Below are 57240 nucleotides of genomic sequence, written 5' to 3'. Positions count from 1 at the left end.
TTGCGTCGTCACCGCACGCCCCCGGCCGAACGGGAGGCGGCCGTCGTCGCCGAGGCCGGTTCGCAGGAGGACGCGGCCCGGTTCTCGTACCACCAGGTCCCGCCGACGAGGACGACCAACTGGGTGAATGCCCACGTGATGGCGAGGGTGAGACGGCCGTACACGGAGATCTCTCCGAGAGTCGTGGAGCAGGAGAGCAGGACGCCGACGGCGAGCGGCAGCGCGTTGACGGTGACCAGCATCCGTGTGTCACGGGGGGAATGCCGGGAGGAATCGGAGGGCACGGGACCTCTCTCTGGAAGGACAGGGAAGACGGACTCGATGCGTGGGGGCGGGGGACGGTCGCAGCCGTCGAGGACGGGCGAGGGAGCCGGGCAGCCGTGCTCCGTACCGGTCGGAAGCCATGCCGGTGACCGCCGGGGTTCGACGGTGGCGCGGCGTCCGCGGGGGAAGGCGCACCAGTTCTACGGCGAACGGCGGCCTCGGCGTGACGTCAGAGCACGACGGCCCGGCCGCGGTGAGGCTGGTGAAGCGCCTCGCACCGCGGGCCTCGGGCGTCAGCGGCGGCTGGTCGCGGTCAGGCCGGCGTAGTGCCCGGCCCGCTCCAGGAGCCGGGGGACACCCGTTTCGAGCGACGGTCCGAAGGTGGTGTCGTGGGGACGCTCGCCGCGCAGCCAGCGGGTGTGGATGGCCTCGCAGAAGATCGCCGCCTTCCAGAGGGCGAGGGTCTGGTACCAGGGGAGCGGGGTGAGATCGAGGCCCGTGCGGCGCTGGTAGCGCTCTGCCAGTTGACACCGGGTGAGGTAGCCGGGTGAACGAGTCACCTTGGTGAGTTCGAGCGGGGTGGCAGGGCTGCCGGCCTCGGACCAGGTGGCGGTGAGGTAGCCCAGGTCCGCGAGCGGGTCGCCGAGCGTGGCCATCTCCCAGTCGAGGATCGCGAGGACCTCGGCCGGGGCCCGCGGGGCGAACATGAGGTTGCCCATGCGGTAGTCGCCGTGCACCACCGACGCCGACTGGCTCGTCGGCAGGTTCTGGGCGAGCCAGTCCGCGATGCGCTCCACCGCGGGCAGGCCGCGGGTGGTGTTGACCTCCCAGAGGCCGCGGAACCGCTCGACCTGTCGGCGCAGATACCCCTCGGGGCGGCCCAGGGTGGCGAGTTCCCCTTCGGTGACATCGATGCCGTGCAGGGCGACGAGGGTGTCGACGACCGCCTCGCTGGTCAGCCGGCGCTGTTCAGCGGGGGAGAGGTGGGGCGGGATCGTGTCGGTGACGACCGTGCCGTCGAGCCGGGACATGAGGTAGAACGGCACGCCCAGGACGTCCTCGTCCTCGCAGACGGCGAGGATCTCCGGCACCGGCCCCCCGTGCCCGTGGAGGATCTTCTGGATGCGGGCCTCGCGCACCATGTCGTGCGTCGACTTCGGCAGCGGCGGGCGCGGGCCGCGGCGCAGGACGACGGACTCGCCGCCGCGCTCGATCAGGTAGGTGACGTTGGAGTGGCCGTCGCCGATGCGCTGCCACGCGAGCGGTCCGCTGCCGATGCCGTGTGCGTCGAGGAAGCCGGTGACCGCGTCGAGGACCAGGAGCGGAGGGCTGTCGAGGTGACGGGCCCGCTCGCGGCTCGCGACGACCTCCACGCCGTCGGGGACGGTCTGCATCACGCGCCCTCGTTCCGGCCGACGACGGCGTCGCCCAGGTATCGCTCACCGGCCTGGACGGCGGTCCGCCGACCGGCCGAGGCACGGCGTGCGATGGCCCACCGGTGGGTCTCGTTGGAGCCGTCGTAGATGCGGAACGGACGCACCTCGTTCAGGTACTGCGCCAGCGGGAGTCCGTCGGAGACGCCGTCGCCGCCGCAGATCTGGATGGCACGGTCGATCACCCGGTGGATCGCCTCGGAGCAGTGGACCTTCGCGACCGAGGACATCGCCGAGCCCGCCTTCGGGTCGCTGTGCAGCAGGGCCGCGGTCTTGGTGATGATCGCGTCGGAGGTCTCGATGTCGATGACGGACTCGGCGATCAGGTGCTGGGCCAGGCCGAGCGAGTCGATCGGACCGCCGAACAGCTCCCTCTTCGCGGCCCGGTCCAGCGCGATGTCGTGCGCCCGGCGCGCCAGTCCCAACCAGCGCATGCAGTGCGTGAGCCGCGCGGGGCCGAGCCGTACCTGCGCGTAGCGGAAGCCGAGTCCGACCTCGCCGAGGACCGCGTCGTCGGGGACGAAGCAGTTCTCCAGGTACAGGTGCGGGTGGCCGCCGCCGATGGCGCGGTCGACGGTGTGGATCGCCTCGCCGACCCGGATCCCGGGGTTCGTCAGGTCGACGAGGAACATGGTGGCCCCCTCGGGGGAGCCGTCGACGGCCGGGGTGCGCGCCATGACGATGCAGAACGCGGCACCGACGGCGCCGCTGGTGAAGCGCTTGTGGCCGTCGATGATCCAGCCGCCCGTGGTGCGTACGGCGGTGGTCCGCAGCGCGGCCGGGTCGGATCCCGCTCCGGGGTGGGGCTCGGTCATGCCGAAGCACGACCGGACGTCGCCGGCCGCCAGAGGCGCGAGGTAGCGCTTCTTTTGCTCCTCGGTGGCGATGAGGTGGAGCATGTGCATGTTGCCCTCGTCGGGGGCCATGCAGTTGAGCACGCTGGGGCCGATCGGCGAGTAGCCGGCCTCCTGGAGGACCGGCGACCAGTGCTCGATGGGCAGGCCCTGCCCGCCGTACTCCTTCGGTACGAGCGGCGCGAAGACACCGGCCTCCTTCGCGGCGGTCTGGAGCCGGTCGCGGGTGGCCTGGTCGAGACAGCCGCCGGGGGCGGGTTCGGCGTCGACGACGGTCTCGCGGATGAACCGGCGGGTGCGCTCCGCGAGTTCCGCGACCTCGGGCGGAAGGTCAGGGGTAGTCATGGCTGTCCTTTGTGGGATGGGTGCGGTCGTTATGCGGTGCCGCCGGCGACCGTGAGGCCGCCGTCGACGGTGAGGACGTGGCCGGTGACCCAGGAGGAGTCCTCCGAGGCCAGGTACGCCACGGCGGAGGCGATGTCGGAGGGCACGCCCAGACGCCGCAGGGGGTAGTCCGCGGCCACCTCGGTCTCCCTGCCCTCGTACAGGGCTTCGGCGAAACGGGTCTTCACCACGGCGGGGGCCACCGCGTTGACGCGGATCTCCGGGCCGAGTTCGGCGGCCAGGGTCCGGGTCAGATGGGACACCGCCGCCTTGCTCACGCCGTAGAGGCCGATGCCGGGTGACGGGGTATCGCCGGTGACGGAGGAGAGGTTCACGACGGTGCCCCGACGTTCGGTGAAACCGAGCTTCGGGTGGGCCACGGCGTCCTGCACCCAGGCGAGGGTGGCCAGGACGTTGACCTCCAGCACCTTGCGGGCGACATCGAGGTCCAGGCCGACGACGGGGCCGTAGGCAGGGTTGATGCCCGCGTTGTTCACGAGGACGTCGAGCCCGCCGAACTCGCGCGCGACGGTGTCCAGGACCTCGCGACGGTGGTCGGGATCGTCCGCCCTGCCGGCGACGGTGATGACGCTGCCCGGGGAGAGGGAGGCCGCCGCCTCTTCGAGGGGCCCGGCCTTGCGCGCGGTCAGGCACACGCGCGCCCCTTCGGCGACGAGCCGTTCGGCGACGGCGAGACCGATGCCCCGGCTCGCCCCGGTCACGACGGCGGTGCGGCCCGAGAATCGGCCGGTGTGGTTCTTGCTCATGGATCAGTCCTTCGGGAGGCGCGCCGGCCCGGTGCCGTACGTGTCGCGGAGTTCGGCGCGCCGGATCTTGCCGCTCTGGGTCTTGGGCAGGTCGGCGAGGAAATGGATCGTGCGGGGACACTTGTAGGCGGCCAGCCGGTCGCGGGAGAAGGCGATCAGTTCCTCCGCCGTGGCGTTCAGACCCGCCTTGAGCGAGACGTAGGCGACGACGGTCTCGCCGCGGTACGCGTCCGGCTGCCCGACGACCGCGGCCTCCAGGACCGACGGATGCTCGTACAGCGCGTCCTCGACCTCGCGCGGCCAGACCTTGTACCCGGACACGTTGATCTGGTCCTTGAGCCGGTCCACCAGGTAGACCCAGCCCTCCGCGTCGATCACCGCGACATCACCGGTACGGAGCCGGCCCTCCGGCATCGCGTGGCGGGTGGCCTCGGGCTTGCCCCAGTACCCGGGAACGACCTGCGGCCCGCTCAGCTCCAGCTCACCCTGCTCACCACAGGGCACCGGACGGCCGTGCAGGTCGACGACGCGCGCGGTGAGATGCGGCAGCGGCTTGCCGACGGACAGCGTCCCGCTCGGCAGGTGCACCGGCGCCCGCTCACCCGGCGGCACGGCGATGACGGCGGACGTCGTCTCGGTCATCCCGTAGCCGTTGTGGAGGTAGACGCCGAACCGCTCCCGGAACCGCTCGACGGTCGCCGGCGGGATCGGCGCGCCCCCGGAGTACAGGGCCTTCACCGACGCGAAATGGCCCGGTCCGGCCTGCGGGAGCTGGAAGATCGCGTTGTACGCGGTGATGGAGCCGATCGTGTAGGTCACCTGGTGCTCGGCGAACGCCTCCAGGACGACCTCGGGGTGGAAGCGGCCCGCCAGGACGAGCGTGGTGTCGGTGAGCAGGGAGATCGTCGCGTTGACCACCGCGCCGGTGATGTGGAACAGCGGGGCCATGGCGAACACGACGTCCCCGTCACCCACACCCATCCACGACGCGCAGGTTCCCACCACGCTCAGGACGTTGCCGTGGGTGTTCATGGCACCCTTCGGCGGCCCCGTCGTCCCCGAGGTGTACGTCAGGAACGCGACGTCGTCGCGGGTCGGCTCCACGGGCGAGGGGCCGCGGCCCTCGAACTCGCCGATCAAGGCCACCAGATCGCCGTCCGGCGCGGGGGCCAGGCGTTCCGTCGTCGCGAAGACCCGTGGGTCGTTCTTCGACTGGTAGTCCAGCGCCGACGTGCTGATCAGCCACCGCACCGAACTCCCCGCCAGCGTGCCGAGCGTCTCGTGGACGTCCTCGTCCGCGCAGACGACGCCGACGGCCCCGGAGTCGTCGACGATCCGGCGGAGCTCCTGGCGCCGGTACATCGGATTGAGTCCCAGCGCCGTGGCCCCCAGCTTCCACAGGGCCAGCAGCACCAGCGCGTACTGCGGGACGTTCTGCAGGTACACCCCGACGCGGTCGCCCCGGCCGGTCCCGCGGGCCTCGAACGCGGCGGCCAGGGCGTCCGACGCCGCGTCCACCTCCCGCGCGGACAGAGCGCCGTCGAAGAAGCGGAGCGCGACGCCCTCCGGGTTCTTCGCCACGCGTGCCTTCCAGGCGGCCACGAGCGAGCCGGGGCCTGCGGCCGGCCCCGTACCGGACCCGTCGGGAAACGAGTCCCGCCGCCGACCCTCATCCACTGTCATCTGCCGTCCTTCCCACCCATGTCCATGCCTGGGCGCGCCGGTCACGTGAGCTCGCGCTTGAGGATCTTTCCGGTGGAGGTCATCGGCAGGGTCTGCACGACCTCCACGATGCGCGGGTACTTGTAGGCGGCCATCTGCTCCTTGCCCCAGGCGACCAGCTCGTCGGGGCGGGCCTCGGCGCCGCGCTCGAGGATGACGAACGCCTTGATCTCCTCGCCGTGGCTCTCGTGCGGCACGCCGACGACCGCGGCCAGGCTGATCGCCGGGTGCGTCATCAGGACCTCCTCGATCTCGCGCGGGTACACGTTGAAGCCACCGCGGATGATCAGGTCCTTCGCCCGGTCGACGATGTAGTAGAAGCCGTCCTTGTCCCTGCGGGCCAGGTCGCCGGTGCGGAACCAACCGTCCCGGATCGCTTCCGCGGTGGCCTCCGGGCGGCCGTGGTAGCCCTTCATCACGTTGTGGCCCCTGACCGCGATTTCCCCGATGGCGCTGCCCGTGCCGTCGTCCTCGACCTCCGACCAGTCCGCGTCGACGAGCTTGACCTCGACGCCCCAGATCGGCACGCCGATCGACCCGGGCCGGGGATCCCGCGCCGGATCGCTGAAGGTCACCACCGGCGAGGTCTCGGAGAGGCCGTAGCCCTCCAGGACCTGGACGCCCAGTCGCTCCCTGACCTGCTTGATGAGTTCCGCGGGGAGCGCGGCGCCGCCGGAGACTCCGACGCGCAGGTTCCTCGCGATCCTCTCGACGTCGACGTCCTCGGTGAGCGCCTGCAACAGGCCCCACCACATGGTGGGGACACCCGCGAAGACGGTGATGTCCTCCCGCTGCATCAGGGACACCGCCTGCCGGGCGTCGAACCGCGGCAGCAGCACCAGCGTGCTCGCCGTCGAGAAGCCGGCGTTCATCTGGACGGTCGCGCCGAAGGAGTGGAACAGCGGCAGCACGACCAGATGGGTGTCCAGCGCCGGCCGGTTCTCCAAGAGCTGGTTGACCGCGAGGGCGTTGAGCACCAGGTTGGCGTGGCTGAGTTCGGCGCCCTTCGCCTGCCCCGTCGTACCGCTCGTGTAGAGCAGCACGGCCGGGTCGTCCCCCGACGTCCCGATGCTGTCGAACGTCGCCGCGGTGCCCCGCAGTGCGGCGCCCATGGTCTCGACGCCCTTGATCGGGCTGTCCGCCGAGGGGTCGGCGGTGATGAGGAAGAAGTGCTCGCAGGCAGGTGTCTCGCTGAACCCGGCGTGCCCCTCCGCTCCCATCGGCAGGCCCTCGCCGCCCTCGAAGCAGAAGTACGCCTTCGCCCCCGAGTCGGCGAGGTGGTAGGCGACCTCCCGGCCCTTGAGCAGGACGTTGAGGGGGACGACGACGGCGCCGGCCTTGAGGATCCCGTAGTAGACGATCGGGAACCAGGGCACGTTCGGACAACTGAGCGCGACCTTGTCGCCGGGCCAGACGCCGCGGTCGACCAAGAGGTTGGCGACCTGATTGGCGGCGGCGTCGATCTGGGCGTAGGTGAGACGCGTCGTACCGAGGACGACCGCGTCCCGGTTCGGGTGCGTGCGGGCGGAGTCCTCGAGCAGGACCGAGAGGTTCAGCATGGTGCCATTTCCGGAAAGGTGGACCGGGCCAGGCCGCGGCGGAACAGAACACGCGGCCTGGCTCGGAGCGGGTGGGGGTAACGCGTGACTCGATGCGGGTGTCACAACTTCCGCAGGAGCAGGTCGAGGGCCTCGGCCGTCGCCTCGACGTCGGCGGTGGTGTGCGCCGTGCTGAGGAAGACCTTGCCGGACGGCATGAACAGGAAGCCCTGCCGCAGCATCCCTTCGAGGATCATGGTCCAGAGCCCGCCGGTTCCGTGCAGCCCGGTGGCCCCGCCGGCAGGGACGTACTGGAGCAGCGAGCCGATCCGGTTGAAACGGCCGAGGTCGGGAAACGAGCCGAGGACCCCGCCGACGAGGGCTTCGAACTCGGACGAGGTCTCTTCGAGTTGCTCGTAGACCGTGGGATCGGCCAGGACGCGCATCGTCGCCGTGACGGCCGCCAGTGCGATCGGGTTGGCGTTGAAGGTTCCGGCGTGCACGACACCGGACGTCACCTGGTCGATCAGATCGGACCGGCCTACGACGGCGCTCTGGGTGAAGCCGCCGGCCATCGCCTTCCCGAAGACGGACAGGTCGGGAAGGACGCCGTACTTCTCGGCCGCCCCGCCCCGGGCGATTCGGAACCCGGCGATCACCTCGTCGAAGAGGAGGACGACGCCGTGCCGGTCGCAGAGGGTCCGCAGGGTCGACAGGAACCGCGGTGAGGGTGCTTCGACGCCGGCGTTGCTCATCACCGGGTCGACGAGCACGGCCGCGATGTCGCGCTCGACGGCCTCGCCCAGCAGACGCTCGGCCAGCCGTACGTCGTTGAAGCGCGCCACGACCAGGTCGTCGAGGACGCTGGCCGACTGTCCCGCCCCACCAGGCGTGGCGGGGCGATCGCAGTCGTCCTCGGACATCCCGGCGTACACGGTGTCGTGCCAGCCGTGGTAGCTCTTGGCGAACTTGAGGACGCGGCGCCGCCCCGTGGCGGCGCGCGCGAGGCGCAGCGCCACCTGCACCGCCTCGGTCCCCGTGTTGCTCCACAGCAGCCGCTCGCCGTGCGGCACGGCTTCGAGGACCGCTTCCGCCGCGAGGTACTCCAGCGGGTGGCCGGTGCCGACGACCTGCATCTTCGTCGCGACCTCGGACACCGCTGACAGCACGCGCGGGTCACCGTGACCGAGGACGAGCGGCCCCCAGGCCATCACGTAGTCGACGTACCGGTCGCCGTCCAGGTCCCAGACGTGCGCGCCCCGCGCCTCGCGCACGAAGAGCGGATGGGGTGGCATCGCGGCGCGCAGGCCCGACCCCACACCCCCGCCGACGCTGCGGCGGGCTCGCTCGAAGGCCGAGCGTGATGATTCCAGGGCCATGAGATCGCCCCTGCCTTTCAGTACGTGATCACCGAGCGGATGCCGATGCCGCGCTTCATCTGGTCGAACGCCTCGTTGACGTCCTGCAGACCGATCACACTCGTCACCAGGGAGTCGAGATCGATGCGGTCGTTCATGTAGTGGTCGATCAGCAGCGGGAAGTCGGAAGCGGGCTTGCTGGAGCCGTAGTTCGAGCCGATGAGCGAGAGCTCCTGATCGGACATGACGAAGGGGTCGATGGAGACCTTCAGGCCGTCCGCCACCTGCCCGGCGACCACCGCCGTGCCGCCCCGGGCCAGGACCTCGTAGGCCGCCTCGATGGTGCGGGGCAGCCCGATGGCCTCGATGGCGATCTCCACACCGCGTCCGTCGGTGAGCTGCCGCACCCGGTCCGCGAAGTCCTCGCGGCCGTTGTTGATCAGGTCGGTCGCGCCGAAGACGCGCGCCTGCTCCAGCTTCTCGTCGGAGATGTCCGCGGCGATGATCTTCCGCGCGCCGGCGAGCCGGGCACCCTGGATCGCGTTCAGGCCGACGCCGCCGCAGCCGAGGACCAGCACGGTGTCGCTCGGCCGCACGTTGGCGGTGTTGACGGCCGCGCCGACACCGGTCGTGACGGCGCATCCGACCAGGGCCGCCTGCGGGAACGGGGCGTCGTCCCGGACGGCGATCGCACCCGACTCGGGCACGAGGGCGTACTCGCCGAACGTTCCGAGGCCCGCGAAGCTGAGCACGTCGCCCCCGTCGGCGGACGTGATCCGGGGCCGGCCGTCGAACGACAGGTGGTTCGCCGAGTGCTCGCTCACCATGTCGCAGAGGACGGGCCTGCCGCTGATGCAGTAGCGGCAGCGGCGACACGAGGGCGTCCAGGACAGTACGACGTGGTCGCCCTTCTTGAGCGTCGTGACGCCTTCTCCGACGCTCTCGACGATCCCGGCTCCCTCATGGCCGAGGATCATCGGCGTAGGAACCTCCCATTCGCCCAGGAGGACGTGGAGGTCGCTGTGGCACACCCCGCTCGCCCGGAGCCGCACGAGCACCTCGCCGGGCGGAGGCGTCGAGGGGATCGTCACCCGCTCGATGGTCAGCGGTTCGTTCGGCGTCCTGAAGACGGCGGCGTCGAACTCGATCGTCATGGAGGTCTTCCTTCCGTGTGGTGGGGCGGTCACGTCCGAGCGGTGCGGATGAGCTTCTTGTTGGCGAACTCGTCGATGCCCGCCCGTCCCAGCTCGCGGCCGAAGCCGGACAACTTGACGCCACCGAAGGGAAGTTCCGCGCCTTCGAGGCCGACGCCGTTGATGAAGACCATGCCGGCGTCGATCCTGTCGGCGACGCGCAGCGCCTGCTCGGCGTCCGTCGTGAACACGTAGGAGCCAAGCCCGTACGGGGTGTCGTTGGCCAGCTCGACGGCCTCGTCCTCGGAGGCGACCCGGTAGACGGTCGCGACGGGACCGAAGAGCTCCTCGGCGGCCGACGGCGACGCCGGGGAGAGGCCCGTCAGCACGCCGGGCGGGAAGTACGCCCCCTCGCGCTGCCGTGCGGAGACGAAGGTCGCCCCCTCGTCGACGGCTCGCCCGACCTGTTCCTCGACGTACTCGGCGGCGGCGACCGAGGAGAGCGGCGCCAGTCCGTCGGTCAGCGCGAGCACCTTCTCGGTGAACCTGTCGAGGAAGGCGTCGTAGAGGTCCTCGGCGACGATGAAGCGCTTCCCGGCGTTGCACGCCTGCCCGGCGTTCTCGAACCGCGCCTCGACCGCCGCCTGGACCGTGGCGTCGAGGTCGTCGGTCGACAGCACGATGAACGGGTCCGAGCCGCCCAGTTCGAGCACCACCTTCTTGAGGCTGCGCCCGGCCTGCTCGGCGACCTCCGCGCCGGCCCGCTCCGAACCGGTGAAGGAGACGCCCTGCACGCGGGGGTCCGCGATGGCGCGACCGACCTGCTCGCGGGTGGCGTGGACGTTGACGTAAGCGCCCTGGGGGAAGCCCGCGTCCGTGAACAGTTGCTGGAGAGCCGCGGACGACTCCGGACACTGCGACGCGTGCTTGAGCACGATGGTGTTGCCCAGGGCGAGGTTGGGCGCGGCGAACCGGGCCACCTGGTAGTACGGGTAGTTCCAGGGCATGATCCCGAGCAGCACGCCGACCGGCTGGCGGCGGATGAAGGCGGTGCCCTCTCCCTCCAGGAGCTCGATCGGCTCGTCGGTGAGGAACTTCTCCGCGTTCTCGGCGTAGTACCGGTAGATCGAGGCGCTGAACTCGACCTCCCCGACGGCCTCGTCCACCGGCTTGCCCATCTCCCGGTGGATGATCTCGGCGAGCTGCCGGCTGCGCTCGCTGTGCAGGGTGGCGACGGCGTTCAACAGTTGGGCGCGCTGTTCCACGGAGGTCTGCCTCGACCAGTGCGCGTAGGCGTTCGCCGCCGCGTCGAGCGCCCCGTCGACGACCTCGTCCGTCGCGGTGGGGTACTCCTTGACCAGCTTGCCGCTGGCGGGATCCACCACCGCGTACACGTGCCGCTTCACCATGCTGACTCCTTCGTCGTGATTCGGGTTCATGCGGGGGCCCCGGCCGTGCGGGCCGGGTACGGGTCCAGAGCCGCGTCGCGGTCGTGCAGCGCGCGGTAGGCGCGGAAGTAGACGAATCCCTGGGTGCCCCAGGTCGCCAGCGCGGCCGTGTAGAAGATCGTGCGGTTCGCGTCGTCGAACGGCAGGGGGAAGAAGTCGTACGTGATCGCGATGGTGGTCCCGGCGGCCGTGACCAGTCCGGTCCAGACCGCCGGCCACCTCGCGCCCGCGCTCCAGAGCCGTTTGACGAAGTAGCAGAGGAACGCGGCCGTGAGCAGGTTGACGACGACGTAGAACACGGAGACCCAGAACGCACCACGGTCGGTGTCGAGATCCGCGCCGTGGAAGGGGCGGAGGAACAGGGCGGCCACGATCGCGGCCCCGAACACGGCGACGTCGACGCCGCGGCTCGGCTTGTAGCGATGGGTGACCTTCATCAGGCCCAGGACCAGGATGAGCGTGATGCCGACCGACCTGGAGAACGCGTCGAAGAAGTACGCCAGGTCGTACAGGACGCTGTCGCTCTTGGCCCCGAGCAGCGACCAGAGCAGGAAGTTGGTGCCCGACGTGGCGACGACCATCCATTCGAGGCCCAGGAGGTAGTTGCCGTAGCGGCGGATGAATTTCCAGCCGTAGAAGTAACCGGCGAAGATCATCCACAGGTCGGCCAGCAGGAACAGCGTCTCCTTCATCGGGACGCCCCCTCTCGGACGTCGCGGGTCAGCAGGGTGAGGACGCTCTCGGCGGTGCGCTGGCCCGTCAGAACCGCGCCGTTCATGGTTCCGGCCCATTCGCCGGCGGTTTCGGAGCCCGCCCAGTGGACGCGCCCGTGGGGTTCGCTCAGCGCCTTGCCGAAGCTCGTGGTCGCGTAAGGAGCGACGGCGGGGTTGGGGCCGCCCGGGGCGAAGGGCTCCGCTCCCCAGCAGTGGTCCACGTAGTCGATCGGGGCGAGCGCCTGCGGGCCGTAGAGGTCGGCGAGCTGCCGGACCACCCGGTCGCGCCGTGTCTCGGGGCTGAAGCCGTCGAAGACGCGCGGATCGCAGAAGGCCATCAGGACGCCCGGTCCGCCGGGGGCGGGGGACACGTCGAAGGTGATGAACACGGTCCCGGTGTCGGTCACCGCCTCACCGGAACAGCCCTCCGCCCTCCAGAACGGCCTCTCGTAGGCCACGAACGCCTTGCTCAGCACGCCCATGCGCCAGGTCCGCGTGAGCCCTTCGCCCTGCTCGGACAGAGCGGGCTCGAAGGCGATGGCGGCGCGGTGCGCCGGCGAGGCGGTGACGATGGCGTACCGGGCGCGGATCTCGCCGGAGTCGGTGCGGACGGTGACGCCGTCGTCGTCCTGCGTGATGCGGCGCACCGGTGTCTCCAAGCGCACGCGGTCACCGAGCCGCTCCGCCACCCGCTTGGCGATCTCCTGGGTGGTCTCGACGATCCGGTCCTGCTGCTGACCGCCCTCGACGTCCAGCATGTGATCGAGCCCGCCCGCCGAACGGATGTAGCGCAGTGCGTGCAGCAGGGAGACGTCTCCCGGCGTGCAACCCCACTGCACCTTGCTGATCACGGTCATCAGCGCGCGGGTGCCGGGCAGCGCGTTCTTCCGGTCGAGCCACTCGCCGAACGAGACGGCGTCGAGCCGGCCGGCCCCCGGCGTCTCCCACGCCGCGTCCACGTCGACGGTCGCGACCAGCTTGTTCACCGCCGCCTGCATGCGCGCCATGTCCACCAGGGCCGCGGGGGAGACCTTGGGAATGGTCCCGCTGTAGGTACGGCGCCGGCCCGCCATCCACAGCACGTTGCGCCCCTGGGCGAACTGGTCGGTGGTGGTGCACCCCACCCGGCTCGCGAGGTCCCGGACGGCCGTGTGGCGCCGGGCCACCCACGTCGCTCCGAGGTCGACCTTCACACCGGCCACCTCGCCGGAGAGCGAGCGGCCTCCGACCCGGTCGCGGCCTTCCACGACCAGGACGGACCGCCCCGTGCTCACCAGTCGCTCCGCCGCGCTCAGACCGGCGAAACCGGCACCGACGACCACGACGTCGACCGTGGTGCTCCCGGAGCGGGGCTCACGAGATCCGGACATGGCTGCCTCCTTCACCCACGCGGTTCGCGTGCTGGGCGATGTAGGTCGTGATGGGGCCGACGAGGGACTCGGGGAGGTGATGGCCCATGCCGGGAATGACCACGTGCTGGGCCGAGCGGATCGCCTGTGCCGTCGCGGCGCCGCCGTTCGGATGCACCAGCAGGTCCCGGTCGCCGTGGATGACCAGCGTCGGGGCCGTGATCCGGCTCAACTGGGCCGTCCGGTCCCCGGAGCGCTGGATGGCCTGGATCTGGCGCGCTGTGCCGGACGCCGGGTCGCCGGCGCTGCGGTCCCAGCCGCGCGCCGCGATGGCCGCCTCGGCCGCGTCGTCGATGGGATGTTCCGTTCCCGCGATGTGCCGGGTGAGCCTCAGGTGGGCGCGGACCGCCGCGGTCCTGTTCCTCGCCGGCGGGGCGGCGAGGAGCCGGATCGTCGACAGGGCCGGCTGACCGACCTTGCGCGCCCCGGTCGTGGAGTAGAGGGAGGCCAGCGACAGGACCCGCTCGGGCGCCGTGGCCGCGATCGTCTGCGCGATCATCCCTCCCATCGACCGCCCGACCAGGTGCACCCGCGCGATCCCGAGATGGTCGAGTACGCCGACGGCGTCCTGGCCCATGTCGGCCAGCGTGTACGCGTCGCCGCGCGGACGCGCGGCGATCTGACGCCAGAGCCCGGGAGGGGGCGAGGCGACGAACGTCGACTGGCCGACGTCACGGTTGTCGATCGCGACGACCCGGAAACCGTGGGCGACGAGGGAGCCGACGAACGAGTCGGTCCAGAAGGTGAGGTCTTCGCCCAGTCCCGCGATGAGCAGCATCGCGGGGGCGTCCTTGTCGCCGTGGTCCCGGAAGCAGATCGTCACCCCGGACGGCAGGGTCGCGTACCGGTCGCCGCCCCCGGCGGCGCTCGTCTCAGACACGGGTGCCTCGCCTCCCGCCGGGAACCGGCGCGGCCGCCCGGCGGGCGCCGAACCGGAGGTTCTCGTCGGCCACCGGGCCGCGCAGCGCCCTGGCGTCCTCGGGGTAGGACATCGCCATCCGCCAGGGCTTCTCGGGGCCCTGCTTGGGCAGGAACTTCTCGCCGCGCTTGGCGTATCCGGCCTGGAGGTCCATGACGGGCCTGCGGTTCGTTCCCGGCGGTGCGACCGGAACCACCGTGTCGTATCCGCGGGCGTCCATGTGCCTGACCAGGTCGATGAAGTAACGGCACATCAGGCTCACCTTGAGCGTCCAGGACGAGGTGGTGTAGCCGATCGCCATCGCCCAGTTCGGCATCCCGCTCAGCAGCATGCCGCGGTAACAGAGCGCGTCCGCGATGTCGACCTGGTGCCCGTCGACCACGATGGGCATGCCGTCGAAGAGCCGAAGGTTCAGCCCCGTCGCGGTGACGATGATGTCGGCTTCCAGCTCCTCACCCGACGCCAGGACGATGCCGCGCTTGCTGAACCTCGCCACCGCGTCGGTGACGACGGAGGCCCTTCCTTCCTTGATCGCGTCGAAGAAGTCGCCGTTCGGCGCCACGCACACCCGCTGGTCCCACGGGTCGTACGGCGGGTTGAAGTGCTTGTCGACGTCGAACCCCTTGGGAAGGCGCTTGACGTTCTCGCGCCGGATGAAGGCCCGTCCTGCCTTGGGGAAGGTCCGCAGGCCCTTCACGACGGCGTGTTCGGTCCAGATGTTCTTGAACCGCGTCACGGCATACCCGCGCTCTTCCCCGAGCAGCTTCGTGAGTGCCAGGGCGACCTTGTCGACGCGGGGGAGCGCCATGACGTAGGTGGGGGTGCGCTGCAGCATCGTCACGTGCCGGGCGGCGCCCGCCCCGGTGGTCATGGCCGGCACCAGAGTGATCGCGGTCGCGCCGCTGCCGATGACGACGACCTTCTTATCGCTGTAGTCGAGGCCCTCGGGCCAGTGCTGCGGATGGACGATCTGGCCCTCGAAGTCCTCCCGTCCCTGGAACTCCGGGGAGAACCCCTCGTCGTACCGGTAGTAGCCGGTGGCGGCGAAGACCCATCCCGCGTGGATCGTCCTGGTCCGGGTCGCTCCCGTCGCGGGGTCCGAGGTCTGGACGGTGAGGGTCCACCGTGAGTCCGCCGTGGACCACTCCGCGCGGACGACCCGGTGGCCGAGCCTGAGGAAGCGCTCCAGGCCGTTCTCCTCGACGGTCTCGTGGAGGTACTCCTTGATGAGGGGGGCGTCGGCGATCGCGGCTTCGTGGCGCCAGGGCTTGAACGCGTATCCGAACGTGTGGAGGTCGGAGTCCGAGCGGATGCCGGGATAGCGGAACAGGTCCCACGTGCCTCCGATGTCGTCGCGCGCTTCCAGTACGGCGAGCGACTTGTCGGGCAGCTCCCGGCTGAAATAGGTGGCCGCGCCGATCCCGGAGATCCCGGCTCCGATGATCACCACGTCGAATTCCTCGACGGCGTCCAACACCTCGGCTGTCATGGCGTTTCCTCGCTGTTCCTGTGGCGGTTGCCTCACTGTCGCCAGCGAGGACCGCCTGCGAGAACGACAGCGGGCACCTCCTTCGCCAGGGCTCGGTGCACGATGCACAGGCGGACCGGGCCGCTGCGCTCGTACGGTGTCCGACGTTCGGGCGGAGGCCCCGGTGGAGCCAGGGGCCCGGCCCTTCCGGGAGGGCGGCCGGAGACGGCCGTCCAGCGGCTTCTTGCTGCCGCGGCCATTGCGGGAGCAAGACCGAGGGGGGTAGAGGTTTGCTCCCGCTGTTTAGTGGTACTAAACAGCGGGGTCGAGGTCGTGTGCAGAGGTCGAACCCGTTGTCGTCACGGCCTCCCCGCGTAGCGGGGCCCACGGGCGTATCGAGCCGCAGAGGGACCGCCGCCGTCACTCCCGCGATCGCGGCCGAGCGGCAACGGCCGACGCCCCGGACGCTGTGGGGCCACGTCTTCTCGGGCGGCAGGAGCCACCTCCTGCCGCTCCGGCCCAGCCACCGCGAGGGATCCGCACCCGTTCGTTCGCGCAGGCGTACCGCTCCACGCACTCCCTTCACCCACCCATGACGAGCCGGAACCGGCCCGTGAGCCGAAAGGTGATCGCGATGACCGACCTCTCCAAGACAGGGCACGCCGAAGCACCCGGCGGTGAAGCGGGATCGGGCAACCCGCTCCACCGTGGGCTCGGCGTGTCGCAGATCGTGTTCATGGTCGTCGCCGCGGCGGCACCGCTCGGCCTCGTGGCCGGCGGGGTGCCGCTCGCCTTCGCCATGAGCGGCAGCCCGGGGATGCCGCTGTACTTCGCGCTGTCCACCGTGCTGCTGCTGGTCTTCGCGGTCGGCTTCACGCTGATGGCCGGACGGGTACGCGACGCGGGGGCCTTCTACGCCTACGTCCAGGCGGGGCTGGGCCGGATCCCCGGTCTCTCGGCAGCGACCCTCGCGCTCTTCTCCTACACGCTGCTTCTCGTCGGGGTGAACGCCTACGTCGGGGTCGCGACGAGCAACGTCATCGAGCGGTACGCCGACGTCGGCTCCCCGTGGTGGGCCTGGGCGCTCGTCTCGCTCGCTGCCATCGCCTTCCTCGGCTACCGCGACATCGAACTGAGCGCCAAGGTGCTCGGTGCCGTGCTGGTGCTGGAATCCCTGCTGCTCCTGGTCCTGGACCTCGGCATCGTGGGCCACGGCGGCGCCCACGGCCTGACGGCCGAGCCGGTGTCGCCTTCGATCGTGGGCACCGGCTCCCTGGGCCTCGGCGTCATGTTCGCCCTCTTCGGGTTCATCGGCTTCGAGGCGACGGCCGTGTTCCGCCACGAGGCGAAGGACCCCGACGTCACGGTCCCGCGGGCGACATACGTCGCGATCCTGGTGATCGGAGCCTTCTACTCGTTCACCGTGTGGGCGATCGTGGTGGGGGCCGGCGTCGACTCGGTGGTCGGAGCCGCGCAGGCCGACCCCGAGGGCCTGGTCCTCACGCTGACGCGGAGCTACGTGGGGTCCGTCTGGGCCGACGCCATGCAACTCCTGCTGATCACAAGCCAGTTCGCTTGCGTACTGGCCTTCCACAACGTCGTGACGCGCTACCAGTTCGCGCTGTCCCGGGCCGGCGCGCTTCCGGCGTCGCTGAGCGTCGTCCACCCCCGGCACCGCGCACCGTCGGCGTCCTCGACCGTCGCCTCGGCGGTCGCGTTCGTCACCACGCTCGTCGTCGCCTCGCTCGGCCTCGACCCGATCGGGGACCTCTACGCCTGGTTCTCCGGCGCCGCCACGCTCGGCATCGTCCTGCTGATGGCGGCCACCAGCCTCGCCGTCATCGGCTTCTTCCGGCGCGCCGACGGGCGGCAGCCGGTGTGGCGGACGGTCGTGGCCCCGGCCGTCGCCTTCCTCGGCCTGGCCTGCGTGGTCTGCATGATGGTCGCCAACTTCCCGCTTCTTGTCGGCACCACCACGGGTGCCTGGGTGATCGGCGGCCTCGTCGCCCTCTCGGCCGTGGCCGGCGCGGTGCAGGCCCTCGTCCTGCGCGCGCGCCGACCGGCTGTCTACGAGCGCCTCTGAGCGACGTGCCGGTCAGCTCATGAGCCGCAAGGGCGCGGCCGGTCTGTGCACCGTGCACCGCCCCCCGAGGAAGCCGGTGCCCAGTGTCGTTCTCACCACGGCCGTGGCCTGTGACAGTGGGGTACCAGGCAACCGCCACCGGCGAAGCCCCGTCCCGCCGTGCACCGTGTCGTGGGCGGGCCGACCGAGGCGCCCGAGGGAGTGACGTTGAAGAATCGGACTGTCGTGGTGGGGCTCGGTGCCACTGGCCGGGCCATCGCCTCTTCCTTGCTGCGACGCGCGGACATGGAGATCGTGGGAGCGGCGGACCGGGACCCCCGCGTGGTCGGTCAGGACCTCGGAGTGCTCCTCGGTGGCGTCGAGAACGGTGTCGTCGTCGTGAGCGACCCGGCCGAGCTGCCCGCCGCCGACCTCGCGATCGTGGCGACCGTCTCGGATCTGCGCAGGGCGGCCGACGTCCTGCTGCCGCTGCTGGAACGTTCGTACAACGTCCTGAGCATCTGCGAAGAGCTGGCCCATCCATGGCGGAGCCACCCCGATCTGGCCCGGCGGCTCGACGCCACGGCGAAGGCGCACGGCGTGACCGTCCTGGGCAGCGGGGCGAACCCGGGCGTCCTGATGGACACCCTTCCCCTCCTCCTGACCGCACTGACCCAGCGTGTGGAGAGCGTGCGGATCCGCCGGCGGACGGACATGTCACGCTACGGCGCGATTCTGTCGAAGTTCGGCCTCGGTCTGACCACGCGCGAGTTCGCGACGGCTCGCAGCCGGGGCGAGGTCGTCGGGCACCACGGCTTCGAGCAGGCCATTGGGGCGCTCGCGGCCGGGCTCGGATGGGATCTCGACTCGGTGGACGTGGGAGAGGTCGAACCCGCTGTCGTGACGACTTCGCCGCGCGTAGGGGACCACCTGCGCATCGAACCGGGGCAGATCGCGGCGGTCACTCACGCCGCCCGGGGCGTGCTCAAGGGCGAGGTGGTGATCGATCTGGAGATCACGTTCGGGTTCTTCGAGCCGGCCGACGAGGTGGCCGCGGGCGACGACTACCGGATCGTCGGAGAGGAGCAGATCGTCGACCTCCGTTCCTCCGTGGGCTTCGATTCCTTCCTCAGCACCGTCGCGGCAGCGGTCAACGCCTCCACCGCGGTCGTCGAGGCACGTCCCGGTCTCCTGACGATGGGGGACCTGCCCGCCCGTTCGGTCGCGGCCAAGGGAGAGCGGCGAGCGGGCCGGGCCTCACTCGGGGCCACGACTTCTCAGGACTGAGATAGCACGAAGTGGGGCGGACGCCCCACCTGGAAGGAGATCGGGTCAGCATGAGGACCGACAGCACGAAGTACACCAGCTTCACCGGCTGGATCGACCCGCCGGACGACGTGCAGCCCGCGCTGGACGGCGACCTCACCTGCGACATCGCCGTCATCGGCGGCGGCATGGGCGGCATGGCGGCCGCCCTGCGCCTAGCGGAGCGCGACCAGGACGTCGTCCTGCTGGAGGCCGAGTTCTGCGGCTACGGCTCGGCCTCGCGCAACGGCGGTCAGATCGCCGGGGCGCCGGGCGGCGACCTGCGGATGCTCAGCCTCCAGTCCCCGAAGAAGATGCCGGTCATGGCCAAACTGGCGGAGCACGCGGGCCGCTATGTGGAAGACCTCATCAAGAGGCACGACATCGACTGCGACTACGTGGCGAACGGCCTGGTGTGGGGTGCGGTCTCACCCCTCATGATGCTCAGGGTGCGTACCCAGGCGGCGATCCTGCGCGCCTTCGGCGGGGGCGGGACCGTCGGCAGCAGAGAGGAGCTCGGCCTCCCCGCCGGCTTCGTGGGCGGGATGCGGGAATCCATCGGCGGGATGCTGAACCCGGGCAAGCTCGCTCGTGGTGTGCGCCGCGCGCTGCTCGCCTCCTCGGCCAAGGTCTTCGAGCGGACGCGGGTGAGCGATGTCCGGCGGACGGGTGGCATCGTCGAGATCACGACACCGCACGGCACCGTGCGGGCCAACAAGGTGCTGCTCGCGACCAGCGTCTACGCCGGTGAGTGGGACATCACGCCCAAGAACCTCGCGACGCCGCTGTACGTCATCGAGATCGAGTCGGAACCCATCGCGCCGGAGCGGCTCGCCGCGCTCAACTGGACCAGTCGGTCCGGCATCATCACCCAGCACCAGTTGATGACCCACTACCGGCTCACCGAGCGCAACACCATCGTCTGCGGGGTCCGCAAAGCGCAGCGAGGCCAGACCTATCCGCTCCCGGACCGGGTCCCGGACCCCGCTGTCGTGCGGGACATGGGGAAGGACCTGGCCAACCGGTTCCCGTCGCTGTCCGACGTGGCCATCGAGCGGGCCTGGGGCGGTTGGATCGGCATCAGCCCGGACTGGCTGTCGGTCGCCGGGCAGGTGGGTGACAACGTCTTCTACGCGATGGCCTGCAACGGCCACGGCCTCTGCCAGGTGCCGTACGTGACCCATCAGCTCGCCGACTACATCGTCGACGGTGAGATGCCGGAGGACCTCGCCGGTATCTGGTCGGACGCCTCGAAGTACTCGCCGTCGATGTCGCTGCTGTTGCAGCCGTTCGTCCTCCGAGCCGTCTGGGGGCTGGACCGGTTCAACGACTTCTTCAACGGCAGCAGGACACGGGCCCGACGGGCGCTCCGCCGTGGCAGGCGCGGGGGCTCCTGAGGGTTCGGGCGACGCCTGCTCCGTGACGGCGCGGTGTGAGATCGCCATCCGCTACGGCAACACCGCCGGGTCCTGCGAAACAGCCGCCGCCCTGGCATCACTCCGGATGCGGGCCAGGCATGCGACGACAGGATCTAGGCGGGCCTTCGCGCGGCGCGCGGCAGGGGAGGCGACAGGACCCAGAGGACCTCGCTCACCGTCGTACCCGGATTGTCGAACTGGTGAAGCGTCTGGCCGGAGAACGACGTGGACGCCCCTTCCGACAGCATCCGGGTCTCGCCCCCGACGATCAGACGGGTCGAACCGCTCAGCCCCATCGCGAAGACCGTGGCGGTGTCGAGCCGATAGGGCCCTCCGGTACCCCCGCCCGGCTCGATCACGGAGCGGAAGACCTGGAACGCCGTGGTGTCGGCGGGCGTGAGCAGGTACTCGGCCACGCCCTCACCGCCCATGTCGATCCGGCTTCCGCCGTCCACGACGTGCTCGTCGGGGTACGCGAACAGCTCCCCGACCCCGACCCGCAGCACTTCGCAGACGCGCAGCAACGTCGGGACGGACACGCTGGTGAGCCCACGCTCCCACTGGCTCAGAAAGCCCTTGGTGACCTCTGCCCGGTGGGCGACCTCCGTCAACGACAAGCCGCGGTCGAGCCTGACCTTCCGCAGCCGCGCACCCGCGGACGCTTCGAGGGCGGCGGCGCCCCATTCCGCTCCATCTGCCCTCCCGCCGTCACCGATGGACATGGTGTGCTCACCGCCCGTCCCGAGGCCGAGGTCGTATACCTGTCAGGTGACGGGCCGACCCGGACGAGTCCTCTCCGTGGCACGAGGCTAAGGCATGCGCGCCAGGGGCGGTCGGTGCGCCCCCGCGGAGGGGGCGACGGCGTCGAACCCCTTGTGGCGCCAGTGAGGGCGTGGTAAACCTGCCGCCGTTTAGTGGTAGTAAACAGCAGTCGAGGGTCCGCGCCTGTGTCGGCGGCCAGGTCGCCGACGAGCCCCTCACCTGTCCAGGACACGGCATGTCGGGAGCCTCGGCTCCCCGAGAGCAGAGGGACACTGAGAACATGGAAGAGCTGTGGCCCCCGCCCTCGCGTGAGGTCGCCGATGCGATCAGGTCCCTGTGTCAGCGCCTGCTGACGCAAACGGACGCCCTGATCGACGCCTTCGCAAGGCCCTCTCTCGTCGCCCAGAACGACCCCGCTCTCCTCGCGGACGCATCGCTGGTCGAGGAGGATCGCGCGCTCAACCGCTCTGAGGTGGTCCAGTGGTTGACCGCAAATGTCCAGCAACCGGGGCGGAGGGTAGAGCCCTACGTCAGTCCGAGGACCACGGCGTACATCAACGACCTCGTCTCCCGGGGCATCGCGCCCGACTTCGCCGGGGCCTGGCGCGTGGCCCTGGGGATCGGCTGGCGGCGATGGCTGGAGGAATGCGTGGCGGACTGCGCGGACCCCGATCTTCTCGTGGGGGTCCTGGACGTGACGGCGCAGTCGCTGGTGCAATACGCCCTCGACTCCGTCGCGGCCCTGCGGCAAGCCGGCCTCGCCGCGGCGATGGGGAACACGGATGCCGAGGGGATCGCGCTGATCCAGCTCATCGCCAGTGGGGCGCCGATGGCGGAGGACCTTGCCGAAGGACGCCTGCGCTACCGGATGGCGCGGTGGCACGTGGGCCTCGTCCTCTGGGTCGACGATCCCGAGGAGGCCGACGCCCTGGACGAGGCGATCGCCGCTGTGCGCTGCTCCGCCGGAGGTCGAAGCGCCCTGGTGGCGCGCGCCAGCGCCACGTCGCGGTGGATCTGGCTTTCGGGGGAAGCCGTCCCGGACCTTCACCACGTGGAGAAGGACCTCGCGGCGACCGACGCGGTCCGCGCGGCGGTGGGACGGCCGGGTCGCGGTCTCGAAGGATTCCGCTCCAGCCACCAGGACGCCCTCGCGGCGCAGGCGCTCGTGATCCGGCTGGGTTCCGACCGGCGATTCACCGCCTACGCCGACGTCGAGCTGATCGACGCGCTCACGAAGGACCGGCCCGGCGCGCGTCGGTTCGTCGTCAACACCCTCGGGCCGTTGGCCGAAGCCGACACAGCCCTGAGGCAGGCGCTGCTCACCTACGTGCAGTGCGGCTTCAGCACCACCCGGGCGGCCGCCGACCTCTACGCGCACCGCAACACCGTCGAACGGCGCGTCTCACGCGCCAACGAGCTCTCGGCCGTCAAGGTGGAGGACAACCCGACCCATGTGGCGGCGGCGCTCCTGGTGCTGGACATCGCCCCTGACATCGTGACGGTCGTTCCGAGCTGAGCTCACACCACGGGGGCGTGGTGCCGAGCTTTGGCATGGATGACGTGCAGGAGAGCAAGCAGGACCGCGAAGGCGTTCCGGGCCCGGTCATCAGCGAGCCCCCGGGTCGGTGCCTGGGACCGGGGAGAGCGGGAGGCGGGCTGCCGAGGTGAAGGCGATCATGGCGCCCATCAGCCCGTGCGCCGATCGGCCAGGACGGACACGACGGCACAGCCTCTCACGTCGGCGAGCGAGGACAGCGCGAGGAGCCCCGGTCCTGGAAACCGGTACCTCGCGCGCCGGGCCTGTCTCAGGACGCGAGTGAGAAACGCGGTCGGCGGCCTCGAGCCCCAGCTACGATGCCACCGACTGAGTTCTCCACATCATCGTCATACGAAGAAGATCAGCATCGGCCACCTCCTGCCGCCTATGCTGACTTTTGCTGACCTCCGAGACTCGCAAGCCGCTGACCTGCGGCGATGCGTGTTGCTCGTCATGTGGTGGAACTTCGTCGGCCGCACGGACGACGAGATCCGCCAGGCCCGCGAGGACTGGATGTCCGGCACCCGCTTCGGCGAGGTCAAGGGCTACGACGGCGCCCCGCTCCCGGCCCCGGAGGTCCCGGCGACCCCGCTGAAGGCGCGGGGGAGGGTGCGCTGACCTGGGGTTTCCTCCTCGCAGCCGATGTCCGAAGCAGGCTTGCTCGGCTGTGCCTCCGACTTTCGGCGTGCCGCCGGGAGGGATGGTTTCGCACCCTCTCTCGGTGGCGCAGCCGGCGGGGTGTGCTTCTGCGGCGTGCTCGTGTGTGAGCAGGTCGCTGGCGCACCGCATTCCTCGTCTTCTTCCTCGGCATCAACGTCCTGCCGCAAGAAGGACTCGTCTACCCCATCTACTACCTGTTCAAGGAAATGGGCCTGTACGACGGGAAGCTGGGCTACACCGTCCTCGTCGGCATCACTTACAGCGCCTTCGGCACCTACCTGCTCTCCTCCGTCTTTGCGAGCTTCCCCAAGGAACTCATCGAAGCCGCCTCCCTCGACGGCGCCGGCCGCTGGACCATCCTGTGGCGCATCGTCCTGCCCATGAAATGGCCCACCCTGTCGGTGATGTGCGTGTTCTTCTTCGTCTGGAGCTGGAACGAGTTCCTCTACCCCCTCGTCCTGCTCATTTCCAACGATAAGCAGACCGTCCCCCTCGGCCTGTCCGTCCTGCAGGGCCAGTACTCCAGCGACCCCACCTCCCTGAGCGCCGCGGCCCTCCTCGGCGTCATCCCCATGATCGTCTTCTTCCTCATCTTCCAGCGTTCCCTCACACGGGGCCTCACCGCCGGCGCCGTGAAGTAACCCCACAGAGCCACCCCGGACCCGGCTTCTACCGTCCCGCTACCGGGTCCGGGGTTCACCCCACACAGCACGCCGCCAGGGGCACCTCCGCACCCGGCCCACTCTGCACGGCACCCCAGGAGGAAGCCCGCCCGCGTCTGCGATGAGCAGAATGCTGACTACGAGGAATACGTAGTCTCGACGTCCTTCATGATTCAGTGATGCTCGTTGAAGATAGCGTAGAAGGCGGTAAGGGCCCAGACGGCTTCCCCATTTCCCCCGCCATTTGCTATAGGGCCTGTAGTTCTTGGCCCACGCCCTTCGCCAGTTCTTGATATCTTGCTTCCGATTGTGCCGCCAGACACTGGCATTCCAAGTGAATCGCTCCACATGCTTGCCGACGTTCTACGCGTGGCCGGCCGCGCTGGACGCTGGCGCCGACACATCCCCAAACACCTTGTGTGCGACAAACGCGGTAACTCCACCGCGTCGCGCGGCAGAGTAGGAGATGCCCACGACACCCCATACGTGCGCCCGCGGGCTCCGGCGTCCTCGCGGAGGGGTAGCCGGGGTCTGGCAGCAACAGCGGGCATGCGACGGACCGTTGCCGTGACGGGGTGATGGCGGGTCCGTCTCCTTTGCCAACTGCTCGATCATGACCGCGTACGCGCCCCCCACCTGCTCGGTTTCTGCTCGCCCTCGCGGGCGTCGGCCGGTGCCTCGCGGAGCGTCGACATGGCCGGTTCGCGCTTTGCCATTCGTATTCCGTGATCAGGCCGCGGCTGCCAGGATGCGTGCACGCTTTGCTTCTCGGCGCGGCCCGGGCTCCGGCACCTTGCCGCACGGCACGCGATGTGTTGTGACCTGTGCAGCCCGTCGGCAAGCAGGAGGCCGTTGCGCCAAGCCGGAAGCCTGTTCACAGGCGTGGGAGGACGGATCCTTGTTCGTAGGACGCGAGAATGAACTGGCTGAGCTGCAGGCCGCGTTGAAGAACAACCGGCTGGTGACCTTGACCGGTGTCGCGGGCGTCGGCAAGACGCGGCTTGCGCGGCAGTTGGTGGACCTCGGCCTGATCTCCGCAGCGGAGGATTCCTGCTGGGCGGATCTGTGGCAGTTGCGCGATGAGGGGTTGCTCGCGGCGCTCGTGGCCGATGCGTGCGGTCTGTCCGACCACACCCCGAGGATGCCGGTGGATGTGATCTGCGACTGGATCGGCGACCGCGAGCTGCTGCTGGTTCTTGATTCCTGTGAGCATGTGCTGACCGCGTGCCGGAGCCTGGTGCGGGTGCTGCTGGAGAAGTGTCCGCATCTGAGGATCATGGCCACCAGCCGCGAACTTCTCCATCTGGGCGAGGAGTTCGTCACCGTCGTCCAGCCGCTTCCGTGTGCCACGGATGCCGCCGAGTTGTTTCTGCGGCGTGCCACGGAATCGGGGCACGTGCCCGCGCCCGGGAATCTGAACCAGGTCACCGAGCTGTGTGCCTACCTCGACGGGCTGCCCTTGGCACTGGAGTTGGCGGCGGGGGCGATGCGGCACTGCGGCATCGAGGATCTTCTGCGGCGCCCGCGACACGAGTTGAGCCGGGGGGAGGATGAGGTGCGCCCTCTGGCGCCCCGTCGGCACGACGTGCTGCGGACGGCCCTGGGCTGGAGCCATGAACTGTGCACCCCTGCGGAGCGCCTGTTGTGGGCCCGGTTGTCCGTTGTCCACGGGCACTTCGACGAGGCCGTGGCCGTGGCCTTGTGTTCCGGTGGGCCGCTCTCCGGTTTCGACGTGGGCCGCGCTCTGGCCGGGCTGGTGGACAAGTCCGTCGTGACCCGCCGCCACGGGCGCTACCTGTTGCTCGACACGGTGCGTGAGTACGGGCGCCTGTGGCTCTCCGAGCTCGGCGAACTGGACGCGATGGCGAACAGGCACGCCTCGTTCTTCCTGACCCTGGCGCGGCAGGCGGACGCCACGTGGACGAGCGCCGAGCAGACCGGCTGGTACCGCACCATCAAGGAGGCGCACCCCGATCTGTGTGCGGCCTTGGACCACTTGCTCGCCCACGACGTCGACGCGGCGCTCGAGCTCGCCACCTTGACGGGCTTCTACTGGACTTGCTGCGGACATGCGCACACCGCGCAGCTCTATCTCTCGCGCACGCTGAATGCCTGCGACAGCCAGGGGCCGATGCGGCAACGAGCGGTGTGGGCACTCGGCTTGACCCATCTCCTGCAGGGAAATCACGCCACGGGCACGCATCTGGCGCGTCAGTGCCTGGAGAACGCCCATGTCACCGAGGACGCGACGGCGCTGCTGCGGGCCGCCTACCTGCAGGCCATGAGCGACCTCCTGCAGGGCAATCCCCGGCCGAGCCTGGATCTCTTGGAACACGCCCTGCGGAACGCGGAGGCACACAGCACGGACACGGGCGACGAGCCCGCGCGCCAGGCCGTGATGATGTGCCGGATGCTGCGCCTGTTCGCCCTCACCGGGCTCGGGGAGTTGGAGGAGAGCCGGGAGTCGGCCATGGCGCTGCGCGCGGAGTGTGTCGCCATGGGCGAGCACTGGATCCGCTCGTACGCCGATTACCAGATGTGTGTGATCGCGCTGCGGGCGCAGGACAGTGAACTGGCCCTGACATACGCCCGTTCGATGCTGCACGCGAAGCAGCGGATCGGCGACACCTTCGGCATCGCGCTGGGGCTCGACATGCTGGCCGCTGCCTTCTCCGCCAACGGGAACGGTCTTTCCGCGGCGCTCGCGTCCGGCGCGGGCCAGCGGCTGTGGGACGCGGTGGGGCATCCGCAGCGCGGAGCTCCGGACGTGGCACCGCTGCGCGAGGCGGGTGAGGCCATGGCGCGCAGGCTGGTGGGTGCGGGTACCTATGAGTCGTACCGCAGCGAGGCCGCCCATGCCGACCCCGGCGAGATGCTCGCCTGGGCGGCCGGCGGTGAGCCACCCCTGTAGGGCGCGGGCCGACGCGATCGGAAGAGATGACTTTCCTTGGCAGCCACCCGTTTGCCACGTCCGGTAGGACGTTCGCCGCCATGGGTGTGCAGGGGTGAAATCCCTTGTGCCACCTGGCCGAAGTGGCCTTCGGGAGCGCGTCGGCGTAGGGGGGCGTGAGGTGGTGAAGACCCGCGCACGATTTCGACCACGCACGCCCCCTCGAGCTGCGGGATTCCAAGATCGCGCGCTGGTAGCTTCCGGCCTCGTGATCAATTCGTTTCCCGAAAGTCCGGGCAACCCGCAGAACCCCATGCCGACGCCTGTGGGGCGGGAGGTCTCCGTCCGGCCCACGCTGCTACGACCCGCCGAGAAGGACGACCGGGCCGCCCTCGACGCCCTGCTCGCCTCCGGCCGCGTACGCGAGCGGCATGACCGTATCGACGAGCAGCTTGCCGAACTGGTGCGCTGCGAGCGCCCTCAAGAAGCCCTCGAGGGACGCCGGCTGGCAGAGGCCGTGGCAGAGGTGACCGGGGGCGCCGAACTCAGCCGGTACGGAACATGGGCGTGGTTCCCGTGGTCCGGGCGCCTCGTGCACGTGCTGCCTCGTGAGGAGTTCCGGCGGGTTCGTACCGACCGCAACCGAGACAAGATCACCACTTCTGAGCAACGGCGGCTGCTCGCGCGGCGGATCGGGGTGATCGGCCTGTCGGTGGGCAGCAGTGCGGCGCTCACCTGTGCCATGGAGGGTGTCGCAGGCTCGTTCCGCCTGGCCGACTTCGACACTCTCGGACTCGGCAACCTCAACCGGTTGCGGGCCGGCGTACACGACCTGGGGCTGCCCAAAACGGTGCTGTGCGCACGGCAGATGTACGAGATCGACCCCTACCTCGACATCGAGCTGTGGCAGGAGGGACTCACCGAGGACACCATCGACGCGTTCTTCGGGGCTGCGGACCGTCGGCTCGACCTCGTGATCGAGGAATGCGACACCCCCTGGGTGAAGACCGCCGCTCGCGAGCATGCACGACGGCACGGTGTCCCGGTGCTGATGGACACCAACGACCGGGGGATGCTGGACGTCGAGCGCTTCGACCTGGAGCCGGACCGGCCTCTGTTCCACGGCCGCGGCGGCGACCTGAGTGCCGAGGACGTACGGCGTCTCACCCCTGCGGACGCCATGGCCTACCTGCTGCGCATCTGCGACGAGAGCCGGCTCAGTCCCGCCATGAAGGATGCTCTCGGCCGGATCGGGCACTCCTTGTCCAGTTGGCCGCAACTGGCCAGCGGGGTGACGCTGGGCGCCGCCCTGGTCACCGACACCGCGCGCCGCATCCTGCTCGGCGCGCCCGTGGCCTCAGGCCGCTACTACACGGACCTCGAAGAGATCATCGGCGCCGTCGAGGCCGAGCGTGTCCCCGTGGGAGCGGCCCGGTGAGCCACCTGCCCGAACTCCATGGTGAACACCTGTGGTTGCGCGAGCTGCGGGCCACCGACCTGGCTCCCTTCGAACGCATCCACACCCACCCTCTGCTCACCCGCTATCTCGGGGTCGACCGCATGGATGCCCGTCAGGCCCAGGACGCGTTCGCCCAGCACCTCGCCCAGCCCTACACCCATCCGCGGCGCAAGCACACCCTGGCCGTCTGTCCGCCCGGCCAGGACGTCATGGTCGGCACCATGGGGCTGCTCGTCGAGGATTACGGGCGCAACGCCATGCTCACCGGCCTGGTCCTGCTTCCCGACGCACCGGTGCGGGGCCACGGGCACGAAGCGGGGCGCCTGCTGATGGCCTACGGGTTCGGACCCCTGGGGCTGCACCGCATCTGGGCCGGACACCGCGCGGATCACACCCGGATGCGTGAGGTGATGCTCGCGGCCGGGCTGCAGCCCGAGGCCACGCTGCGGGAGCTGTTCCACACGCAGGGCCGATGGCATGACGTCACCACCTACTCGGCGCTCGCGCCCGCGTGGATCCGCCGGGCCACCCCCGCCGAACAGGCCATTCTCCGCGGTGCAGTCCCTTCCCCCGCCGGCGCTTCGGGCGCACCGGCACAGTCCGCGTATGTGACGTCCGGTCGATAGACCCGCCAGGCCCGCGAGGACTGGATGACCGGCACCCGCTTCGGCGAGGTCAAGGGCTACGACGGTGCCCCCCTCTCCGCTCCGGAGCTCCCCCCGACCCCGCTGAAGGCCCGCGGCCGCGTGCGCTGACGCGGTCCTTCACCGGGCCCTGCGTCCGGCTGCCTATAAAAGGGGAACTGCCGAGGAAGGGCTTCTCGGGGCGAGCCGTGCGCGGGCGGGATGGGGTGGGATCTGGACAATCCCCGGGCAGGCCGGCCGGGACCGCAGGGCGTCGGCCTGCGTCGCCGTGGCGGGGAGGGATCGGATCCGGCCGGGACGCTTCGGAGTGCGCCCCCCTTGCGCCCGGTGACCCGTTCCTCACGGAGCGGCAAGGGCAGAGGGGTGGGGGTGGCTGCTCGCGTCGTGCACCCCTGGCACGGCGCCGGACCGAAGGGCTGGGAATGATACGAGTGACGGTGGTCTACGAGGCACAACTCCTGCGCACCGCGCTCGAGGAGCTGCTGCGGTCGAGCGGGATGCATGTGGTCTCCTCGCTGCCCCGTTGGCCGCACGGCCCGGCCGCCGAGCGGTCGGAGACGGATGTGTACGTCGCCGACGCCGAATGTCTGCCGCCCTCCCTCGTCCCCGCGACCGCCTGCTTACCCTCGTCCGGAGCCGGCGCGGCGGGCCGCTCGGTGCTCCTGGCCCTAGTCCCGGGGCAGCGGCCGGGGGTGCTGAGACGGGCCCACGCGGCGGGAGCGGCCGGCTTCGTCGACAAGGACAGCCCCAAGTGCCGGCTGGTGGAGGCCGTCCACCGGCTGGCCAGAGGGGAGCGCTTCATCGACGACACGCTGGCGCTCGGGTTCCTCCAGGCGACGGAGATGCCCCTGACCCGGCGTGAGCTGAGTGTCCTGTCGCTCGCCGCCAATGGAGCGCCGATCTCCGAGATCGCCGCGACACTGTTCCTGTCCAAGGGCACCGTCCGCAACTACATGGCGAGCGTCATACGCAAGGTCGGCGCCCGCAACCGCGTGGACGCCATCCGGATCGCCCAGGGCGCCGGGTGGACCTGACCGGCGGCCGCGTGACGCCGCCGCGGCCGGGGCGGCTCACCCCCCGACCTCGCCCCAGTGCCCCATGAGGTCACGGTAGAGAGCCGAACGCTCCAGCAGCTCCGCGTGCGTGCCGCACTGGGCACGGGTGCCGTCGAGGACGAGGACGCGGTCGGCCCGGAGCGCGGACGACAGCCGGTGGGCCACGACGACCAGGCATCCGGGCCGGGCCCGCAGGGCGAGTTCGGCCGTGGCCTCCGCGACGGGATCCATGTGACAGGTCGCCTCGTCCAGCAACAGCAGCGGGGCGGAGGCGAGATGGGCCCGTCCCAGGGCGACGAGCTGGCGTTCGCCGAGGGACAGGGTGTCGGGCGTCAGCGTACGGTCGAGACCGCCCACCCGGTCGACGAGCGGCCGCAGGGCCAGCGCCTCCACGGTCCCGTCGACGTCGGACTGGTCGGCGCCGGGCCGCAGATAGTGCAGGTTGTCCCGCAGCGTGCCCGTGAAGACGTACGCCTCCTGGGGAAGCAGCACGCGCAGGGCCGCGAGGTCCGGCGGCCGGCAGGCACCGATCGCGCGGCCGAAGAGCCGTACCTCCCCCTGCTCGGGCGTCAGAAGGCCCGCCGCCGCGTGCAGAAGGGTCGACTTGCCGATGCCGCTCGGACCGACGACCGCGAGGTGTTCGCCCCGCTCGACGGTCAGTTCCAGATCGTCCAGTACGGCGCGGGCCCCGGGGCCGTACGCGACCCGTACGCGGCGCAGCTCCAGGGCCGGGGGCGCCCGGCGGGGACCGGTCGTGGCGGCTGCGGGGCCAGGGGCGGCTGCGGGGGCAGGGGCAGCGGGGCCAGGGGTGGCGGGCAACGGTCGGGTGAGCCGGTCCAGGATGACGAACAGCCGCGCGCCTGCCGCGCCGAGGACGGCCATCAGCGTGTGCAGGGCGGGGAGCAGCGCCTGGAGGACGTAGGTGAGCGCCCCCACCATGGCGCCCGCGGTGACGCCTTGGCGGAGGAGCCACGGGGTCGCGGCGAGCAGCAGGAACACCGGCAGTTGCCCGGCCGTCGCCACGGAGAGCGTGCGGAGGGACGCCCAGCGGGCCAGTGCCCGCTGGGCGGCCGCGGCCTCCTCGACGGCACGGCGGTTCGCCGCCGCCGTCGCCTCCTGGGCGCCGCAGGCCACGAGGTCGCGCAGGGCGGTACGGGTGACCTCGGCGCGGCGGCCGACAGCCTCGTCGGCGTCGAGGTAGCGGTGCTGGGCCCGAGCCATGGGCCGTAGGGACGCCGTGAACAGGACGAGGCCAAGGACCAGGGGCGGGAGCACGACGAGGAGGAACTGCGGCGCGAGCGACACCAGTCCGGCGAGGGCTCCCGCGGCGACGAAGACGAAGGAGCGGGCGGCGAGCACCAGTCCGGCGAAGCTGTCCCGCGCGATCTCGGTCTGGCTCGTCAGCCGGGACACCGTGGTGGTGTCCACGCCCCGGCCCGGGGCGGTGGCCGAGCGCAGGGCCCGCACGACCGACCCCCGTACGAGATCGTCCCGCAACGATTCGGTGAGGTGGGGGAGTTGGGCGAAGACTCCCCGGACGACGGGAGCGCCGAGAAGGATGGCCACGGCGGCCCCCGCCAGCCAGAGCAGTCCTGTCGCGGGGGAGTCCTTCAAGAAGCCGTCGTCGAGGGAGCGGGCCACGCAGTAGCCGCCGAGGAACGTCTGGGCGGACTCGGCGGCCGACCATGCCGCCAGTTTCCCCAGAACGGCCTTGCGGCGGCGCAGGAGGGACCGGATCGGTGCCGTGGCGCGCCGGGCCGTGGCCGCCTCCCCGGAGGCCGGCGCCGTCGCCGGCGCCGGAGCGCCTGCCGTGGTCCGCCCCGTCGGATCCTTCGCCTTCGCCGTACGCGGCGCCGCCGTCACGCGCCCACCTCCGCTCCGGACCCGGGAGCCGGCGGCAGGGACCCCGCCCCGGCGGGAGGCGACGCGGACCCTGCCCCGGCGGGAGGCGCTGGGGGTTCCGCCCCGGCCGTCGGCGTCGAAGCCTCTGCCGGAGCCGCCGATGCCGGCGCCTCCGCCGTGAACACCGCGCGGTAGTCCGGCTCCTCCCACAGCAGACGGTGTGGTCCGGTCCTCCGCACGCGGCCCGCCTCCATCCAGACCACCCGGTCCGCTCGGGCGGCGGTGGAGACCCGGTGGGCGACGATCAGCTTGGTGCACGGCCGTGGTGACGCGGCGAGGGCGCGTTCCACCTGCCGTTCGGTGGCGGTGTCGAGGCTCGACGTCGCGTCGTCGAGGATCATCAGACGCCCCTGGCCGAGGAAGGCCCGGGCAAGCCCCAGGCGTTGGGCCTCTCCGCCGGACAGCGGAGCCTCGTCCACCGGGGTCTCGTAACCCCGGGGCAGCAGCCGGACGAAGGTGTCGGCGCAGGCGGCCGTCGCGGCCTCCCTGATCCTCTCCGGCGTGGCGGGGCCCTGCCCGGGCCCGGTCCCGGCGGCCAGCGCCGCGCCGATCGTGACGGTGGCGCCGCCGTCGAAGACCGGACGCGCGAAGGCGTACGCGGTCGCCCCGCGCAGTTGCGCGGCGGCCAGGTCGGCCAGGTCGACACCGTCCAGGAACACGCGTCCGGCATCGGGGTCGGTCAGTCTGCCCGCGACGGCCGCCAGCGTGGACTTGCCCGCACCCGAGCGGCCCACGACGGCGACCGTCGACCCGCCGTCGACGGCGAGCGTCACGTCCGTGATCAGAGGGACACCCCCGCGCACCACCCGCACCCCGCGCAGCTCCAGATCGCCGGGCCCGTCGGGCGGCAGGACGGCGGAGCCGTGCGTCATCGGCGCCAGATGGGCGAGTTCGGCGGTGCGGTGGCCCGCGCTGCGCGCCCGGACCAGGGTGCCGAGGGGCGCCGCGATGCCGCCGATCCCGGCGGCGAGCGCCGCGTACCGGGACACGGCGAGCAGTTCGCCCACGGTGACGTCACCGGCGGCGAGGCCGACGCCCGCCACCGCGACGACCGCCGTGGTGAGCAGCGGGAGGAGGATCCCGCTGCGGGCCACGGCACGGCCGTGGACGAGCCACATGCGGGTGCCGTGCGCGGTCAGTTCGGGCAGCGGGGCGAGGACGCGGTCCTCCTCCCGGCGTGCCGTGTCGGCGGCGGCGATGGTACGGGCACCGCCCAGCGCTTCGGCCAGTCGGGCGGCGATGGCGCCCTGCGCCCGCTGGTACCGGCCGACCGAGTCGGAGGACTGGGTGGCGAACGCGCGCAGCAGCAGCAGGAGCAGCGGCAGGCCGGCGGCGAACACCACCGCCGTCCAGGGGTGGATGACCGCCAGGGCCACGAGCGCTCCGACCGGCACGAGGACGGAGGACACCGAGGTCGCGAGGGCCGCAGGGGCGGTGCCGCTGTCGGTGGCGTTGACGCACAGCCGGGCGGCGACGTCACCGCCCGAGTGGGGCGCCGCCCGGTGGGGCGCGGTGCCGAGCAGGCCGGCCAGTGCGCGTATCCGGATCCAGGCGGTGGCGCGGGCGTTGGCGAGCTGGGTCAGGAGCACGGCGCCGGACTCCGCGAGGATCTCCGCGGCGAGCAGCACGGCGGTCCACATCAGCCACGTCTCCGCCCCGGGCTGGTGGCGCAGCAGCCGGTCCAGGGTCCGGCCGGCGAGTGCGGGGACGGCGAGCGAGCAGGCGGCGCCGACGACGGAGCAGAGCAGCAACGCCGCGGTGAGGCCCGCGGTGTGCCGTACGGCGCCGAGGAGCAGCCGGTCGGAACCGGTCGTCGCGGCCATCCGATCCCCCTCTCTTCTCGTACCGGGACGCCCCCCGCGGGGCCCCGACGGCCGGTGCCCCGGGAGCAGCGCTCCAGGGGCACCGTGACCCCGCCCGGCGCACAGGGCGCCGGGCGGGAAGCCGGATCGGGTCAGTTACAGGTCGTCACGCTGAGGCTGCTGTCGCCGCAGAGCAGAAGGCTCGCGCGGCTGCCGCTCTCGACGTCGCCGATGGCCTCGTCCTTGGGGGTCTCCAGCGACTGAAGGTCGAACAGGTTCATGATCGTTTCCTTTCGTAGGGGGACGGTGGTGCGAGGACGACCCCGTCATGGGGCCGGTTCGTGGGGCCGCGGAAGCGGCGGGAGGAACGGCAGGTGCGCGGGGCGGTCGTCCAGCGCCGCCGCGAGGGCCAGCAGGACGCCGGCGCTGCCGGTGGAGAGGTCCATGGAGAGGCGCATCATCTGCTCACCGGGGAAGGCGAGATGACCCTGGTAGGACATGGCGTGCCAGGTGAGGCATCCGATCTGGCGGCGTACGTCCTCCGGTGTCGTACCGGGTCCGCCGGCGTTCGTCCGGGCGAGGTGGAGCACCATTCCGGCGACGCCCCGGAAGAGACCCGGCTGCGCGTAGAACGTGGCCTGCGCCGCCCGCACGATGTCGCGGCGGGCCCGGTCCAGGGCGTCGTCGTGCCGGTGGAGAAGGTAGTCGTCGATCACCATGCCGATGCCGACACTGCCCGCGCCGAGGTAGGGCATCGTGCGCCAGCCCTCGTCGACCTGCAGGGTGCCTGAGGCGCCTCGGACGCAGCGGGAGAGGTCGTCGTGGAGTGCCTCGGCGGCGAGGTCGAGCAGCGCGGTGTCCCGTGTGCGCTCGTAGAGCCGTACGAACAGCAGGGCCCGTCCGGCACCGCCGTGCAGCAGCCCCGTGCGCACCTTGCCCGGCCCCGACCCCGCCGTACCCGACCCCGCCGTACCCGACCCCGCCCCTGCCGTCCGGGCGGAGGACCGGAGCGGGCGGGCCGTCAGCTCGGCGCAGCGCAGGGCCGCCGCGCGCAGGCCGCTCTCGCCGGTGGCGGTGGCCAGGGCGTCCAGGGCGAGGCCGATGCCGGCCGTCCCTCCGTGCAGGTCGGGGGCGAGGGCGTCGTGGTCCTGTTCGAGGACGAGGGCGGCCAGGTCGAGCGCGGCGGCCGTGTGCCCGAGCCGGTCGAGGGTCCACGCGACGCCGGTGAGCCCGTCGTAGAAGCCGAGCGGCGTGCCGGAGTCGGGCTCCTTGGCGTACCGCAGCAGTCTGTCCTCGGCCTCCGGACATCGAGGGGCCCCGCTCTCCCGCAGGGCGTGCAGCACTCCCGCCGTGCCGTACCCCACGGACATGCCCCCGCCGGCGGTGGCGAACTGGGCGATGTCGCCGGGGAAGAACCGGTCCTCCCGGCCGGGCGTCGCCGACGCGAGCATGGCGCGGACCAGGGAGTCACGGCTCGCCGGCCAGTCTCCCGGCTCCACGGGCAGGAACCGGGCGCGGCCCGAGGGGCGATCGGACACCCGGGCACCCTCGCCGGGCCGGTCACCGGCCGGCTCGCGCAGGATCTCCCGTACCGCCTCGTCCAGGAAACCGGGCGGCAGGGGGAAGCGCGCCGCGGCGGCCTCCGCGAGGTGCGCGGCCTTGGCCCGGTCCACGGCCAGCAGACTCGTGAGGGGGATGAACAGGGCGATCCGGAGGCACGCGAGGGCGTAGCGGTCCACGTCGAAGCCGCGCCGGTCGGCCGGTGCCACGAACGCCGGGTTGGCGACGGTCTGGCGACCGCCCTCCGCGGCGGGCTTGGCCGCCTCGAAGTCCAGCAGGACCACCGAGGATTCGTCCTCGGACACCATGATGTTGAACAGGTGCAGGTCGTTGAAGACGATCCCGCGTGCGTGCACCTCGGCCACGGCCCGCTCGACGAGCCCGTGGATCCGCAGGGCCCACTCCGTGTACGCGGCGAGCCTCTCGGCCGGCGGGTCGGCCTCCATCAGCGGATGCCGCCGGGCGAAGAAGGTGTTGAGCGGCTTGCCCTCCACGAACTCCAGCGCCAGGAAGTGGTGGTCGCCGATCGTGAAGCTGTCGAGGACCTCCGGGGTGCAGGCGAGCCCCGAGAGCCTTTCCAGCGCGGCGCGTTCGCGGTGCAGCCGGGTCACGGCGTCCGCCCCGTCCGCGGCGAGCCCGGCGTACGGGCGCGCCTCCTTCAGGACGACCCGCCGACCGGTCGGCCGGTGCCGGGCCTCGTACACCCCGCCGCCGTTGGAGAAGTGCAGCGCCTTCTCGATCTCGTACGGCAGGTCCCCCACGGTCACCGCGGCCCGCGCCGCGAGGTGCGGGAGCAGGAAGGCGGGCGGAGTCACCCAGTCGGGCACGTGGAAGACGGGACCGCGCCGATCGGGTACGAGCCTGCCGGATCCGTCCTCCAGGGCCGGCCGCAACTCCCCGTCCTCGTCGTAGCAGTGGCGGCGCGTGAAGCTTCCGTACCGCAGGTGTACGGGGCCCCGGCCCCACCGCAGGTCGCTCAGGATGTACGGGCCGGCCTCGCCGTCCAGGAGTTCCGCCAGGTCGCCGGCCACGCGCTCGCACTCCCGGTCGTCGGCCGGGTAGACGGTGATGAACTTGCCGCTCGCCGAGCGGTCCGCGTACTTGGCGTTGCGCTGGTGCAGCAGGTAGCGGCTGGGGACGAACTTGAAGGCCACGTCCCGCCGCAGGCAGTAGTCCCGGACCGTGGCGAGGACCGCCTCCGCGTTGTCGAGACCGGCCGAGACGTGGATCTTCCAGCCCTGCGACGGGAGCGGGCGCTCCAGCGGACGCAGTGCGAGCCAGTCGCCCGTCCGGTGGGAGGTCCAGCCCTCGGGTACGGGGAGGGTGGCGGCCCGGTAGAGGGAGCCGCTCCCGGCCTCGGCGAAGACGAGGCGGTGCGGCGCGTCGTAGAAGTGCCGGTCGGCGTCGCAGAAGACCGCGTACCCCTTGTTCACTGCGCACTCCCTCGGTCGGTGACGGACACGACGCTGTCATGTCCCCCACGAGCCCCGACAGTCGCCGCTGTCACCTTCCGTATGTGCGGAACTCACAGGTAACCAGGGCCGCAGGCGCAGGTCCCTCCCTCGCCGGCCGCTTGCCCGGGACCGGCCCGTCGGTCGGGGCGATGAACCGGCCCTGTGAGCCGAGGGCTATCGTCGGGCCCGTCAGACGAAGGCCGTGCCCTGCTGATCGAACGGAAGGCCGGAGCGCCGTATGACCGACGCCGCCACTCTCCTCCTTGCCGCCGCGCTCCTCGGGGTCGGCGTGCTCCACGTCCTCTGGGCCGTCGGCGTCTCCTGGCCGGCCACGTCGCAGGAGGACCTGGCCCGCAACGCCACGCCTGACGCGGCGGAGATCCCGCGCCTGCTGACCGCCCTGGTCGCGGCCTTGTCGGCCGGGGCCGCGTATGTGGCCCTGGCGGCCCACTGGGACGGACTGCGTCTGGCCCCCGACTGGCTGTACCGCGTGGGCATCTGGGGCCTGGTCGTGGTCATGGCCCTGCGGGGCCTGGTCGAGCCCTTCGCCTCCGCCGGCAAGGGCAACGGGCGCTACAACCGGCTGAACCGGCGGGTCTACGCTCCGTTCTGTGTCGTGCTCGCCCTCCTGGGCGTCGTGGTCGCGGTCGACTGAGCATCCGGAGACGGCGGTCTGTCCGAGGACGGCGAGGTGGTCACACCGCCGTCGCCGGTTCGGCGGGTGCCGTCGGTGCGGCGGCGCGGGCTGCGAGGCCGCGGTGGTAGCGGCGGAGGAGGAGGAGGGCGGTGGCGGCGAGGCCGGTGATGAGGCCCAGCCAGACGCCGGTGGTGTCGAGGCCGGTGAAGTGGCCCAGGATCCAGGCGGCCGGGAGGCCGATGAGCCAGTAGCCGATGAGGGTGACGTGGAAACCGCCCTTGGTGTCGTCGAGTCCGCGCAGGAGACCGACGCCGATGTTCTGGGTGCAGTCGAAGAACTGCAGGACGGCGGCGATCAGGAGCAGGTTCGTGGCGATGGAGATCGCCTCGTGCTCGGACGGGGAGAGGAACGGGCGCAGGACCAGCTCCGGGGCGAGGACGTACACGGCTCCGACGACGGCCATGACGGCGGCGGCGCAGGCCAGCGCCGTGTTCTTGAGGCGCCGGGCGGCGCCGATGTCGCCGAGGGCCAGTTCGCGGCTGACGTTGATGGAGGCGGCGTGCGAGAGGCCGACGGCGATCTGGAACACGATGTAGACGAGCTGGTTGACGGCGGTGTGGGCGGCGAGGGCCGCGCTGCCGAACGTACCGACGATGAGGGCGACGACGAAGAAGAAGCCGGCCTCGGAGCCGTAGGTGGCGGCGATGGGGGTGCCGAGGCCCGTCAGCCTGCGCAGCGTGGCCGGCCGGGTCTTCCAGACGCGGATGTCCAGGAGCGGGGCGAGCGTGCGGTCCCGCGCCGTGGAGGCGTACAGAGCCAGGCAGGACAGCAGGTACACCAGGGACGTGGCGACTCCGATGCCCGGCAGGCCCAGCTCGGGCAGGATCCAGGTGCCGTGGATGAGGCCCCAGTTGAGGGCGGCGTTCACGGCGATGGAGGCGATGGTGATCCGGAGCAGTGCCTGGGGGCGGCGCATGCCGACGGTGAACTGCCGGACGGCCTGGAACCACAGGCAGGGGACGAGGCCGGGCGCCATGGCGTAGAGGACGGGCTGGGCCGCGGCCACGACGGACGCGTCCTGGCCGAGCCAGGCCACCGCGTGCCCGATGAGGATCATGAGCACGGCGCCGGCGAGTCCGGCCAGGGTGGCCAGCGCCAGGGCGCCGCGGACGAGATCGCGTACGTCCTCGTCCGCCTCGGTCCGCGCCGCGTCGGTGTCGGCCGCTTCGGCCCGGGCGGCCGCCGCGGCGACCTGGTTGCCCACCGCGGTGACCATGCCGACGCCCATGGTGCGCAACTGGTTGAAGATGACCATGGCGAGGCCGCCGGCCGCGAGGGCCTCGGCGCCCATGAGGCCCATCATCACCGTGTCGGTGGTGGTCAGGGCGACCTGGGCGAGCTGGGTGAGGGCCAGCGGAACGGCCAGGGTGGCCAGGGCCCGGCTGTCGTGGAGCAGGGTGCGCATCGATGTCGGCATGTCTCAGTTCCCGCGGAGCTTGGTCAGCATCTCGTCGATCTCGCGCTCGACCGTGGGGTCGACGAGGTCACGAGCCTGCATCCAGTCGTCGTCGAAGACGGTGTCCATGTACTTCTCACCGCCGTCGTTGAGCAGAGCGACCATAGTCGTCTCCGGCGGCAGGGTGTTCATCCGGGTGAGCGCCTCGTACACGACACCGCCGGCGGAGCCGCCGATGAGCAGGCCGGTCCGCCGCGCCACGACGCGGGCGGTGGCGAACGCCTCGATGTCGCCGACCTTGACGCCCTCGTCGATGAGGTCGAAGTCGACCAGCGCGCCGATGGTGGCGCCCTCGGGCGTGCCCGTGCCGGACTGGTAGTAGTCGTGCGCCGGGCCGCCGAACGCGATGGAGCCCTTCGGCTCGACACCGACGATCCGGACGTCGGGGACCGTACGGCGCAGTTCGAGGCCCGTGCCGCACAGGCCGCCGCCGGTGCCGACGGCGCCGATGAGGACGTCGACGCGGCCGTCGAGGGCGGCGTCGAGTTCGCGGCCGACGGGGTGGTAACCCACGGCGTTGGCCGGGTTGTTGTGCTGTTCGGTGAAGATGGCGGTGTCGTCCTCTTCGGCCATCTTCTCGGCGAGCTCCTCGCGGGCCGCGGTGGCCAGTTCCTCGGTGCCGTCGTCGACGACGTAGACGAGCTCGGTGCCGAGGGCCTTCATGCCGCGCAGCTTGTCGGCGCAGGCGTGGTTGTCCACGACGGCGGTGAAGGTGTAGCCGCGTTCGGCGGCGATGACGGCGAGGCCGAGGCCCGTGTTTCCGGAGGTCGACTCGATGATGCGGCCGCCGGGGCGGAGTTCGCCGGCGGCCTCGGCGGCGTCGACCATGGCGCGGGCCATCCGTATCTTCGCGGTGCCGGTGGGGTTGAACTGTTCCAGCTTGAGCAGCAGGCGGCTGCCGTTCTCGGTGCGGCACAGCTCGAAGAGCGGGGTGTAGCCGATCAGGTCCGAGACGCGGCTGACGACGGCGGGGCGCAGGAGGGCCTTGTCCATGAGGGGCTCCAGGTGGGGAGGGACGGTCAGACGGGCGGGCGGCGGTCCAGCCGCCAGCGGGTGCGCCCGCCGGTGCGTTCGAGGACGACCTTCGGAGGCAGGGAGAGGTCGTGGAAGGGCGACTCGTTGGAGTCCATCTGGTATCCGGCGGTGTTGGGGTAGACCAGCAGATCGCCGGGACGGGGCCGGCGCGGGAAGGAGACCTTCCGCCAGGTGAGCATGTCCGACTCCAGACACGTGGCGCCGCCGACGCAGGCGGCGACGGCCGGGCCGTCCACGCCGTCGTCACCGCCGCCGTCGAGGTCGTCGCCGGAGCCGAGGAGGACGGGGTCGGGGAGGTACTCGCTGTTGAACCACTGCTCGGACAGGCTCAGGCTGGTGCCGTCCACGGTGAGGATCGCGTAGTCGCCGCGGTCCTTCACGCCCTGGACGCGGAAGACGGTGCAGCCCGCCCGGTCGAGGAGCGCCCGGCCGGGCTCCAGGAGCAGCGTCACCCCGGCCGCGCGCAGGCGCTCCGCGAGCGGCGCGCCGGTGCCTCCGGGGCGGGCGGCGAGGATCTCGCGCAGCGCGTCGGCGCCGGCGACGGGGGAGTGGTACGGGTAGAAGTCGCCCGTCGTGAAGGTCTTGCCGGCGTGGTAGTGGCCGGGCCCCTGCTCGGCGGTGAACCGCGCCCAGTCCTCGGCGGTCGCGTAGTCGACGGCGAAGCCGCCGCCGATGCTGATCCGGTCGGCGGGCAGGCCCCTCGCGCGGGCCTTGAGGCACAGCTCGACGAGCTCCCCCGCGAGGTCGGCGCGGGGCTGGGTGGCGTAGCCGGACAGGTGGAAGGAGAAGCCCTCCATCCGTACGGCGTCGGCGGCGTCCGCGCAGCGTTCCAGGGCGGTGGCGAGCTCGGTGTCGTCCAGCCCGAAGCGGCTGTGGGGCTGGGCGGGCGGAAGGCGGCGCAGGAGGACGCGGGCCGGGGGTCCGGCCGCCGCGAGCGCGATGACCCGTTCCAGCTCGTCGAGGGCGTCGACGGCGATCAGGCAGCCCTGGAGGACGGCCACGCGCAGCAGCTCGTCGGCCTTGGCCGGTCCGGTCACGACGATGTTCTCGCCGCGCACGCCGTGCCCGAGCGCCTCGCGCAGCTCGCCGGCGGAGGCCACGTCGACCCCGGTGCCGTTCACCGCGCCGCGTTCGATCCAGGCGGCGGCCTTGTTGGCCTTCTTGGCGTAGTAGACGTGGCCGTCGACGCCCGCCTCGTCGAGGGCGGCCCGGAAGGCGGCGACGTTGGCGTCGAAGCGGTCCGGCAGCAGCAGGTGGAACGGGCCGCCGAAGCCGTACGCCAGTTCCTGCGGGAGCCCGCCGCGCAGGATCGCGTCGAGTTCGGGGTCGGGGTGGGCGGGCAGGCTGAGGGGGGAGGTCACCGCCATACCGGCACCCGCGTCCCGAGGCCCTGGGCGAGGGCGAGCTGCGCGAAGCGGTGGCCGAGCGCGATGTCGGTGACGACGAGCCCGCTGTTGTACGCGAAGACGCTCTGTCCCGCGTCGGTGCGTCCCGGCGCGCGGCCGGCGAGGACCTCGGGGAACTCGGCGTCGACCTCGCGCAGTTCGCCGTCGGCGTCGGCCATGTCGGTGCCGGTGACCTTCATCTGCGCGGCGCTGGTGGCGATGACCCGGTCGGCGCGGTGGAGGGTGGAGGGTGCGATGCCGTGGCCGACGAGGATGCACAGAGCGGCCGGCTTCAGCCAGTCGGCCTCGACCTCCGCCGGAGTGTTCGGGCCGGCGGTGGCGATGATCACGTCGGCCGCGCCGGCGGCGGCGCGCAGGTCGTCGACGATCTCCACCTCCCGGTCGGGGAAGTGGGCGTGGAGCTGCTCGCGGACGGCGCGTATGCCGTCCGGGTGGGTGCCGAAGACCAGGAGCCGGTCGAGCTGGGGCATGGTGGTGAGGAGGAAGGGCAGGGCCAGGCGGCCCTGCGTGCCGGTGCCGATGACCAGCGCGGTCCGGCTGCCGGGTGCGGCGAGTTCGCGGGCGAGCAGGGCGGAGACGGCCGGGGTGCGCAGGGACCCGACGCGTCCGCAGTCCATCATCGCGACGGGCAGGCCGGTCACGTCGTCGTAGAGCGTGAGCGCCGTGTAGTAGTGCTGCTTGTCGCGCTCCTCGTGCAGTCCGTGCTTGTACGAGGTCTTGATGGCGACCACGTTGCGCACGCCGTCACGGCCGAGCATCGCGTACGAGACGGAGTGGCCGTCGGCGGGCTTCACGGTCAGCTTGCGGGGGTTGTCCGACTGCCCGTCGGCCAGCGTGCGGTATGCCTGCTCGACGACGTCGACGACGTCGGTCAAGGTGATGTCGATGCCCGCGACGTCGGTGGTGCTGAGCACGCACAGGCTGGTGTCGTCGGCGAGTTCGAGGCGCTCGGTCATGGCTGTCTCTCCGTCTTCTCCGGGTGGTTACGCGTACGCCTGGATCGCGGCCTGGCCGTAGCCGTGTTCCTCCGCCTCGGCGGCGGGGCGGGTGCGCCGGCCGGGGACCCGTACGGAGGCCCGCTTCAGCCAGCGGTCGGTGCCGTCGTAGCGGGCCTGGAAGGGCACCCGGCCGTGGACGACGAGGTCGTTGTCGACGACCAGCACGTCACCGGGCTCCAGGCGGACGGCCATGGAGACGCGGGCGAGTTCGTCCTCCAGCCGGCCGTAGGCGGCCCGGTGTTCGGGGGAGGCGTCGTCGAGCGGCGTGTAGGCGGGGTCGAAGCGGAGGGTGAGGCCGTCCTCGGACTCCCAGAGCGTGGGCACCTTCGGCGGCGGCGCCTCGAAGCCCCGCGCCTCCGTGTAGGCGTCGTCGGGCAGGATCGGCAGCTCCGGGCGGGACAGCAGCGCGACATCGGCGTCCGCGAGGCGCACCTTGCGGATGCTGGCGGCGGTGGTGGCGATGCGGTCGTGGTTGCGCATGCAGCCGAGCATCAGCAGGTGCGCGCGGCCGGGGTGGAAGGCGTCCTCGGTGTGCGGGCTGAGCAGGACGGCGCTGCTGGCTCCGGTCTGCTCCTGCTCGTGGCCGGGGCTGGGAACGATGTTGTGCACGAACCGGCCGTTCTGCTGGCCCTCCCAGGCGAGGGGGTTGCCCATCACGGTCGAGAGCAGGAGCAGCAGCACGTCCCAGAGCGCGCCGCTGTCCTCGGCGGTCGCCCAACTCAGCGGCGTGGGGCCGATGTCCGCGTCGTCGAGGGGCAGACCGCGCAGGACGAAGAGACCGTCCTCGGTGTCGACGGGGCGGCAGTGGTGACGGGTCCGCCCGCTGAGGCCGGCCGCCGTGTCGGCCACGCGGGCGAGCAGCTCCGGCCGCGTGGCCGGGCTTCCGAACTCGTCGAGGATCTTCTGGGCCGCGCGGGTCAGTTCGTCGACCGCGAAGCGGTCGAGCTCACGGACAGAAGCGGGTGCGGGCGCCGACGTCATGGCTGGGATCTTCCGTTTCCGTTGCGGTACGTGCGGGTGGAAAGCGGGTCATGCCGGGGAGGCGGCATGGGTGGTCACGGCCACGCGAAGACGGGAACGGGGTGGCCGGAGTGACGTGGCCGCGTCAGCAGCCGACGTGAACGTAGCAGCGGTTCTTAGGTGAGGCAATCCTTACTTCGAGTACGCATGTGCGCCTTACCTGCGGTTAGTTCACTGTTAAATGTCCTGGTCAAGGCCAATGCCGGGGGCATATCGGACATCGCGCGCCAGGTGTGACCGACCCCTTGCCAGGGACATGACGCTTAGGGTAGGCACACCTTAGTAGGAATGGTTTTCAGCCCTGGATCAAGCAAGGACGGACGCGTGGACTTGAATCGACGGCAACTGCTGTGGGCCTCCGGCGGGATCGGCGCGACGGCCCTGCTGGCCGCCTGCGGCGCCGGTGGCGACACGTCGTCCCCCGACACCGGCAAGAACTCCCCGGCCAAGCCCAAGCGCGGGGGCACCCTGCGGGTGGGCGCCCTGGGCCGGGCGAACGCCATCACCCGTGACCCGCACGGCAGTCAGGCCAACGAGAGCGACTACCTGATCCTCTCGCTGGTCTACGACACGCTCACCGTTCCGGGCGCCAAGCCCAACACGCTTCCCCGCCTCGCGTCCGCCTGGACCCCCTCGGACGACCTGAAGACCTGGCGCTTCACCCTCGCCAAGGGCGCGACGTTCCACGACGGCACCCCGGTCACCGCCGAGGACGTCGTCTACTCGCTGCGCCGTCTGCGCGGCACCCCCTCCGGCGCGTCCCGCCTGCCCGGCATCAAGGCCGAGAACATCAAGGCCGAAGGCACCGGCACCGTCGTCCTCGTCTCCGACTACGCCAACGCCGAACTCCCGCTCCTGACGCGCCTGACCACCTTCGTGATCAAGAAGGGCACGACGGACAAGGACATCGAGAAGGCCCCCGGCACCGGCCCGTTCAAGCTGGAGTGGTTCCGCGCCGGCAACGCCCGCCTCGTGCGCAACGAGGACTGGTACGGCGGCGAGGTCCTCCTCGACGCCGTCGAAGTCAAGATCTTCGAGTCCCCGCAGGCCCTGTCCAACGCCCTCCTCGCCGGCCAGATCGACGTCGCCTCCAACGTCGGCGCCGTCGCGGCCCGCACCGCCGAGAAGCGCCAGGACATCCAGATCGTGCGCCGGCCCAACGACATGGCGATGCCCCTCGTCATGCGCACCGCCCCCGGCTCCCCCTTCGCCGACCCGAGGGTCCGCGAGGCGCTGCGCCTGGCCGTCGACCGGGAGGCCATGGTCAAGCAGGTGCTCTCCGGCTACGGCTCCGTCGCCAACGACATCCTCGGCACCGGCGACCCGGTGTACGCCAAGGACATCCCGCAGCGGCCGCGCGACCTCGCCAAGGCCAAGTCGCTGCTGAAGCAGGCCGGTTTCGACCTGTCGAAGACGTACGAGCTCGTGACGACCGAGGACGTCCCCGGTCTCGCCGAGATGGCCACGCTCTTCGCCACGCAGGTCCGCGAGGCCGACGTCAAGATCAAGGTGACGAAGCAGGAGTCGGGCGCCTTCTGGGAGAAGACCTGGCTCAAGGGCGACCTGTACACCACGTACTGGGGAACCAACGACTCCGTCGTCTTCTTCGCCAGCAAGGTCATGGTCTCCGAGAGCGGCACCAACGAGACCGGCTGGAAGAACCCCGCCTTCGACGCCGCGTACCGCAAGGCCATGGCGACCAAGGACCCCGCCGCGCGGGCCACGCTGCTGCACGAGGTGCAGAAGATCCAGTTCGAGGCGTCCGGCTACCTGCTGTGGGGCATGGCCGACGGCATCGACCTGGCCACCGCGGCCGTACGCGGCCTGCCGACGCTTCCCGGCTACGGCCGCGTCCAGCTCGAGCGGGCATGGCTGAACCGCTGACGGACACCGTGAACCGGCCGGGCACCGGGGCGCGCGGAGCCGAGACCTCCGCGCCGTCCCGGCCCGGGCTGTTCACGGCGCTCCGGATACTCGGCGTTCTGGCGCGCCGGGCCCTGCTGCTCGCCGTGCTCCTCGCCGTCCTGTTCGCCGCGATCGAGCTGCTGCCCGGCGACGCGGCGACCGCGACGGCCGACCGGGGGGAGAGCGCGGCCGACATCGCCGAGCGACGGGCTCTCCTCGGCCTCGACCGGCCGGTCATGGAACGGTTCACCGACTGGATGACCGGCCTGCCCACCGGAGACCTCGGCATGTCGGCGCGCGGCGAACCGGTCGTCGACCTGCTCGCCCGTCCCTTCCCCAACACCCTTCTCCTGGGCGGCCTGGCGCTCCTCGTCACGCTCCTCGCCTCGCTGGCCCTGGGCGGATGGGCCGCGCTGCGGCCCGGCGGCCGGGTCGACCGGGTGATCTCCGCGACCGCGACCGGAATCCTCGCGCTGCCGGAGTTCGTCGTCGCCGTCGCTCTCGTCCTTGTCTTCGCCCAGGGCCTCGCCTGGCTGCCGGCCGTCACCCTGTCCGACAGCGACGGCGCCCCCGCGTCCTGGCAGATGCTCGTCCTGCCGGTCGTCGCGCTGTCGATCCCGCAGATCGGCTGGAACACCCGCATCGTGCGGGCCGCCCTCGCCGACGAGGCCAGGGCCCCGCACGTGGAGACCGCCGTCCTCGACGGGCTGCCGAGCCACCGCGTCCTCACCCACCACGTCCTGCCGGGGGCCCTGCCCGCCATCGCCGCCGGCCTCGCCACCTCGACCGGCATGCTCCTCGGCGGAGCGGTCGTCGTCGAGACCATCTTCAACTACCCCGGCATCGGAGCGGTTCTCGCCGGAGCCGTCACCGACCGGGACAGCCCCGTCATCGCCGGCGTCGTCGCCGTCACCGGAGCCGTCATCACCGGCGTGCTCCTCCTCGCCGACCTCGTACGGGCCAGGGCATCCGGAGGAAGCCTGTGACCGCCACCCGGACCGGACCCCTCACCCCGCGCACGCGCTCCCGCCGCCGCACGGTGCTCCCCACCCTGCCCGCGCTGCTCCTCGTCCTGCTCGCCGTGGCCGGGCCGTGGCTGGCCCCGCACGCGATCGACGCGCCCGTCACCGCCCCTTACGCCGAGGCCGGCGACGGCGCCCTCCTCGGCGGCGACCAGCTCGGCCGCGACGTCCTGACCCGGCTGCTGGCGGGAGGCCGCGACCTCATCACGACCTCCCTCGTCGTGACCGCCCTGATCACCGCCACCGCCGCCGTCCTCGGCACGGTCGCGGCCCTGCGCCCCGGCGTCGGCCGGGTCGTCGACCGCGCCGCCGACGTCCTCATGCTGCTGCCCCCCGTCCTCGGCATCCTCCTCATCGCCCTGTCCTGGCCCGCCGGAGGACGCCTCGCCCTGATCGTCGCGGCCTACGCCCTCGGGGTGCCCTACGCGGTGCGCGTGGCCGCCGCCGCGGCGGCGCCCGTCGTCGCCTCCGGCTACATCGAGGCGGCCGCAGCCGGCGGCGAACGCCTCTGGTACCTCGTCGTACGCGACGTCCTGCCCAATCTGCGCGCCACCCTCCTCGCCCTCTTCGGGCTCCGGTTCGTCGCCGCCGTGTACGTCGTCGCCACCGCCGGCTTCCTCCAGGTCGGACCCCAACCCCCGGCGGCCGACTGGGCCCTGATGATCCGCGAGAACGCCGGCGGCATCCTCCTCAACCCCTGGGCCGTCCTGGCCCCCAGCATCGCCATCGGTCTCCTGGCCATGAGCGTCAACCTGGCCGCCGCGACGCTCGTCCCCGACAGCGGCCGAAAGGCGGTGACCGTCCTGTGAACCACATGCCCCACTGGTACCCGGAGCAGCAGGCACCGGATGGCCGGCCAGCCGAGGACCAGCCACCGGAGGGCCGGGCCGCCGTCCGCGTCCACGGCCTCACCCTCACCGGGCCCGACGGCCGACCGCTCCTGGAGGGCGGCGACCTCGCCCTGCGCCCCGGCCGGGTCGTCGCCCTCACCGGCCCGTCCGGATGCGGCAAGACCACCCTGCTCCGCGCCGTCGCCGGCGTCCTGCCTCCCGGTGCCCGGCGCACGGCGGGCGACATCGACGTCCTCGGCCAGGACCCCTTCGCCCTGCCCGACACGGCCCTGCGCGCCCTGCGCCGCCACCGCCTCGCCTACGTCGGCCAGGACCCCGGCTCCGGCCTCAACCCCCGGATGACGGTGCGCCGCCTGCTCGCCGAAGTCGCCGTCGACCCGAGCCCGGAAGCCCTCCGCGCCCTCCTCACCGAAGTGCGGCTCCCCACCGACGGAGACCTGGCCGACCGGCGTCCCGGCGCCCTCTCCGGCGGCCAGCAGCGGCGCGTCGCCCTCGCCCGCGCGCTGGCCCGCCGCCCCGCCGTCCTCCTCCTCGACGAACCCACCGCGGGCCTGGACGCGCACCTGCGCGACGAGATCGGCGAACTGCTGCGCCACCTGGCCGAACAGCACCGCATCGCGATCGCCCTGTCCTGCCACGACGCCGACCTCGTCACCCGGCTCGCCGACGAGATCGTGGAACTCCGCCCCCGGACCTCGCCCACGACACCCCCGCGCATCCCCGCGCCCCGGTCCGCCCCCGCACAGGCCACCGCCGCCGCCCCGATGCTGACCGTCACCGGACTGACGGCCGCCTTCGGCCACCGCGGGCGCCGCACACCCGTACTGCACGGCGTCGACCTCACCGTCCCGGCCGGCGGCAGTCTGGGCGTCGTCGGCGCCTCCGGCTCCGGCAAGACCACCCTGATGCGCACCGTCGTCGGCCTGCACCGCCCGACCGGCGGCACCATCACCCTCGACGGCACCACGCTGCACGCCTCCGCGACCCGCCGCACCCGCGAGCAGCGCCGCCGCCTCCAGCTCATCCCCCAGAACCCCCTCGGCACCCTCAACCCCAGCCGTACCGTCGGCTCGGCGATCGGCCGCCCCCTCGTCCTCCACGGCCGGGCGCCACGCGCGCAGGCAGCCGATCGCGTGGCCGAACTCCTCGAACAGGTGGGCCTGCCCGCCGACTTCGCGGCGCGCTACCCCCACGAACTGTCCGGCGGCCAACGGCAGCGCGCCTCCATAGCCCGCGCCCTCGCGGCCGACCCCGACATCCTCGTGTGCGACGAGGTGACCTCCGCCCTCGACGCCGACACCGCCGACTCCGTCATGAACCTGCTGGACGACCTGCGCGTCCGACGGAACCTCGGTCTCGTCCTCATCAGCCACGACCTCCGCCTGGTCGCGGACCGCACCGACAGCATGCTGGTCCTGTCGGAAGGACGAGCCGTCGAGCAGGGCCCCACGGCGAAGATCTTCGCCCGCCCCGACCACCCGGTGACCGCGGCGCTGCTCGGAGTCGTGCCGGTCGAATGACCGTACGGAGCGGGGCCCGGCCCGGGGACGCTCGGCAACCGGGCCCCGGACCTCAGGCGGCCTCAGGCCGACCTCAGGCCGGCGTGGCCTGGAGCACGAGGTTGCCGTCGTACCGCCCCTCGTCGGGGTCCCAGCGGCCCCCGCAGGTGACCAGCACCAGTCGATGGGCCCCGTCGGCCGTGAACAGGTCCGTGGGCAGGGCGCCCTGCGCGTGGAGACGGCGGGACACGATCCGGTAGGCGTACGTCCGGCCGTTCGCCGCGCGGATCTCCACCCGGGTGCCGCGAGGCAGGTCGTGGAGGGCCGCGAACGGGGCCGGTCCCGACGGGGTGTCCACGTGGCCCGCGAGGAGCGTGGTTCCGCGTGCGGCGCCGACCGGGGCACCGAGCGCCCACCAGCCGGCGACGTCCGCCTCCTCGGGGAGGTCGAGCACGCCGTCCCGGTCGGCGCCCACGGGGCGTACGGTCACCCGGAGGCCGTCCGGGCCCCGCAGTTCGAGCGGGGGCGAGGGCTGGTGCACGCCGCCGGCCGCGGGGAGGGCGGACGTGCCGACGCTCGTCGACCCGTCCACCCGCTGGTCCCCGAACGCCTCCACGCCTCCACCGGCGAGGCGGGCGGCCCCCGCCGCCGTCAGTCCCGCGCCGAGCAGCATCACGATGGCCGCACCGGCGCGTCGCCCGAGACGGGTCAACGGGCCCGGCGCGTACGGCGGTCCCGGACGAACCACACGCCGCCGAGCGCCGCCAGCACGCCGCCGCCGGCCAGAGCGGCGACCCCGGTCATGGTGCGCGCGTCGTCAGAGGCCGCCAGGTGCCCGCCGCTGCCGGCCTTCACCGTCCCCGGGTGCTTCGCCGCGTGGCAGACGCCGCCCCGGACCATGTCCAGGTGCATCGCCACCACCGGGCGCGCGGCGCGCGCCGCGGCCTTGACCTCGCTGTCGTCGCCGGACGCGAGCTCGGTGTCGATGAGGGCGAGGGTCTTGGTGTGCGCCGCGTCCTGGGCCGTGAGCCAGGCGGCGTCGTAGCCGGACGTACCCGCCTTGGCCCGGACCGCCGCGAGCTCGGCCTTCTGCTCGGCGGTCGGCTCCGCGGGCAGCGCGACGCCCAGCTTCGCCGCCAGCGCCTTCCCGTCGGCGTCCAGCTTCGTGTGGTCGCGGACGAGCACCCGCCCGACCTCCTGCACACAGGCGCTGATGCCGTTCTTCTGCGCGTCCCGGCCGGCCGCGATCTCCGCGAGGTTCCCCTGGTGCGCCGATTTCAGGAACGTCGCGTCCTGATCGCCCACCTGGGCCGCCGCGGCCTGCGGCACGGCTATCGCGCACGTGGCCACGAGGAGGGCGGCGACGGTGGCCAGACGGTTGCTCTTCACAACGGGCTCCTTTCCTGCCGTGGGCACACGCCACACGGTGCGACGAGGTGTCGTACGAGCACCTCGGGAACCATTCGTCCCCCGCGACACGCCGAGGGGCGCGGGAGTTTCCGCGTTTCACCCGGATGACGGCCACGTTCCGCGGCCATGTTCCACGCCGGGCGGGCGCGGATCGTGGCTCGCGCGCCTTCAGGCGAGGGCGTCGACCGCGAGGGTGAAGACCCGGGGCATGCGGGCCGCGGCGGGCACGATCAGGTCCGCGAGCCGCGGCTGCTGCCGGGCCCGGAGCAGGCCGTGGGTCAGAAGCCGGTGCCGGAGGGTCGCCCGTCGCCAGGCGGTCTCGTACGCGGCGGGGGTGCCGCGCCGCAACTGGTCGACCAGCACCCGGGCGCCGGCGAGGGCCAGGGCGACACCCTCCCCGGTCAGCGCGTCGACGTATCCGGCGGCGTCGCCCACGAGCAGGACGCGGCCGTGTACGCGGGCACGCACCCGCTGCCGGAGGGGACCCGCACCCCGCACCGCGCCCACCGCCGCCTCGGGAGGCAGCAGCGCCGCGAGCCCGGGGAAGGCGGCCACCTGCTCGTCGAACGGCGCGCGCCGGGAGGTCAGCAGCGCGACGCCGAGGAGCCGCGGCCCCAGCGGCGTGAGGTACGCCTCGCCGTACGGGCCCCAGTGGACCTCGACGTACGAGGACGGCGGCTCGACGGCGTAGTGCCGCCGCAGGCCGTAACGGGAGCGGTCCTGGCCGGTCGCCGCCCCCAGGCCGAGGGAGCGTCGCACCGGCGAGTGCAGCCCGTCCGCCGCGACGAGCCAGCGGGCCCGTACGCCCGTCGCGCTCTCGGAGACACCCGTGGCGTCCTGGCGCACGTCCCGTACGCGCAGCGGCAGGACGGGCACTCCGGCGGCGACGACCGCGGTGTGCAGGACGGAGTGCAGGAGCGTGCGCCGTACCCCGAGTCCCTGACCCCGCCGGAACTCGGCCTGGGCGTGGTGCGGGCCCTGCCGGTAGCGGATGCCGGCGATCGGCTGGCCCGGCACCTGAAGGCCCAGTGCGCGCAGCTCCCGCACCGCCCCGGGCATCAGCCCCTCACCGCACGCCTTGTCGACGGGCGCGCCGCGCGGTTCGGCCACGACGACGTCGAATCCCGCCCGCACGGCGTGGAGGGCCGTGGCCAGTCCCGCGGGGCCGCCGCCGGCGATCAGCAGATCGGGCGTGCGGCTCACGCCGCGACCGCCCGGCCGAGCGCGGCGTTCTCGCACCGCACGCGGACGGCGAGCAGCGCCGCGTTGGCCAGGGTGAAGACGGTGGCCGTCAGCCACCCGGAGTACACGAGGGGCAGCGCCGCGATCTCGGCCACGACCGCGACGTAGTTGGGGTGGCGCAGGAAGCGGTAGGGCCCGGCGGCGCGCACGAGACGGGCGCCCGGGACGACGATGACCCGGGTGTTCCAGTACGGCCCCAGGCTCGCGACGCACCACCAGCGCAGGGCCTGGGCCAGCAGCACCACGACCAGCATCGTCCAGCCGAGCGGCGGGAGGAACGCCCGACGGGCCAGCCAGGGCTCGATCAGGCAGCTCGCGAGGAGAGCGGAGTGCAGGGCCACCATGACGGGGTAGTGGCCGCGGCCGTACTCGACACCGCTCCGGGCCAGGGTCCAGGCGGCGTTCCGTCGCGCGACGACCAGTTCCACGAGACGTTCGCCGGCGACGGCGCCCACGAGCAGGGCGTACCACAGCATGATCCTCGGCCTTTCACCAGCGCGGCAGGACGGACTCGACGCGGAAGCCGGGCCGCACGGCCGTCACCGGACGCCACGGGCCCGGGCCGGCTCGACACGGCCCGCCGCCGGGGGCGAGGCGGGTGCGACGGGACCGGTCGTGGGGACACGCATGCCGTACGTCTCCTCACGTCCGGTCACGGGACTACCTTGCACCCGTGTCTCTATACCCCTCCGCCGTGCCGGTGCGCGCGACACACCGGTCGGCCGCCCTGCTGCGCTCGTGTCACCCGGAGCCGACGCTGGCCGTGACCGTGTTCGTCACGGCCCTGGCGGCGGCGTCGGGGCGAGGAGCGAGCGGCACCGCGGCGGTCGCCGCGGCGGTGCTGGCCGGCCAGTTGTCGGTCGGATGGTGCAATGACGCCGTGGACGCGGCCCGCGACACCGCCGCCGGCCGACCGGACAAACCCGTCGCGGCCGGCGCCCTCTCCCCTCGGACGGTCGCCGTGGCGGCCACGGCGGCCCTGCTCGTCTGCGTGCCGCTGTCCCTGCTCAGTGGCGTGCCGGCGGCGCTCGCCCACCTCACGGGCGTGGTGGCCGGCGGCTGGGCCTACAACCTGGCCCTGAAGCGCACGAGGCTCTCGCCCCTGCCGTACGCCGTCGGGTTCGCGTCGCTGCCGGCCTTCGTCACGCTCGGCCTGCCCGGCCACCCGTGGCCCGCGTGGTGGGCCGTCGTCACCAGCGCGCTGCTGGGCGTCGGCGCCCATGGGCTGAACGTGCTCCCGGACATCGAGGACGACCTCGCGGCGGGCGTGCGCGGGCTGCCGCAGCGTCTCGGCGCCCTGCTCAGCCGCCGGCTCGCCCTGGCCGTCCTGCTCGCGGCGGTCGCGGTCGTGACCCTGGGACCGCCGGGCGCCCCGGGAACGTCCGGCTGGGCGTGCGCGGCCGCCGCGGTGTGCGCCGCCGCCGCGGGGACGGTCCCGCGGTGGCGGGAGGGCGGCCGGTGGCCTTTCCGCGCCGCGGTGGTGGCGGCGGGCATGGTCGTCGCCCAGCTCATGATCCGAGGGGGCGAGCTCGTGTGACGGCTCCGTGGTGCTCCGTTCCCGGTGAGAGGACAATGGGCGGCGAGGGGTGCGAAGGAGCACGATGACGCGTTCGAGTTCGGCCGGGATCGCGCGGGCGCACGGCTGGTTCCACCTCGTGACCGGAGCCTGGCCGCTCGTCCACCGGCGCAGCTTCGAGGGGATCACCGGTCCGAAGACGGACGTCTGGCTGCTCCAGACGGTCTCCGGGCTCCTCGTGACGATCGGCTGGACCCAGATCCGCGCCGCCTCCACCGACCACGGGCCCGAGGCCGCCCGACGACTGGGGACCATGACCGCCCTCACCCTGATCGCGATCGACGTCGTCTACGCGACGCGGGGACGGATCCGCCCGGTCTACTTCGTCGACGCCGTCTTCCAGCTCCTGTGGCTGGCGGCGTGGCAGCGCCGAGACCGGGACCGGACCGCCACCCGATGAGGGGCGTCCCGGGCCGGCACCCGCCGCCGCTCCACGGCGGTGATCACGCGGACGGACCGTTGAGCCGCGGCTCGCCGGGTACGAGGGCATCACAGGTCAGCAGCGGAGAGGAAGAGGGGCGCCGATGAGTGGAGCGTTGACGGCGGGAGGGTGGGGCCTGTTCGCCGGGGCGGCCCTGCTGATCGGGGCCGCTGTCGGCTCGCTGGTGCGCGTCCCGCCACGGCTGATCGCGCTGGTGATGGCTTTCGGCAGCGGCGTGTTGCTGGCCGCGGTGTCCTTCGAGCTGATCGCCGACGCCTACGAGCGCTCCGGGATCTGGCCGGTGGTGGCGGGAGCGGTCGGGGGCGCGTCCGTGTACACGGGCGCCAACGCGCTGCTGGCGCGGCGCGGTGCGCAGCACCGGAAGCGCTCGGGGGACCAACAGCCCTCCGAGGCCGAGGCACCGGGGTCGGGCAACGCCATCGCCTTGGGGGCGCTCCTCGACGGCGTTCCGGAGTCCGTGGTGATCGGGACGAGCCTACTGGGCGGCGGGCACCTCGGCGTCGCGACGGTGGGAGCGGTCTTCATCAGCAACATTCCCGAGGGGCTGGCGAGTTCGTCCGGCATGAGGAGCGCCGGACGCAGCCGGACCTACGTGTTCGCCCTGTGGTCGGGCATCGCCGTGATCAGCGGGCTGGCGGCGCTGGCGGGGTACACCCTGCTCGGCGGGGCTTCCGACGCGACGATGGCGGTGATCACCGCCGTCGCCGGAGGGGCGATCCTGGCGATGATCGCCGACACGATGGTCCCCGAGGCGTACAGCAAGGTGCACCTGCTGACGGGGCTGGTGACCGTGGTCGGATTCCTGTCCGCCTTCGCGCTGTCCCACCTGTAGACCACCGGCGCGCGGCCGCGCGGGACGCGTGGGTCAGCGCGGCCCGTCCGGCTCCGGGGCGCCCTCGACGCGCACGCCCCGCCGGAAGGCCACATGGTCCTTGATCTTCCGGGCCGGCGGGGTCGGCCCGGGGTAGTACCAGGCGGCATCGCGATTCGTCCGCCCGTCGATCTCCAGGCTGTAGTACCGGGCCACGCCCTTCCAGGGGCACCAGGACCTGGTCCGGCTCGGCCTGACGTACCGCCGGTCGAGCGACTCCGGCGGAAAGTAGTGGTGGCCCTCCACCATCACCGTCCGCCGGGACTCAGCGATCACCTTGCCGTTCCACACCGCACGCAGCATGGCCGAACTCCTCGAACTCCCTCCGCTTCACCGGCACCCCGCTGACGGAAGCGAGGGCACCGATGCGCACGGGTCCAGGCTAGTCCGGCCGGCCGGATGGGAACGAACCCCTGGCGCGGTGGCCTCGCCCGGCCGTGTGCAGCGTGGCGGGCTGCCGTTCCAGACCGGGCGCTCGGCGAGAGCGGAGGGGAACGGCGCGACGCCCAGCAGGGCCGCCGTGGTCTCCGCGGTGAGGCGATGCCAGCGGCGGGCCTGGCGGAGCATCGCGTGCCCACCGTGCGGCATGCGCAGACCCCTCACCCGCGCCCCGGCCGACTGGGCACGGGTCAGGTAGGCCCAGGTGTCCTCGGCGGAGGTGATCCGGTCGGCCTCATCGTGGAAGGCGCAGACCGTGCGGCCCCGCAGGTGGGCGGCCGGTTCCGCCGGCGGGCACCAAGGGGCCAGGGCGACCACCCCCGTGACGCCCGGATCCGCCGCCGCGCGCAGCGCCGCTCGCGCGCCCATGGAGTGGCCGACGAGGACCACGGGGACCGGGCCGACGAGGTCGCGCAGTTCCGCGAGGGCGCGCTGGGTGTCGGCGACCGGGTGCGCGTGGTCGCCGTTCCAGCCCCGACGCTCGTAGCGGACGTGGGCGACGAGGACGTCGTCGTGGGCGGTGGCCCGCGCGATGGCCCGTGCGAAGGGCCGCATCCGCAGGGCGGGAAGGTTCAGGGGCGGCGGCGCCTCCAGGGCGTCCGCCCGGCCGCCGTGGAGGACGAGGACCGCGGCCCGTGCCCGCCGCGGCGGGCGACGGTCGTGGACGGGGGCCAGTGCCGGGGCCGTGCGCGCGCCGCGCGCTTTTCGTGTCGGAGCCATGCCTCAGCCTCTCGCCCCCGCAGCGACGGGCCGCCGCCGGGGTGGCCCCGGTTCCCCGGACCGGCCATGAAGCGGGCCGGCCGCCGATCGGCCACGGCCCCGAAGCCGGTCGCCACAGCCCCTATGGCCACGCCCGCGGCGTCGAGCCGTCCAGTCGGCCCCCACCTGCGAGGAGTGCCCCCGTCCGACCGGCGTCCTCACTCTTTCGGGTGGCGGACCAATCCACCGGGCGAGTGCCGCCGAATGCCCGGTGTGACCACCCTCCGCACCCTCATCGTCCGGTTCTCCCCGGGAGCACTGGCCGGCCTGCTCGCCGGATTCACCGCGCTGGCCGTCGCGGAACTGGCCGCCGCCCTGGTGAGGCCCGCCGCCGGGCCGGTGACGGTGGTCGGCGGTGCGGTGATCGACCGGACGCCGGCCCCCGTGAAGGACTTCGCGATCCGCACGTTCGGTGAGGACGACAAGCTCGTCCTCCAACTGGGCATCCTGCTCCTGCTCGCGCTGTTCGCGATCCTCTTGGGCGTGTCGGCGCTCCGGCGCCGACGGCTGGGAGCGGCCGGAGTGCTGCTCTTCGGGGTCGTCGGGGCGGCCGCCGCTCTGAGCCGCCCGGACACCGCGGGCGCCGGAGACGCCCTGCCGTCCATGGCCGGGGCGGTGGCGGGAGCCGCCGTGCTGTATCTCCTCACGGGCAGAGCCACCCCCGCCGGCTCCCCGAGCGCCGACGAGGGCACCGGGGGCGGGTGGAGCCGGCGGGGGTTTCTGACCACGGCCACCGCCACGGCCGTGGCCGCCACCGGGGCGGGCGTGCTGGGGCGCGTGCTGTCGCAGCGGCGTGGACAGGGCGCGGTCGCCTCCCGCGCCGGCCTGGTACTGCCCGCTCCGGCGTCACCGGCCCCTCCCGTTCCGGCGGGAGCCCGGCTCGAGGTGTCCGGGATCAGCCCGTTCGTCACGCCGAACCGGGACTTCTACCGGGTGGACACCGCCCTCGTCGTACCCCGCGTCGATGCGGGCACATGGCGGCTGCGGATCCACGGCACGGGCGTCACCCGCCCCCGTACGTACACGCTCGCCGAGCTCCTCACGCGCCCGCTGATCGAACGGGACATCACGCTGACCTGTGTGTCGAACGAGGTCGGCGGGCCGTACGTCGGCAACGCGCGCTGGCTCGGGGTGCGCCTGGCCGATCTGCTGGCCGAGTGCGGAGTGCGTCCGCCCTCGCGGGGCGGCGAGGCCGACCAGTTGGTGGCGCGCTCCGTGGACGGCATGACCCTCGGCAGCCCGGTCGAGGACGTCATGGACGGCCGTGACGCGATGCTCGCGGTCGGCATGAACGGCGAACCGCTTCCCTTCGACCACGGTTTCCCCGTCCGCATGCTCGTTCCCGGCCTCTACGGGTACGTCTCCGCCTGCAAGTGGATCGAGGACATCGAACTCACCACGTTCGACGCCTACGACCCCTACTGGGTGAAGCGGAAGTGGGCCCGCCGGGCGCCGGTCAAGACCCAGGCGCGCATCGACACCCCCAGGCCGTTCGCCCGCCCCGCCGCCGGCACCGTGACGGTGGCCGGAGTGGCCTGGGCCCAGCGTCGTGGCATCACCCGGGTCGAGGTACGGATCGACGACGGGCCCTGGCAGGACGCCGACCTCGCCGCCCAGGACACCGTCGACACCTGGCGCCAGTGGTCCTACCGCTGGCAGGCCACCCCCGGCGGACACACCGTCACCGTCCGCGCCACCGACGGCACGGGACAGGTCCAGACCGAACGGCGTACGCGGACCGTTCCCGACGGGGCGAGCGGCCGGCACAACGTCTTCCTCACCGTGACCTGAACCACCGAACCACCGAGCAACTGAACCACCGGACCACCGGACCACCGAACCACTGAACCACTGAACCACCGGACCCCAACCCGGGCCCGGAGAGACCACACCGCGATTCCGATCCAGAGCACCAACTCTTCTTAGGAGCAACAGAGATGAACACCCTGCGCATCCGTCGTGGCGCGATCGCCGTCGCCGCCGCCGCCGTCCTTCCCCTCTCGCTCGCCGCCTGCTCGGACTCCGACAGCG

General features: G+C 72.2%; 47 protein-coding genes and 4 pseudogenes (1 of these 51 only partly in view). 21 read left to right on the top strand and 30 right to left on the bottom strand.

Going from position 1 to position 57240, the window contains the following annotated elements:
• The 14 genes from ABZ135_RS09600 to ABZ135_RS09535 form a co-directional block, all read right to left on the bottom strand.
• Positions 1–12: the 5' end (the start) of a transporter gene (locus ABZ135_RS09600; protein ID WP_356693583.1), read on the bottom strand. It extends 1641 nt beyond the left edge of the window; 12 of the gene's 1653 nt are visible here — the first part of the coding sequence; the start codon lies at positions 10–12; the stop codon falls past the left edge of the window.
• Positions 9–242: a hypothetical protein gene (locus ABZ135_RS09595; protein ID WP_356693581.1), complete on the bottom strand. Its 234-nt coding sequence runs from the start codon at positions 240–242 to the stop codon at positions 9–11. The genes ABZ135_RS09600 and ABZ135_RS09595 overlap by 4 nt, the downstream gene beginning before the upstream one ends.
• A gap of 315 nt (positions 243–557) precedes the next feature.
• The gene (locus ABZ135_RS09590) at positions 558–1658 is read right to left on the bottom strand and encodes a phosphotransferase family protein (protein ID WP_356693579.1); all 1101 of its coding nucleotides are present in this window, start codon (positions 1656–1658) and stop codon (positions 558–560) included.
• Positions 1658–2896 carry an acyl-CoA dehydrogenase family protein gene (locus ABZ135_RS09585; protein ID WP_356693577.1) on the bottom strand — a complete coding sequence of 413 codons (1239 nt, stop codon included), beginning with the start codon at positions 2894–2896 and terminating at the stop codon, positions 1658–1660. The genes ABZ135_RS09590 and ABZ135_RS09585 overlap by 1 nt, the downstream gene beginning before the upstream one ends.
• Positions 2897–2925: 29 nt before the next feature.
• Entirely contained in the window at positions 2926–3702 is a 777-nt protein-coding gene (locus ABZ135_RS09580) for an SDR family oxidoreductase (protein ID WP_356693575.1), read from the bottom strand.
• A 3-nt stretch (positions 3703–3705) separates the two neighbouring features.
• Positions 3706–5385 carry an AMP-binding protein gene (locus ABZ135_RS09575; RefSeq protein WP_356693573.1) on the bottom strand — a complete coding sequence of 560 codons (1680 nt, stop codon included), beginning with the start codon at positions 5383–5385 and terminating at the stop codon, positions 3706–3708.
• A gap of 41 nt (positions 5386–5426) precedes the next feature.
• A complete protein-coding gene (locus ABZ135_RS09570; protein ID WP_356693571.1) occupies positions 5427–6983 on the bottom strand; it encodes a long-chain fatty acid--CoA ligase in 1557 nt (518 codons plus the stop codon).
• A gap of 101 nt (positions 6984–7084) precedes the next feature.
• Positions 7085–8341, bottom strand: a complete 1257-nt coding sequence (locus ABZ135_RS09565; protein WP_356693569.1) for an aminotransferase class III-fold pyridoxal phosphate-dependent enzyme — start codon at positions 8339–8341, stop codon at positions 7085–7087.
• A gap of 17 nt (positions 8342–8358) precedes the next feature.
• On the bottom strand, positions 8359–9474 hold the full coding sequence (locus ABZ135_RS09560; protein ID WP_356693567.1) for a Zn-dependent alcohol dehydrogenase: 1116 nt from the start codon (positions 9472–9474) through the stop codon (positions 8359–8361).
• A gap of 29 nt (positions 9475–9503) precedes the next feature.
• The gene (locus ABZ135_RS09555; RefSeq protein WP_356693565.1) at positions 9504–10862 is read right to left on the bottom strand and encodes an NAD-dependent succinate-semialdehyde dehydrogenase; all 1359 of its coding nucleotides are present in this window, start codon (positions 10860–10862) and stop codon (positions 9504–9506) included.
• A 26-nt stretch (positions 10863–10888) separates the two neighbouring features.
• Positions 10889–11593 (bottom strand): transporter, encoded by a 705-nt coding sequence (locus ABZ135_RS09550; protein ID WP_356693563.1) that lies wholly within the window; start codon positions 11591–11593, stop codon positions 10889–10891.
• Positions 11590–12984: a flavin monoamine oxidase family protein gene (locus ABZ135_RS09545; RefSeq protein WP_356693561.1), complete on the bottom strand. Its 1395-nt coding sequence runs from the start codon at positions 12982–12984 to the stop codon at positions 11590–11592. Before ABZ135_RS09545 ends, ABZ135_RS09550 begins: the two co-directional genes overlap by 4 nt.
• Positions 12968–13903: an alpha/beta fold hydrolase gene (locus ABZ135_RS09540; protein ID WP_356693559.1), complete on the bottom strand. Its 936-nt coding sequence runs from the start codon at positions 13901–13903 to the stop codon at positions 12968–12970. Before ABZ135_RS09540 ends, ABZ135_RS09545 begins: the two co-directional genes overlap by 17 nt.
• On the bottom strand, positions 13896–15431 hold the full coding sequence (locus ABZ135_RS09535; protein WP_356693557.1) for an NAD(P)/FAD-dependent oxidoreductase: 1536 nt from the start codon (positions 15429–15431) through the stop codon (positions 13896–13898). The genes ABZ135_RS09540 and ABZ135_RS09535 overlap by 8 nt, the downstream gene beginning before the upstream one ends.
• Positions 15432–16044: 613 nt before the next feature.
• Between ABZ135_RS09535 and ABZ135_RS09530 the strand changes: the two genes are divergently transcribed.
• The 3 genes from ABZ135_RS09530 to ABZ135_RS09520 all read left to right on the top strand — a co-directional run bounded on the left by ABZ135_RS09530 (position 16045) and on the right by ABZ135_RS09520 (position 20174).
• Entirely contained in the window at positions 16045–17493 is a 1449-nt protein-coding gene (locus ABZ135_RS09530; protein ID WP_356693555.1) for an APC family permease, read from the top strand.
• A gap of 207 nt (positions 17494–17700) precedes the next feature.
• Entirely contained in the window at positions 17701–18759 is a 1059-nt protein-coding gene (locus tag ABZ135_RS09525; protein WP_356693553.1) for a dihydrodipicolinate reductase, read from the top strand.
• Between the two features lie 50 nt (positions 18760–18809).
• Positions 18810–20174 carry an FAD-binding oxidoreductase gene (locus tag ABZ135_RS09520; protein WP_356693551.1) on the top strand — a complete coding sequence of 455 codons (1365 nt, stop codon included), beginning with the start codon at positions 18810–18812 and terminating at the stop codon, positions 20172–20174.
• Positions 20175–20308: 134 nt separating this feature from the next.
• On the opposite strand, the gene ABZ135_RS09515 is transcribed toward ABZ135_RS09520, so the two are convergent.
• A complete protein-coding gene (locus ABZ135_RS09515) occupies positions 20309–20917 on the bottom strand; it encodes an XRE family transcriptional regulator (RefSeq protein ID WP_356693549.1) in 609 nt (202 codons plus the stop codon).
• A 320-nt stretch (positions 20918–21237) separates the two neighbouring features.
• Here ABZ135_RS09515 and ABZ135_RS09510 point away from each other — a divergent pair, with 320 nt between their 5' ends.
• From ABZ135_RS09510 to ABZ135_RS09475, 8 genes and pseudogenes are all read left to right on the top strand, one after another.
• Positions 21238–22473 carry a helix-turn-helix domain-containing protein gene (locus ABZ135_RS09510; protein ID WP_356693547.1) on the top strand — a complete coding sequence of 412 codons (1236 nt, stop codon included), beginning with the start codon at positions 21238–21240 and terminating at the stop codon, positions 22471–22473.
• Between the two features lie 468 nt (positions 22474–22941).
• A pseudogene (locus ABZ135_RS09505) lies at positions 22942–23112 on the top strand (pirin family protein); the annotation flags it as partial.
• Between the two features lie 155 nt (positions 23113–23267).
• Positions 23268–23795: pseudogene (locus ABZ135_RS09500) on the top strand (carbohydrate ABC transporter permease); the annotation flags it as partial.
• Between the two features lie 919 nt (positions 23796–24714).
• Positions 24715–26727: an AAA family ATPase gene (locus ABZ135_RS09495; protein ID WP_356693545.1), complete on the top strand. Its 2013-nt coding sequence runs from the start codon at positions 24715–24717 to the stop codon at positions 26725–26727.
• A gap of 160 nt (positions 26728–26887) precedes the next feature.
• Entirely contained in the window at positions 26888–28144 is a 1257-nt protein-coding gene (locus ABZ135_RS09490; protein ID WP_356693543.1) for a ThiF family adenylyltransferase, read from the top strand.
• The gene (locus ABZ135_RS09485; RefSeq protein WP_356693541.1) at positions 28141–28791 is read left to right on the top strand and encodes a GNAT family protein; all 651 of its coding nucleotides are present in this window, start codon (positions 28141–28143) and stop codon (positions 28789–28791) included. The genes ABZ135_RS09490 and ABZ135_RS09485 overlap by 4 nt, the downstream gene beginning before the upstream one ends.
• A gap of 6 nt (positions 28792–28797) precedes the next feature.
• Positions 28798–28920 (top strand): annotated as a pseudogene (locus tag ABZ135_RS09480) (pirin family protein); the annotation flags it as partial.
• Between the two features lie 311 nt (positions 28921–29231).
• On the top strand, positions 29232–29843 hold the full coding sequence (locus ABZ135_RS09475; RefSeq protein ID WP_356693539.1) for a response regulator transcription factor: 612 nt from the start codon (positions 29232–29234) through the stop codon (positions 29841–29843).
• A gap of 36 nt (positions 29844–29879) precedes the next feature.
• On the opposite strand, the gene ABZ135_RS09470 is transcribed toward ABZ135_RS09475, so the two are convergent.
• The 4 genes from ABZ135_RS09470 to lanKC all read right to left on the bottom strand — a co-directional run bounded on the left by ABZ135_RS09470 (position 29880) and on the right by lanKC (position 36561).
• The gene (locus ABZ135_RS09470; RefSeq protein WP_356693537.1) at positions 29880–31727 is read right to left on the bottom strand and encodes an ABC transporter ATP-binding protein; all 1848 of its coding nucleotides are present in this window, start codon (positions 31725–31727) and stop codon (positions 29880–29882) included.
• Entirely contained in the window at positions 31724–33589 is a 1866-nt protein-coding gene (locus ABZ135_RS09465) for an ABC transporter ATP-binding protein (RefSeq protein WP_356693535.1), read from the bottom strand. The genes ABZ135_RS09470 and ABZ135_RS09465 overlap by 4 nt, the downstream gene beginning before the upstream one ends.
• 131 nt (positions 33590–33720) lie before the next feature.
• Positions 33721–33849, bottom strand: a complete 129-nt coding sequence (locus ABZ135_RS09460; RefSeq protein ID WP_345491208.1) for a SapB/AmfS family lanthipeptide — start codon at positions 33847–33849, stop codon at positions 33721–33723.
• A 45-nt stretch (positions 33850–33894) separates the two neighbouring features.
• The gene (lanKC, locus tag ABZ135_RS09455; protein ID WP_356693532.1) at positions 33895–36561 is read right to left on the bottom strand and encodes a class III lanthionine synthetase LanKC; all 2667 of its coding nucleotides are present in this window, start codon (positions 36559–36561) and stop codon (positions 33895–33897) included.
• Between the two features lie 259 nt (positions 36562–36820).
• Between lanKC and ABZ135_RS09450 the strand changes: the two genes are divergently transcribed.
• Complete coding sequence (locus tag ABZ135_RS09450) at positions 36821–37237, top strand: DUF3995 domain-containing protein (RefSeq protein ID WP_356693530.1); 417 nt, start codon at positions 36821–36823, stop codon at positions 37235–37237.
• Positions 37238–37277: 40 nt separating this feature from the next.
• On the opposite strand, the gene ABZ135_RS09445 is transcribed toward ABZ135_RS09450, so the two are convergent.
• The 5 genes from ABZ135_RS09445 to ABZ135_RS09425 are packed head-to-tail and all read right to left on the bottom strand — an operon-like array spanning position 37278 to position 43155.
• Complete coding sequence (locus ABZ135_RS09445) at positions 37278–38696, bottom strand: MATE family efflux transporter (RefSeq protein ID WP_356693528.1); 1419 nt, start codon at positions 38694–38696, stop codon at positions 37278–37280.
• A 3-nt stretch (positions 38697–38699) separates the two neighbouring features.
• Positions 38700–39728, bottom strand: a complete 1029-nt coding sequence (locus tag ABZ135_RS09440; RefSeq protein ID WP_356693526.1) for a cysteine synthase family protein — start codon at positions 39726–39728, stop codon at positions 38700–38702.
• 26 nt (positions 39729–39754) lie between these two features.
• Positions 39755–41137 carry a Y4yA family PLP-dependent enzyme gene (locus tag ABZ135_RS09435; RefSeq protein ID WP_356693524.1) on the bottom strand — a complete coding sequence of 461 codons (1383 nt, stop codon included), beginning with the start codon at positions 41135–41137 and terminating at the stop codon, positions 39755–39757.
• A complete protein-coding gene (locus tag ABZ135_RS09430) occupies positions 41128–42132 on the bottom strand; it encodes an ornithine cyclodeaminase family protein (RefSeq protein ID WP_356693523.1) in 1005 nt (334 codons plus the stop codon). Before ABZ135_RS09430 ends, ABZ135_RS09435 begins: the two co-directional genes overlap by 10 nt.
• 27 nt (positions 42133–42159) lie before the next feature.
• On the bottom strand, positions 42160–43155 hold the full coding sequence (locus ABZ135_RS09425; protein WP_356693521.1) for a TauD/TfdA family dioxygenase: 996 nt from the start codon (positions 43153–43155) through the stop codon (positions 42160–42162).
• 363 nt (positions 43156–43518) lie between these two features.
• Here ABZ135_RS09425 and ABZ135_RS09420 point away from each other — a divergent pair, with 363 nt between their 5' ends.
• From ABZ135_RS09420 to ABZ135_RS09405, 4 genes are read left to right on the top strand one after another with little or no spacing between them, the layout of a single operon-like run.
• The gene (locus tag ABZ135_RS09420) at positions 43519–45078 is read left to right on the top strand and encodes an ABC transporter substrate-binding protein (RefSeq protein ID WP_356693519.1); all 1560 of its coding nucleotides are present in this window, start codon (positions 43519–43521) and stop codon (positions 45076–45078) included.
• Positions 45063–46085, top strand: a complete 1023-nt coding sequence (locus tag ABZ135_RS09415) for an ABC transporter permease (protein ID WP_356693517.1) — start codon at positions 45063–45065, stop codon at positions 46083–46085. Before ABZ135_RS09420 ends, ABZ135_RS09415 begins: the two co-directional genes overlap by 16 nt.
• Positions 46082–46930 carry an ABC transporter permease subunit gene (locus tag ABZ135_RS09410; protein ID WP_356693515.1) on the top strand — a complete coding sequence of 283 codons (849 nt, stop codon included), beginning with the start codon at positions 46082–46084 and terminating at the stop codon, positions 46928–46930. The genes ABZ135_RS09415 and ABZ135_RS09410 overlap by 4 nt, the downstream gene beginning before the upstream one ends.
• A gap of 5 nt (positions 46931–46935) precedes the next feature.
• Positions 46936–48492: an ABC transporter ATP-binding protein gene (locus ABZ135_RS09405; RefSeq protein WP_356693821.1), complete on the top strand. Its 1557-nt coding sequence runs from the start codon at positions 46936–46938 to the stop codon at positions 48490–48492.
• 73 nt (positions 48493–48565) lie between these two features.
• On the opposite strand, the gene ABZ135_RS09400 is transcribed toward ABZ135_RS09405, so the two are convergent.
• The 4 genes from ABZ135_RS09400 to ABZ135_RS09385 form a co-directional block, all read right to left on the bottom strand.
• Entirely contained in the window at positions 48566–49183 is a 618-nt protein-coding gene (locus ABZ135_RS09400) for a class F sortase (protein WP_356693513.1), read from the bottom strand.
• Positions 49180–49860 (bottom strand): DUF4142 domain-containing protein, encoded by a 681-nt coding sequence (locus ABZ135_RS09395; RefSeq protein ID WP_356693511.1) that lies wholly within the window; start codon positions 49858–49860, stop codon positions 49180–49182. The genes ABZ135_RS09400 and ABZ135_RS09395 overlap by 4 nt, the downstream gene beginning before the upstream one ends.
• Positions 49861–50049: 189 nt before the next feature.
• Positions 50050–51084, bottom strand: coding sequence for an NAD(P)/FAD-dependent oxidoreductase (locus ABZ135_RS09390; RefSeq protein WP_356693509.1), 1035 nt, complete (start codon positions 51082–51084; stop codon positions 50050–50052).
• Positions 51081–51599 carry an isoprenylcysteine carboxyl methyltransferase family protein gene (locus ABZ135_RS09385; protein ID WP_356693507.1) on the bottom strand — a complete coding sequence of 173 codons (519 nt, stop codon included), beginning with the start codon at positions 51597–51599 and terminating at the stop codon, positions 51081–51083. The genes ABZ135_RS09390 and ABZ135_RS09385 overlap by 4 nt, the downstream gene beginning before the upstream one ends.
• Before the next feature lie 197 nt (positions 51600–51796).
• On the opposite strand from ABZ135_RS09385, the gene ABZ135_RS09380 reads away from it, so the two are divergent.
• The 3 genes from ABZ135_RS09380 (at position 51797) to ABZ135_RS09370 (ending at position 53973) form a co-directional block, all read left to right on the top strand.
• Complete coding sequence (locus ABZ135_RS09380; protein ID WP_356693506.1) at positions 51797–52660, top strand: UbiA family prenyltransferase; 864 nt, start codon at positions 51797–51799, stop codon at positions 52658–52660.
• A gap of 64 nt (positions 52661–52724) precedes the next feature.
• Entirely contained in the window at positions 52725–53099 is a 375-nt protein-coding gene (locus ABZ135_RS09375) for a hypothetical protein (protein WP_356693504.1), read from the top strand.
• Between the two features lie 124 nt (positions 53100–53223).
• Entirely contained in the window at positions 53224–53973 is a 750-nt protein-coding gene (locus ABZ135_RS09370; protein ID WP_356693502.1) for a ZIP family zinc transporter, read from the top strand.
• Between the two features lie 33 nt (positions 53974–54006).
• Here the strand turns inward: ABZ135_RS09370 and ABZ135_RS09365 are convergent, their stop codons facing one another.
• Together ABZ135_RS09365 and ABZ135_RS09360 are read right to left on the bottom strand one after the other, a co-directional pair.
• Positions 54007–54315 (bottom strand): DUF427 domain-containing protein, encoded by a 309-nt coding sequence (locus ABZ135_RS09365; RefSeq protein WP_356693500.1) that lies wholly within the window; start codon positions 54313–54315, stop codon positions 54007–54009.
• 27 nt (positions 54316–54342) lie between these two features.
• The gene (locus ABZ135_RS09360) at positions 54343–55170 is read right to left on the bottom strand and encodes an alpha/beta fold hydrolase (RefSeq protein WP_356693498.1); all 828 of its coding nucleotides are present in this window, start codon (positions 55168–55170) and stop codon (positions 54343–54345) included.
• Between the two features lie 243 nt (positions 55171–55413).
• Here ABZ135_RS09360 and ABZ135_RS09355 point away from each other — a divergent pair, with 243 nt between their 5' ends.
• Both ABZ135_RS09355 and ABZ135_RS09350 read left to right on the top strand, forming a co-directional pair.
• Positions 55414–57000: a molybdopterin-dependent oxidoreductase gene (locus ABZ135_RS09355; RefSeq protein WP_356693496.1), complete on the top strand. Its 1587-nt coding sequence runs from the start codon at positions 55414–55416 to the stop codon at positions 56998–57000.
• A 146-nt stretch (positions 57001–57146) separates the two neighbouring features.
• Positions 57147–57240 (top strand): annotated as a pseudogene (locus ABZ135_RS09350) (fasciclin domain-containing protein); the annotation flags it as partial.

Source organism: Streptomyces sp. NPDC006339 (assembly GCF_040612775.1).
In the GTDB taxonomy this organism is placed as follows: domain Bacteria; phylum Actinomycetota; class Actinomycetes; order Streptomycetales; family Streptomycetaceae; genus Streptomyces.
The sequence above is the reverse complement of the archived record's forward strand: the minus strand, read 5'-3'. Positions and strand labels throughout refer to the sequence as shown.

Excerpts from the sequence above, each read along its gene's own strand:
- ABZ135_RS09560 (WP_356693567.1), bottom strand. The coding sequence starts at position 9,474 with ATGACGATCGAGTTCGACGCCGCCGTCTTCAGGACGCCGAACGAACCG.
- ABZ135_RS09580 (WP_356693575.1), bottom strand. The coding sequence starts at position 3,702 with ATGAGCAAGAACCACACCGGCCGATTCTCGGGCCGCACCGCCGTCGTG.
- ABZ135_RS09530 (WP_356693555.1), top strand. The coding sequence starts at position 16,045 with ATGACCGACCTCTCCAAGACAGGGCACGCCGAAGCACCCGGCGGTGAA.
- ABZ135_RS09415 (WP_356693517.1), top strand. The coding sequence starts at position 45,063 with ATGGCTGAACCGCTGACGGACACCGTGAACCGGCCGGGCACCGGGGCG.
- ABZ135_RS09565 (WP_356693569.1), bottom strand. The coding sequence starts at position 8,341 with ATGGCCCTGGAATCATCACGCTCGGCCTTCGAGCGAGCCCGCCGCAGC.
- ABZ135_RS09405 (WP_356693821.1), top strand. The coding sequence starts at position 46,936 with ATGCCCCACTGGTACCCGGAGCAGCAGGCACCGGATGGCCGGCCAGCC.
- ABZ135_RS09355 (WP_356693496.1), top strand. The coding sequence starts at position 55,414 with ATGCCCGGTGTGACCACCCTCCGCACCCTCATCGTCCGGTTCTCCCCG.
- ABZ135_RS09425 (WP_356693521.1), bottom strand. The coding sequence starts at position 43,155 with ATGACGTCGGCGCCCGCACCCGCTTCTGTCCGTGAGCTCGACCGCTTC.
- ABZ135_RS09520 (WP_356693551.1), top strand. The coding sequence starts at position 18,810 with ATGAGGACCGACAGCACGAAGTACACCAGCTTCACCGGCTGGATCGAC.
- ABZ135_RS09360 (WP_356693498.1), bottom strand. The coding sequence starts at position 55,170 with ATGGCTCCGACACGAAAAGCGCGCGGCGCGCGCACGGCCCCGGCACTG.
- ABZ135_RS09545 (WP_356693561.1), bottom strand. The coding sequence starts at position 12,984 with ATGTCCGGATCTCGTGAGCCCCGCTCCGGGAGCACCACGGTCGACGTC.
- ABZ135_RS09435 (WP_356693524.1), bottom strand. The coding sequence starts at position 41,137 with ATGGCGGTGACCTCCCCCCTCAGCCTGCCCGCCCACCCCGACCCCGAA.
- ABZ135_RS09590 (WP_356693579.1), bottom strand. The coding sequence starts at position 1,658 with ATGCAGACCGTCCCCGACGGCGTGGAGGTCGTCGCGAGCCGCGAGCGG.
- ABZ135_RS09575 (WP_356693573.1), bottom strand. The coding sequence starts at position 5,385 with ATGACAGTGGATGAGGGTCGGCGGCGGGACTCGTTTCCCGACGGGTCC.
- ABZ135_RS09385 (WP_356693507.1), bottom strand. The coding sequence starts at position 51,599 with ATGCTGTGGTACGCCCTGCTCGTGGGCGCCGTCGCCGGCGAACGTCTC.
- ABZ135_RS09510 (WP_356693547.1), top strand. The coding sequence starts at position 21,238 with ATGGAAGAGCTGTGGCCCCCGCCCTCGCGTGAGGTCGCCGATGCGATC.
- ABZ135_RS09365 (WP_356693500.1), bottom strand. The coding sequence starts at position 54,315 with ATGCTGCGTGCGGTGTGGAACGGCAAGGTGATCGCTGAGTCCCGGCGG.
- ABZ135_RS09450 (WP_356693530.1), top strand. The coding sequence starts at position 36,821 with ATGACCGACGCCGCCACTCTCCTCCTTGCCGCCGCGCTCCTCGGGGTC.
- ABZ135_RS09475 (WP_356693539.1), top strand. The coding sequence starts at position 29,232 with ATGATACGAGTGACGGTGGTCTACGAGGCACAACTCCTGCGCACCGCG.
- ABZ135_RS09570 (WP_356693571.1), bottom strand. The coding sequence starts at position 6,983 with ATGCTGAACCTCTCGGTCCTGCTCGAGGACTCCGCCCGCACGCACCCG.
- ABZ135_RS09430 (WP_356693523.1), bottom strand. The coding sequence starts at position 42,132 with ATGACCGAGCGCCTCGAACTCGCCGACGACACCAGCCTGTGCGTGCTC.
- ABZ135_RS09440 (WP_356693526.1), bottom strand. The coding sequence starts at position 39,728 with ATGGACAAGGCCCTCCTGCGCCCCGCCGTCGTCAGCCGCGTCTCGGAC.
- ABZ135_RS09375 (WP_356693504.1), top strand. The coding sequence starts at position 52,725 with ATGACGCGTTCGAGTTCGGCCGGGATCGCGCGGGCGCACGGCTGGTTC.
- ABZ135_RS09585 (WP_356693577.1), bottom strand. The coding sequence starts at position 2,896 with ATGACTACCCCTGACCTTCCGCCCGAGGTCGCGGAACTCGCGGAGCGC.
- ABZ135_RS09515 (WP_356693549.1), bottom strand. The coding sequence starts at position 20,917 with ATGTCCATCGGTGACGGCGGGAGGGCAGATGGAGCGGAATGGGGCGCC.
- ABZ135_RS09595 (WP_356693581.1), bottom strand. The coding sequence starts at position 242 with ATGCTGGTCACCGTCAACGCGCTGCCGCTCGCCGTCGGCGTCCTGCTC.
- ABZ135_RS09550 (WP_356693563.1), bottom strand. The coding sequence starts at position 11,593 with ATGAAGGAGACGCTGTTCCTGCTGGCCGACCTGTGGATGATCTTCGCC.
- ABZ135_RS09555 (WP_356693565.1), bottom strand. The coding sequence starts at position 10,862 with ATGGTGAAGCGGCACGTGTACGCGGTGGTGGATCCCGCCAGCGGCAAG.
- ABZ135_RS09460 (WP_345491208.1), bottom strand. The coding sequence starts at position 33,849 with ATGAACCTGTTCGACCTTCAGTCGCTGGAGACCCCCAAGGACGAGGCC.
- ABZ135_RS09535 (WP_356693557.1), bottom strand. The coding sequence starts at position 15,431 with ATGACAGCCGAGGTGTTGGACGCCGTCGAGGAATTCGACGTGGTGATC.
- ABZ135_RS09445 (WP_356693528.1), bottom strand. The coding sequence starts at position 38,696 with ATGCCGACATCGATGCGCACCCTGCTCCACGACAGCCGGGCCCTGGCC.
- ABZ135_RS09465 (WP_356693535.1), bottom strand. The coding sequence starts at position 33,589 with ATGGCCGCGACGACCGGTTCCGACCGGCTGCTCCTCGGCGCCGTACGG.
- ABZ135_RS09370 (WP_356693502.1), top strand. The coding sequence starts at position 53,224 with ATGAGTGGAGCGTTGACGGCGGGAGGGTGGGGCCTGTTCGCCGGGGCG.